This is a genomic window from Streptomyces sp. DI166, assembly GCF_900091315.1.
GTDB lineage: Bacteria > Actinomycetota > Actinomycetes > Streptomycetales > Streptomycetaceae > Streptomyces > Streptomyces fuscus.
On sequence record NZ_FLSP01000077.1, the window covers coordinates 1 to 42,971 of the forward strand.

A 42,971-nucleotide genomic window follows, 5' to 3' on the forward strand; every position below is an offset into this window, starting at 1 on the left:
GCCGCCGACGACACCGAGGCGCTCGGCGGACGCGCCTGCGCCGTGCTGGGCGCCGGTCCGCGCGGCCCGGTCTGCGCGGACCTCGCCGCCGACGGACCGCACCTGCTGATCGAGGGCCCCGCGGGCAGCGGACGCACCGAACTGCTGCGCGCGCTGGTCGCCTCGCTCGCGGCCGCGGAGCGCCCGGACCGGCTGACCATGGTCCTGCTGGACGGCCGGGACGGCACGGGCGCGGGCGGCGGCGACGGGCTGCGGGTGTGCACGGACGTCCCGCACGTCACCACCCACCTCACCGCCAACGACCCCGTGCGGATGCGGGAGTTCGCCCAGTCCCTGAGCGCGGAGCTGAAGCGGCGCGCCGAACTGCTGGGCCGCTCCGACTTCGCCGAGTGGCACGCGGGCCGGCTGCTGACGGACCGTATCGTCGCCCAGCGCACGGCCGGTCCGTCCGGCCGGTCCGGCGGCGCCGCCGACCTGGACGCCCCGCCCAGCTCCACCCTGCGGCTGCGCCCGGCCGCGTCCCGGCAGAAGACGGAGGCCGCGCCGCCGCTGCCCCGGCTGGTCGTGGTCGTGGACGACCTGGACGCCCTGGTCTCCCCCGCGCTGGGCTCCCCCGGCCGCCCCGCCGCCGGTTCGGTGATACGCGCGCTGGAGGCGGTGGCCCGCGAGGGCGAGCTGCTCGGCGTGCACCTGATCGCGGCGACGGGCCTGGACGGCCGTACGGCCGCCTCCGAGACCGCGCGTCTGGCCACGCTGCGGGTCGCGCTGGAGGCCCCGGCCGCCGGACCGGACGAACCGGCGCCCGGCCGCGGGCGCTTGACCTGGGCGGACGGCCGCAGCACCGCCTTCCAGGGCGGCCGGGTGACGGGCCGTATCCCGCGCACGGCGACCCTGCGCCCCACGGTCGTACCGCTGGAGTGGCACCGCATGGGCGACCCGCCCGCGCGCCGCCCGGTCCGCGAACTGGGCAACGGCCCGACCGATCTGGCCCTCCTGGCCAGCGCGTTGGAGCGGGCGGCCAAGGAGGTCGCGGCGGCCGAGGTGCCCTCGCTGCTCTGAGCGCCCGCCGGAGCGGGAGTCGAGCCCCAGTCACGACGTGGTCACGATCGGCCACTTGACACTGCGGGCGCTCTTGCCGACCCCGGACACCGGGCGTAGACCAGAGCGCATAACAGGACAGCGCTGAACGTTCGACGAGGCAACGAAGCACGAAGAACGGGGCAGTGATGCGCAGCAAACGCACGATCCGGATCGCCATGGCAACGGTCGGCGCCCTCGCGCTGGCGCTCACCGGCTGCGGCGGAGACGACGACAACGGCGACGGCGGGGACAGCGGCACCGACAACAGTTCCGCCTCGACCGTCCAACTCCCCAAGCTCGACGGGCAGACCCTGGAGGTCGCGGCCGTCTGGACCGGCCCCGAGCAGGACAACTTCACCAAGGTGCTGGACGAGTTCGAGAAGCGCACCGGCGCCAAGGTGAACTTCGTGCCCACCGGCAACAACACCTCCACCTTCCTGGGCACCAAGATCGAGGGCGGTCAGCCCCCGGACGTGGCGTTCCTGCCCCAGGTGGGTGTGCTCCACCAGTTCGCCGAGAAGGGCTGGGTCAAGCCCCTCGGCCCCGAGGTCCAGGAACAGCTGGACAAGAACTTCTCCACCGGCTGGAAGGAACTGGGCGCCTACGAGGGCAAGCAGTACGGCGTCTATGTGAAGGCCGCCAACAAGTCGCTGATCTGGTACAACACCGCCGCCTTCGAGGCCGCCGGCATCTCCGGGGAGCCGAAGACCTGGAAGGAGTTCATCGAGACCGCGCAGACGCTGTCCGACGCGGGCTCCCCGGCGGTGTCCATCGGCGGCGCGGACGGCTGGACGCTCACCGACTGGTTCGAGAACGTCTATCTCTCGCAGGCCGGCCCGGAGAAGTACGACCAGCTGGCCAAGCACGAGATCAAGTGGACCGACCCGTCCGTGAAGGACGCGCTGACCACGCTCGCCGAGCTGTGGGGCAAGGACGAGCTGATCGCGGGCGGCCGTTCTGGCGCGCTGCAGACGGAGTTCCCGAAGTCGGTGACGCAGACGTTCTCCGGTGACACCCCGGCCGCCATGGTCTTCGAGGGCGACTTCGTCACCGCGAACATCAACGCCGACACCGACGCGAAGGTCGGCACGGACGCCAAGGTGTTCCCGTTCCCGGCGGTCGGCGACGAGCCTCCCGTGGTCAGCGGCGGCGACGTGGCGGTGGCGCTGAAGGACGGCAAGGGCGCGCAGGCGCTGATGACCTTCCTGGCCTCGACCGACGCGGCCGAGATCTGGGCGGCGCAGGGCGGCTTCATCTCCCCCAACAAGGAGATGGACCAGGGCACGTACAAGGACGACGTGACCCGGGGTATCGCCGAGGCGCTGATCGCGGCGGGCGACGACTTCCGCTTCGACATGTCCGACCAGGCGCCGGCGGCGTTCGGCGGCACCCAGGGCGTGGGCGAGTGGAAGCGGCTCCAGGACTTCCTGAAGAACCCGAGCGATGTGGCGGGCGCCCAGCAGCAGCTGGAGGCGGACGCCGCCAAGGCGTACAAGACCGGCTGACGCGCCATGTCGGCCGTCGCGAACGAGGGTGCCGGCGCTCCGCCGGCACCGCGCAAGAGCGTGACGGGCACCAGGGTGTGGGTGGCGGTGCTGTTCCTGCTGCCCGCCCTGGTGCTGCTCGGCGCGCTCGTGGTCTACCCGATCGGGTACTCGGTCTGGCGCAGTCTCTACGACGCGGGCGGGGACGGCTTCGTCGGCCTGGACAACTACGTCGACGTCTTCACCGACGACGCCACGCTGACCGCCGTGCGCAACACGGCGATCTGGGTCGCGGTGGCGCCCGCGGTGGTCACCGCGCTGGGCCTGATCTTCGCCGTGCTCACCGAACGGGTGCGCTGGGGAACGGCGTTCAAGCTGATCGTCTTCATGCCGATGGCGATCTCGATGCTGGCGGCCGGCATCATCTTCCGGCTGGTGTACCAGGCGGACCCGGACCAGGGTGTGGCGAACGCGGTCGTGACGACGGTGCACGACACGTTCACGGACTCCTCGGTCTATCCGAAGGCCCGGCCCAACGCCCAGGTCAGTGACCTGAGACCGTCCGGCGACGGGTCCTTCACCACTACCGGCACGGTCCGGGCGGGCACTCCTGCCCTGCTGCCCATGGTGGGCATCGCGCCCAACCGGCTGCCGGGCGAGCCGCAGGACGCGAAGGCCGCCTCCGGCGACGGCGTCACCGGCACCGTGTGGCTGGACTTCAAGCTCGGCGGCGGTGGCGAGAAGGGCCAGGTCGACGCAGGCGAGAAGGCACTTGAGGGCGTGAAGGTCGAGGCGGTCAAGGACGGCGACGTCGTCGCCTCCACGACCACGAAGGCGGACGGCACCTTCACGCTGCCCGACTCCGCCGACGGGGCCCGACTGCGGCTGCCGGGCTCGAACTTCGCGGCGCCCTACAACGGCGTCGACTGGCTCGGCCCGACCCTGGTCACCCCGGCGATCATCGGCGCGTACGTGTGGATGTGGGCGGGCTTCGCGATGGTGCTGATCGCGGCGGGGCTCGCCGGGGTCGACCGGAACCTGCTGGAGGCGGCGCGGGTGGACGGCGCCAACGAGTGGCAGGTGTTCCGCCGGATCACGGTGCCGATGCTGGCTCCGGTCCTGGTCGTCGTACTGATCACACTCATGATCAACGTGATGAAGATCTTCGACCTGGTCTACATCATCGCGCCGCAGCCCACCCAGGACGAGGCGAACGTGCTGGCGCTGCAGTTGTTCCTGTCGTCCTTCGGCGGCGGCGGCAACTACGGGCTCGGCAGTGCGATCGGCATCATCCTGCTGCTGCTCGTGGTGCCGGTGATGATCGTCAATATCCGCCGGCTCAGGAAGGAGCGCGAGCGGTGAGCGCACTCGACACGCCCGTGCGCGGCAAGCGGTCCTGGGCGTCCCGGCTGGCGAGCGGGGCGGCGGGCGGCGCGCTGCGGGTCTTCCTGCTGCTGGTGGCGCTGTTCTGGCTGGTGCCGACGTTCGGTCTGCTGGTGTCCTCGTTCCGCGAGCCGACCGACATCGCCGCCTCCGGCTGGTGGAAGGTGTTCTCGGCCCCGGCGCAGCTCACCACGGAGAGCTACCGCACCCTGCTGGAGAACGAGGACATCACCAACTCCCTGTTCAACACGGTCTGGATCACCGTCCCGGCGACCCTGCTCGTCGTGCTCATCGGCGCGATGGCCGGATACGCCTTCGCGTGGATGGACTTCAAGGGCCGCGACTGGTGGTTCATGGTGGTGATCGCGCTGCTGGTGGTGCCGGTCCAGGTGGCGTTGATCCCGCTGTCCCAGCTCTTCGGCGACCTCGGGATCTTCGGCTCGATCACCGGTGTGGTGCTCTTCCATGTGGCGTTCGGGCTGCCGTTCGCCATCTTCCTGCTGCGCAACTTCTTCGCGGAGATCCCCCGCGAGCTGCTGGAGGCGGCGCGGCTGGACGGCGCGGGCGAGGCCCGGCTGTTCGCGACGGTGGTGCTGCCGCTGGGCGCCCCGGCCATCGCCTCGCTGGGCATCTTCCAGTTCCTGTGGGTGTGGAACGACATGCTGGTGGCGCTGGTGTTCTCCGACTCCGGCTCGCAGCCGCTGACGGTGGCGCTCCAGCAGCAGGTACGGCAGTTCGGCAGCAATATCGAGGTGCTGGCGCCCGGCGCGTTCATCTCGATGGTCATCCCGCTGGCGGTGTTCTTCGCCTTCCAGCGGCAGTTCGTCTCCGGTGTGATGGCGGGCGCCGTGAAGTAACGCGTACGCCCGTACGGCAGGGGCCGGCCGGTGTGCACCGGCCGGCCCCTCGGCGTGCCGTCCCCCGGATGCCGCAACGCTGCGTAACCAAGTCACCCCGTCGGCCGTTCCGGGGCCAGGGCCTGCGGCCCGCCCGTCCCTGCTGACCGCGCCGACCCATGGATGTTCCCGTTGCCCAGGTTCAGTGTCATCGTCCCCGCGTACAAGGTTCAGGCGTACCTGCACGAGTGTCTGGAGTCGGTGCTCACGCAGTCGTACACCGATCTGGAACTCGTCGCCGTGGACGACGCCTCACCGGATGCCTGCGGGGCGATCGTCGAGGAGTTCGCGGCCCGGGACCCTCGGGTACGGCCGGTGCGCCTGGCCCGCGGGCAGGGTCCCGGCGCGGCCCGCAACGCGGGTCTCGCCGAGGCGGGCGGCGACTACGTGCTCTTCCTCGACGGCGGCGACACCCTCACCCCGGGCGCCCTCCAGGCCGTCGCCGACCGGCTGAAGGAGACCGGCGAGCCGGATGTCCTGGTCCACGACCACGCCGAGGTCCCCTGGACCGGTGAGCCGCCGCACACCCCGGCCCGCCCGCAACTTTACGACCGGGGCCCGGCGCCGTTCCGCCCCGAGGACCGGCCGGGGCTGCTGCGGCTGCCGACTGCGCCGTGGACCAAGACCTGCCGCCGGGAGTTCCTGGAGCGCGAGGGCCTGGCCTTTCCGCCCGGCAGCCACGAGGACACCCCCTGGACGTTCCAGGTCCTGCTCACCGCCGAGTCGGTGGCGACCCTGGACCGGGTGTGCGTGCACCACCGGCTGCGCCGCGAGGGCAGCGGCCCGAGCCGCCGTCACTTCGATGTCTTCGAGCAGTACGAGCGTGTCTTCGCGTTCCTCGCCGAGCGTCCCGAACTCGCCCGCTGGCGGCCGGTGCTGTTCCGCCGGACGGCCGACCATCTGACGGCGCTGTTCGCGCGCGGCGATCTGCTCCCGCGCGCCGGCCGCGCCGAGTTCCTGCGGCTGGCCCGCGACCTGCTGCGCCGCCACCGGGCGCCGGGCACCCCCGTCCCGCCCCTGCGCGAGCGGCTCCGGCACGCCCTGGTCCGTCTGGGCCTGCACCGCACCTACCGCGCCCTGCATGTGGCGGGGGCCCTGGGCCGCAGGGCCGGGAAGGGCGCCGTGAAGCTGGCGGGCGCCCTGCGCGCGGCGGCCCTGCGCCTGCACTACCGGGTCCAGTTGCGGCTGCCGCTGCACCAGGACCGGGCGGTGTTCCGGGCGTACGGCGGCGCGGGGTACGGCTGCAATCCGGGCGCGCTGGAGGAGGCGTTCCGCACCCACGCCCCGCATCTGCGCACGGCGTGGATCGCCCACCCCGAGCACCACCACACGATTCCGGTCGCGACCCGCCGGATCGCCCCGGGCTCGGCCGCGTACTGGACGGCGCTGGCCCGCTCCAAGTACGTCGTCGACAACGAGCCGCACCCGCCGGTCAAGCGGCCGGGTCAGGTCGTCGTGCAGACCTTCTCGGGCACCCCCCTCAAGCACATGGGCCTGGACCTGCGGGAACGCCCGGCGGCGGGCGCGGGCACCGACTTCGGGGAACTGCTGGGGGCGGCCGGTACCTGGGACTACGTCGTCTCCGCCAACCGGCACTCCACGCTGGTCCGGGAGCGCGTCCTGCCGGGCCCGTACCAGACGCTGGAGTACGGCCAGCCCCGCAACGACGTCTTCCAGCAGGCGACTTCGGCCGAGGTGACCCGGCTGCGCGAGTCGCTCGGCATCCCCGGGCACGCGGTGGCGATCCTGTACGCGCCGACCCACCGCGACTACCGCCGCACCCAGCGCTGTCCCCTGGACCTGGACGAGGTGGCGCGCAGGCTCGGCCCCCAGTTCGTGATCCTGGCCCGCGCGCACCGCCGGCACGGCGGCCCGCTCGCCCCCGAGGCCCTCTCGCCCCGGATCGTCGACGTCACCGGGCACCCGAGCGTGGAGCAGCTCTGTCTCGCCTCGGACGCCCTGGTCACCGACTACGCGTCGGTCATGTTCGACTACGCGGGCCTGGACCGCCCGATCGTGCTGCACCTGGACGACGAGGAGGCCTTCGAGGCGGCCCGCGGCACCTATGTCGACCTGCGCGCCTTCCCGCCGGGCGCGATCGCGCGCAGCGAGGACGAACTGGTCGACATCTTCACCACCGGCCACTGGCGCGGCTCCCGCTCCACCCAGCTCCGCTCGGCGTTCCGGGCCCGCTTCTGCCCGTACGACGACGGCCGCGCCGCCGAACGCGTCGTACGCCATGTGGTGTTCGGGGAACGCGGGCTGCCGCCGGTCGTGCCGCCCGCCGAGCGGCATCCGGTGCCCTCGGCGGCGGCCCGCGCGCACGCGCCACTGCCCACGGTGCCGCGGCCCGCTCGGCCGCTGACGCTCACCGACCGGCTCTGACCGCCGTACTCACCGTACTGACCAGGGGAGTTGCCATGCCCTCCAGCCCGTCGCGGCCGACCCCGAGCCGGCCCACCACCTGGCGTCCGGCAGGCCGGCCCGGCGGCCGGGGGGCCGTATGAGGCCGCGCACCTGGGTGCTGCTGCTGGGGGCCCTGTTCGCGGTGCTGCAACTGGCCAACGTCACCGGCCGGGACACCCCCGACTCGCGCAACTACCTGTCGTACGCGCTGGTGCTGCGCGGCGACAGCAAGCCGGAGGCGGCCGAGGCGACCGTCGCGCACTACTGCGCGAGCCGGGCGTCGATGGCGCACCGCAGGCAGAACGTGCACGTGGTCCGCTTCCACCGCGCCGATCCGGCGCCGCTGGTCGAGGCGCGCTGCCGGGCGAAGGAGCTGTCGGAGGTCGAACGGCGGCTGGAGGCGGGCGAGTCGGCCGGTCCGATGGTGCCGTTCTCCTCCGAGCGCTTCATGCGGATCTTCGAGGCGCGGCCCGGCTACCCGCTGTTCCTGGTGCCGTTCGTGACGCTGTTCGGGGTGACGTGGGGGCTGTGGGCGGCCGGGGTGACGGTCGCGGTCGCGGGCGGGGTGCTGGTCTTCCTGATCCTGCGCGCGATGGACCTGCCGGTGCCGCTGGCGCTGACCGGTCAGGCGCTGTACTTCGCCCTGCCGAGCGGGGCGATCGCGATGCGGCCCATGACGGAGGGCCTGCTGATGGCGCTGACGCTGGCGGCCGTGTGGGGCTGTGCGCTGGTGCTGCGCGGGCGGCGGGCGGGGCTGGCGCTGATCGCGGGTTCGCTGGCGGCCCTGTTCGCGGTGAAGCACTCGCAGGCGATGTTCCTCGGGGGGTGCCTGGCGGCGGCGGGCGCGGCGGTGGCCGTGGCGCGGTGGCGCAAGGGCGGGGCGCCGGGCCGGGATCTCGCGGCGATCACGGGGATCGGGGTGTGCGCGGCGCTCGGCACGACCGTGCTGGCGCGGCTGCTCGGCTATCCGACGGTGGCGGAGAGCCTCCAGGACCTGCTCGCCGACCACTTCACCCGGCCGGACCGGGAGCGGCCCTGGGCGGAGTTCTGGCAGTTGTCGGGGAACTTCTGGATGGAGTGGGCGCGCCGGCAGTTCTGGGAGCCGTTCTTCCTCGCCGCGGTGGCGGCGGGGGTGTGGGGGGCGCTGCGCAGGCCGGTGTTCGGGGCGTTCGTGATCGCCGCCGCGGGGACCGGGTTCCTGACCCAGGCCGGGCATCCGGACATCAACATCTGGGGCGGGCGGCTGCTCGCACTGGCCTGGCTGCTTCCCGTGCTGGGGGTGCCGATGCTGCTGGAGCACCTGGTGCGCGACCGGGTGTCCCTGCCCGCGCAGGGACACGCCGATCGCGCGCGGTCATCGACTGCGCGATGAACTACTCGGCGAACTACTCGATGACGAGGTCGACGTCGATGTTGCCGCGGGTGGCGTTGGAGTACGGGCAGACCTGGTGGGCCTGCTCGACCAGCTTGCGGCCGGTCGGCTCGTCCACCGTGTCGGGCAGCTCGACGCGGAGGGTGACCTTCAGGCCGAAGCCCGCGCCCTGCTTGCCTATGCCGACCTCGCCGGTGACGGCCGCGTCGCTCACATCCACCTTGGCCTGCCGGCCGACCAGACCGAGGGCACTGGCGAAGCAGGCCGCGTAACCGGCGGCGAAGAGCTGCTCGGGGTTGGTGCCCTGGCCGTTGCCGCCCAGCTCCACCGGCGGGGCGAGCTGGAGGTCGAGCTTGCCGTCGGAGCTGATGGCGCGGCCCTCGCGGCCGTGGGTGGCGGTGGCGACAGCGGTGTAGATCGCGTCCATGAAGGTTCCGTCCCTGTTCGAGGAGTCGGGGCTCGTTGACGTCCACAAGTAGAGCACACGATTCAGTTGTGCACAACTAAATGGCGAGCAAGAGCTACTCTGGACCCATGAACCGGACCGGGACACCCCACCCGCACCAGGAGGAATGGCTCCGCCTGGACCGCCAGATCTGCTTCTCCCTGCACGCGGCCGCCCGCGCCTTCAACGGCGTCTACCGCGTGATCCTCAAGGACCTCGGCCTCACCTACCCCCAGTACCTGGTGATGCTGGTGCTGTGGGAACAGGGCACCCTGCCCGTCAAGAAACTCGGCGAGCACCTGCGCCTGGACTCCGGCACGCTGTCCCCGCTACTCAAGCGCCTGGAGTCGGCTGGTCTGGTGCGCCGGGAGCGCAGCGCCCGCGACGAACGCTCGGTGGAGGTCGGCCTCACCGAGGAGGGCGCGGCCCTGCGCGAACGGGCCCTGGAGGTCCCGCGCCGGATCGCCTCGGCGACGGGCTTCGAGGTCGACGAGATCAACGACCTGCGCACCCGCCTGGACGCGCTGACGTCGGCACTCGACGCGGCGGCACTGTCGGGGGCGTAGCCGGAAGGGCCGACGGCACTGTCGGGGGCGTAGCCGAAAGCGCCGTTTCTCCTTCATTCTGGGCAAATCGGAGTGGCTATGCTCCAGCGCGGGCCAACTGACGAGGGGACGGCCATATGACCTGGCTGATCACCGGCGGTGCCGGGTACATCGGGGCGCATGTCGTGCGGGCGATGTGCGAGGCGGGTGAGCGGACCGTGGTGTACGACGATCTGTCCACCGGTATCTCCGAGCGCGTGCCCGACGGTGTGCCGCTGGTCGTGGGCTCCACGCTGGACGCCGAGCACGTCACGCGCGCGCTCGTCGACCACGACGTCAGCGGGGTCGTCCATCTCGCCGCGAAGAAGCAGGTCGGCGAGTCGGTGCGGCAGCCGCTGGTCTACTACCGGGAGAACATCGAGGGGCTGCGCGTCCTGCTGGAGTCGGTGACCCGGGTCGGGGTCCCCTCCTTCGTCTTCTCCTCCTCCGCCGCGGTCTACGGCATGCCGGACGTGCACCTCGTGACCGAGGAGACGCCGTGCCTCCCGATCTCCCCGTACGGCGAGACCAAGCTGGCCGGCGAGTGGCTGGTCCGGGCCACGGCCCGGGCGACGGGGCTGTCCACGGCCTGTCTGCGCTACTTCAACGTCGCGGGCTCGGCCGCCCCCGAGCTGGCCGACGTGGGCGTCTACAACCTGATCCCGATGGTCTTCGAGCGCCTCACCGCGAACGACCCGCCGCGCATCTTCGGCGACGACTACCCCACCCCGGACGGCACCTGCATCCGTGACTACATCCATGTCGCGGACCTGGCCGAGGCCCATGTGGCGGCGGCCCGCGCCCTGCGCACCTCCCCCGGCCGTGACCTCACCCTGAACATCGGCCGCGGCGAGGGTGTCTCCGTGCGCGAGATGATCGACCGGATCAACGCCATCACCGGCTACGACCGCCCGCCGACCGTCACCCCCCGCCGCCCCGGTGACCCCGCACGCGTCGTCGCCTCCGCCGACCGCGCCGCCACCGAGCTGGCCTGGAAGGCCAAGCACGACGTCCAGGACATGATCAGCTCGGCCTGGGAGGGCTGGGTCCGGCTGCACCCGTCGGCGGCGCGCGGATGAGCACGGGGACCCCCGACCGGCTGGACCGCACCCTCGGCGCCGTCATCGGCTCGGCCGTCGGCGACGCGCTCGGCGCGCCCTTCGAGTTCGGCCCCGAGGGCGCCTTCTCCGCCCGCTTCCCCGCACCCGGCACGGGCGGCGAGATGTGCGGGGGCGGGGGCTGGGACCCCGGCGAGGCGACCGACGACACGCAGATGGCGGTGCTGGTGGCCCAGTCCCTGCTGGAGCGGGGCGGGCTCGAACTCCCGGACGTCTTCCGGCGGTTCCAGCGCTGGGCGGCGTCCGGCCCGAAGGACATCGGCCTCCAGACCGAGGCCGTGCTGACCAGCGGCGACCCCTGGGACACGGCGGCCGCACTGCACTTCCAGGTCAGCCAGCGCGCGGCGGGCAACGGCGCGCTGATGCGGGCCGCGCCGTCGGCCGTGTACTTCGCCCCGCGGGGCCGCGAGGCCACGATGGACGCGGCCCGCCACCTGTCCGCGCTCACTCACGGGGACCGGGCGGCCTGGGAGGGCACGGCCGTCCTCCACGAACTGATCCGCGTGGCCCTGACCGGCGAGGACCCCCTGACCGCCGTCCCGGACTCCCTGGCCGCCCTCCACCCGGCCCACCGCCCCCGCTACGCCACGGTCCTCTCCCCCGACTGGCACCCCGACGACGCCACCGAGTTCAACGGCGCGGTCTGGCCCTGCCTGGGCTCGGCGGTCTGGGCCGTGCGCACCACCAAGTCCTACGAGGACGCCGTCCGCGCCGCCGTCGACCTGGGCGGCGACACCGACACCGTCGCCGCGGTAACCGGCGCCCTGGCAGGAGCGGTCCACGGCATCGACGCCGTCCCAGCGCGATGGACGGAGGCCCTGCACGTACCCCTGCCGGGCTTCGGCGACCGCGCACTGGACACCGAGGACCTGTCCAAGCTGACGCACGGGCTGGTCACAGGGCCCTGAACACACCCCGGCCCGGCCTGGGCGAACGCGTACGGCACGCCGGGGACCCGGTCGGAGCCGACTCACGGCCGGTCACAGGGCCCTGAACACACCCTGGCCCGGCCTGGGCGAACGCGTACGGCACGCCGGGGACCCGGTCGGAGCCGACTCGCGGCCGGTCACAGCACCCTGAACACACCCTGGCCCAGGGCTGGGCGAACGCGTACGGCACGCCGGGGAGCCGGCGAAGGCCACGCACGGGCTCATCACAGCACCCCGACCACACCCCGGGCCGGGGAACCCCGGCGAAGCCGACCCACGGCCGGTCGCAGCACCCCGACCACACCCCCGGCCCAGGCTCGGCGAACACGCACAGGACGCCGGGGACCCGGGCGGAGCCCACGCGCGGGCTCGTCGCGGCGCCCCGACCACGCCCCGGGCCGGGTTGGCCGAACGCGTCCGGGGCGGGTGCCCAGGGCCTGGCGGAGCCGGGCCGTCGGCTCGTCACAGTGCCCTGAGTGCTCCCGCCGTGGCGCGGGTCAGGGAGGCCAGGTAGTCCTTGGGCAGTTTGGGGCTGCGGATGACCACCGAGCGCCAGTACAGCGGGCCCGAGATCAGGTCCAGGGCCAGGTCGTGGTCGATGCCCGCGCGGAGCTCGCCGCGTTGCTCCGCCGCCGCCACGATGCCGCTCGCCACACCGTCCTGCCCCTCGCGCAGGGCCTTCTGGAGCGCCTCGGCGATCTCCGGGTTCCGGGCCGCCTCCGCCTGGAGGTCCGGGAGGATCTGCGAGGCCACGGGGTGGCGCAGGGCGCGGGAGGACACCTCGTACAGCAGCCGCAGATCCCCCTCCAGGGACCCGGTGTCCGGCGTCGGCAGCCCCTGTACGGCCAGAACCGAGACCACGTCCAGCACCAGGTGCAGCTTGGAGCGCCAGCGCCGGTACACCGCCGTCTTGCCGACCCCCGCCCGCCGCGCGATGCCCTCGATGGACATGCGCGCGTACCCGACCGCCGCCAGTTCCTCGAACACCGCGGCCCGGATCGCTTCCGTCACGTCCGCCCGCAGCACGGCCGCCCCCGCGGGGGCCCGGCGGCGCGGACGCGGCTGGGGTCCGTCGGCGTTCGTCGTCATGCCGCCCAGCATAAGGCGTGACGACGGAACGGTTGCGTTCCGACGTCAACTCGGCCTACGCTCACGTTGCGACGATACGGTCCCGTCCCGACGTAAGCCCGGGACATCACCCCCCTCCCCCGACCGAAAGCAGCGGATGTGAGCCAGGTCCTCGACACACCGCCCCCGACGACGACGGCCCCACCCGCCGACGTCGACCTCGCGGCCCTCGCCGCCCGCCACGGCCTCGCGGTCAGCGGCGCCCGCCCCTCCCTGCCCGAGTACGTCCGCCAACTGTGGGCCAGGCGCCACTTCATCTCCGCGTTCGCCACCGCCAAGCTGACCGCCCAGTACAGCCAGGCCAAGCTCGGCCAGCTCTGGCAGGTGATGAACCCGCTGCTGAACGCGGCCGTCTACTTCCTGATCTTCGGCGTGCTGCTGGGCACCAGGGACGGCGTCCCGGACTACGTCCCGTTCCTGGTCACGGGCGTGTTCGTGTGGACCTTCACGCAGAGCTCGATCCTCGCCGGGACCCGCGCGATCTCCGGCAACCTCGGCCTGGTGCGCGCCCTGCACTTCCCGCGCGCCGCGCTGCCGATCTCCTTCTGCCTCCAGCAGCTCCAGCAACTGCTGTTCTCCATGGCCGCCCTGGTGGTCATCCTGCTGGCCTTCGGCATCCCGGTCGCCGCCTCCTGGCTGCTCGCGGTCCCGGTCCTGGTGCTGCAGTTCACCTTCAACGCGGGCGTCTCCCTGGTCATGGCCCGGATCGGCGCCAACACCCCGGACATCGCCCAGCTGATGCCGTTCGTGCTGCGCACCTGGATGTACACCTCCGGCGTGATGTGGAGCATCGAGCACCTGCTGACCAAGCACCAGGACTGGCCGTCCTGGGTGGGCACCGTGCTCCAGGCCAACCCGCCCGCCGTCTTCATCGACCTCATGCGCTTCGCCCTGATCGACAGCTTCCGCGCGGGCCAGCTCCCGCCGCACGTGTGGGCGCTCGCCACCGGCTGGGCGCTGCTCGCCGGCGTCGGCGGATTCATCTACTTCTGGAAGGCAGAGGAGACGTACGGCCGTGGCTGACCACACCGACCAGCGGGTCCCCACCGTCGTCGCGGACCGCGTCGACATCGTCTACCGCGTCAACGGCACCGGCGCCGGGCGCGGTTCGGCGACCGCCGCCCTCAACCGCATCCTGCGCCGCAAGCAGGCCGAGAAGGCCTCCGGCACGCGCACGGTGCACGCCGTGAAGAACGTGTCCTTCGTCGCGTACCGGGGCGAGGCCATCGGCCTCATCGGCACCAACGGCTCCGGCAAGTCCACCCTGCTCAAGGCCGTCGCGGGCCTGCTGCCGGTGGAGAGCGGCGCCATCTACACCGACGGCCAGCCCTCCCTGCTCGGTGTCAACGCGGCGCTGATGAAGGACCTCACCGGCGAGCGCAACGTCCACCTCGGCGGCCTGGCGATGGGCATGTCCCGCGAGGAGATCAGGGCCCGCTACCAGGAGATCGTCGACTTCTCCGGGATCAACGAGAAGGGCGACTTCATCACCCTGCCGATGCGCACCTACTCCTCCGGCATGGGCGCCCGGCTGCGCTTCTCCATCGCCGCCGCCAAGGACCACGACGTGCTGCTCATCGACGAGGCCCTGGCCACCGGCGACCGCTCCTTCCAGAAGCGTTCCGAGGCCCGTATCCGCGAACTGCGCAAGCACGCGGGCACGGTGTTCCTGGTCAGCCACAACAACAAGTCCATCCGCGACACCTGCGACCGCGTCCTGTGGCTGGAGCGCGGCGAACTGCGCATGGACGGCCCCACGGAGGACGTCCTGAAGGAGTACGAGGCCTTCACCGGCGAGAAGAAGCCCCGGAAGAAGGCCGCCGCCTAGAACCCGCGGCACGACAGGGCGCCCCGAGCCATTACGGCCCGGGGCGCCCTGGTCGTCGTACGACCGCCTACGAGTGCGTGCGCAGCAGGGTGCGCATCGTCCGCATCGCCACCGACAGGTTGGCGAGGTCGAACGTCTCCGAGCCCTGGATCTCCTCCAGGGTGGTGCGCGCCCGGCCCAGGATCGCCGCGTTCTTCTGCTCCCAGGCCCTGAACCGCTCCTCCGGGGTGGAGGTGCCGTTGCCGACCGCGAGGACGTCCGAGGTCAGCGCCGCGTGCGCCGCGTACAGGTCCTCACGGATCGAGGCGCGGGCCATCGACTGCCAGCGGTCGTTGCGCGGCAGCTCGATGATGCGGTCCATGAGCTGGGAGATCCACAGCCGGTCGGCGAGGTCGTAGTAGACCTCGGCAACATCCAGCGGCTCCTTGCCCATGCGGTCGGCCACCGAGACGATGTCGAGCGCCGGGAAGGCGGAGGAGAACCCAGCCACGCGCGTGGCGAGTTCGACCGGGACTCCGGCGGCCGACAGCTCGTCGTAGATCTGCTGGTACCAGTCCAGGTCCGCGCCCTTGAGCAGCTTCGGAAGCTGCGACCAGACCTGCTCGACCCGCTCGGCGAAGAAGTCGATCGTCTCGGCGAGCTCCAGCGGCTGCGGCCGGTTGTTCAGCAGCCAGCGCGTGCCGCGCTCGACCAGACGGCGCGAGTGCAGCCGGATACGGGTCTGGACATCGGCCTCGACCTTGTTGTCCAGCGCCTCGACCGCGTCCCACACCTCGGAGGACTTGAAGATCGCGCGGGCCACCGTCTGCGCCCGGACGATCTCCTCCAGCGAGGCGCCGGTCTCCTCCCGCAGCCGGTGCAGATAGGTCGTACCACCGGTGTTGACCGTGTCGTTGACCAGCACGGTCGTGGTGATCTCCCGCCGCAGCGGGTGGCTGACCAGGTACTCCGGGAACCGCTCGCGCAGCGCCGTCGGGAAGTACGCGTGCAGCAGCGTGCTCAGGTACGGGTCGTCGGGCAGCGAGGTGTGCAGCAGCTCCTCGGCGACCGTGATCTTCGTGTACGCCAGCAGTACGGCCGTCTCCGGGCCGGTCAGACCGTGCCCGTTGGAGATCCGCTCGCGGATCTGGCGGTCGGTGGGCAGGAACTCCAGCGCCCGGTCCAGGTGACCCTCGCGGACCAGGTGGCGCAGGTAGCGCGCCTGGGCGTGCAGCATGTCCTTGGACTGCGCGAGGGCGTTGGCGATGGCCGTGTTCTGCGCGTAGTTGTTGCGCAGGACCAGCCGGCCGACCTCGTCGGTCATCTCCGCGAGCAGCTTGTTGCGCTGCTTGACGGTCATGTCGCCCTCGGCGACCAGCGCGTTGAGCAGGATCTTGATGTTCACCTCGTGGTCGGAGGTGTCCACGCCCGCGCTGTTGTCGATGGCATCGGTGTTGATCTTGCCGCCGTGCCGGGCGAACTCGATCCGGCCGAGCTGGGTCAGCCCCAGGTTGCCGCCCTCGCCGACGACCTGGACGCGCAGGTCGGCGCCGTCGACACGGATGGCGTCGTTGGCCTTGTCGCCGACGTCGGCGTGCGACTCGGTGCTGGCCTTGACGTAGGTGCCGATGCCGCCGTTCCAGAGCAGGTCGACCTGCGCCTTGAGGATCGCCTTCATCAGCTCGGCCGGCGTCATCTTCGACACCTTCTCCTCGATACCGAGGGCCTCGCGGATGTGGGCGTTGACCGGGATCGCCTTGGCCGTACGCGGGAAGACGCCGCCTCCGGCCGAGATCAGGTCGGTGTTGTAGTCGGCCCAGCTGGAGCGGGGCAGCTCGAACAGGCGGCGGCGCTCGGCGTAGCCGGTGGCCGCGTCCGGGTTCGGGTCGATGAAGATGTGCCGGTGGTCGAAGGCGGCGACCAGGCGGATGTGCTCGCTGAGCAGCATGCCGTTGCCGAACACGTCACCGGACATGTCACCGATGCCGACGACCGTGAAGTCCTCGGACTGGGTGTCCACGCCCAGCTCCCGGAAGTGCCGCTTGACGGACTCCCAGGCGCCACGGGCGGTGATGCCCATGCCCTTGTGGTCGTAGCCGGCCGAGCCACCGGAGGCGAAGGCGTCACCGAGCCAGAAGTTGTAGCTCTCGGCGACCTCGTTGGCGATGTCGGAGAAGGTCGCGGTGCCCTTGTCGGCGGCGACCACCAGGTAGGTGTCGTCCTCGTCGTGCCGGACCACGTCGGCCGGGGGCACGACCTCGCCGCCGACCATGTTGTCGGTGATGTCCAGCAGCGCCGAGATGAACGTCTTGTAGGAGGCGATGCCCTCGGCCAGCCAGGCGTCCCGGTCCACGGACGGGTCCGGGAGCTGCTTGGCGACGAACCCGCCCTTGGCGCCGACCGGCACGATGACGGTGTTCTTCACCATCTGCGCCTTGACCAGGCCGAGGATCTCGGTACGGAAGTCCTCCCGCCGGTCGGACCAGCGCAGACCACCGCGGGCGACCTTGCCGAACCTGAGGTGCACACCTTCCACCCGCGGCGAGTACACCCAGATCTCGTACGCCGGACGCGGCGCCGGCAGGTCCGGGATGGCCTGCGGGTCGAACTTCATGGAGACGTAGTCGTGCGGCTTGCCGCCCGCGGCCTCCTGGAAGAAGTTGGTGCGCAGGGTCGCCTTGATGACGGTGAGGAAGGAACGCAGGATGCGGTCCTCGTCCAGGCTCGCCACCTGGTCCAGCGCGGCGTCGACCTCTTCGAGGAGGGCGTCGACGATCTCGCGGCCCGCGCGCTGGCGGTCCGGCGACATCCGCGCCTCGAACAGCGAGACCAGCAGCCGGGTGGTGTGGACGTTGTTGCGGAGGGTGTCCTCCATGTAGTCCTGGCTGAAGGTCGACCCGGCCTGGCGCAGGTACTTGGCGTACGCGCGCAGCACCATCGCCTGCCGCCAGGTCAGCCCGGCGCTCAGCACGAGGGCGTTGAACCCGTCGTTCTCGGCCTGTCCGGTCCAGGTCGCGGCGAAGGCGTCCTGGATCCGCTCGCGGGCGTCGTCACCGGCGTAGTCGACGCTGCCGTTGGGGGCCTTCGGCATCCGGAGGCCGAAGTCGTAGATCCACGCCGTCGTACGGTCCGAGCAGCGCAGTTCGTAGGGCCGCTCGTCGATGACCTCGACGCCGAGCCGGTTGAGCACCGGCAGGACGGCGGACAGCGAGATGGCCGCGCCCTTGCGGTAGATCTTGAAGCGGCGCTCCTCGGGGGCGGCGCCGACCGGCTCGTACAGGCTCAGCGAGAAGTTGTGCTCGTCGGTGAGCTGCTCGATGTGGACCAGGTCGGAGACGGCCGAGCGCGGGGTGTGGTCGGCCTTGTAGCCCTCGGGGAAGGCGTTGCCGTAGCGGCGCAGCAGTTCCGCGGCGCGCTCCTCGCCGAGTTCGGCGTTGAGGGCGTCGGCGAAGCCGTCGGCCCAGGAGCGGGCGGCCTCGACCAGGCGGGCCTCGATGCGCTCCTTGTCCTGGTCGTTGAGCTGCGGCAGCTCGGTGCCCTGCGGGACCCGGACCACGAAGTGCAGCCGGGACAGGATCGACTCGGTGTTCCAGGCGGTGAAGTCGACGCTGATGCCGCCGAGCTCCTCCTTCAGGATGTCGATGATCCGCAGCCGGACGCCGGTGGTGTAGCGGTCGCGCGGCAGGTAGACGAGGGCCGAGTAGTAGCGGCCGTACTCGTCCTGGCGCAGGTACAGGCGCAGCCGGCGGCGCTCCTGGAGGTAGAGCACGCTGGTGACGATCGCCTGGAGCTCGGCGACGGGCGTCTGGAACAGCTCGTCGCGCGGGTAGGTCTCCAGGATCTGCAGCAGGTCGCGGCCGTCGTGGCTGTTGGGCGAGAACCCGGCGCGCTTGAGGACGTCCTGGACCTTGCGCCGGATGACCGGGACGCGGCGGACGGACTCGGTGTAGGCGGCGGAGGAGAACAGGCCGAGGAAGCGGCGCTCCCCGATGACGTTGCCGTCCTTGTCGAACTTCTTGACGCCGATGTAGTCCAGGTACGAGGGCCGGTGCACGGTGGCGCGGCTGTTGGCCTTGGTCAGCACCAGCAGCTTGTGCTCGCGGGCCTTGGCGCGGGCGTCGGCGGGCAGCCGCTCGAAGGAGGGGCTGACGGGGTGGGCGTCCTGGCCGGAGTGGTGCGGGTCCGAGCGCAGTATGCCGAGCCCGGTGCCGGGGACGGCGGCGAGCGAGTCGTCCGCGCGCAGCTCGTACTCGCGGTAGCCGAGGAAGGTGAAGTGGTCGGCGGCCAGCCACTGGAGCAGCTCGCGGGCCTCCTCGACCTCCGGTCCGGGCAGGTCGCCGGGGATCGGCTCGTCGGCCAGGCCCTTGGACAGGCGCATCGCCGCTTCCCGCATCTTCTCCCAGTCCTCGACGGCCTCGCGGACGTCGGACAGGACGCGCAGCAGGTCGGCGGTGATCTGCTTGAGGTCGGCGCGGTCGGTCTCGCGGTCGATCTCCACGTGGATCCAGGACTCGGTGAGCGCGTCGTGCGGGCGCTCGTCCGCGGCGGGCGGGTCGCTGAGCACCTCGACGAGCTTGCCGGTGACGTCGCGGCGGACGACGACCTGGGGGTGGATGACGACGTGGATCCCGCGGCCCTGGCGGGTCAGCTCGTTGGTGACGGAGTCGACCAGGAAGGGCATGTCGTCGGTGACGACCTCGACGACGGAGTGGCTGCAGGTCCAGCCGTTCTCCTCCACCGTCGGCGTGTGGACCCGCACATTGGCCGTGCCCTGCGGGCGGGCCTCGGCCAGCCGGTAGTGCGAGAAGGCGGCTCCGAAGACGTCGACCGGGTCGCGGTCGGTGAGGTCCTCCGGGGCGGTGTGCAGGTAGTAACGCTGGAGGAACGAGAGCACGGTGTCCCGGTCCGGGGTGCCTTCGCCCGTGGTCCCAGTCGGTAGGTGCCCCCCGACCGGGCTGTTCTCAGCTACCCGGGCGGCCCTTTCGAGCAGCTCGGCCTTGGCTTCGTCCAGCTTGGTCTGCATTGTCCTCTGGCTCCTGTCGCGCGCCGTTGCGTGACGTAGAAAGAAGTTCGGTCTCGCCCTCTTCGACGTAACGTCGCGACGCGGGGTGTCCGGTCTGCTTCGACGCTATGCCGCGAGATGAGATGAGCGGGGGGATATCAGCCAAAATCGCCGCGCCCGACGGGTGTGACTCTGCTCTCCGCATTGCCGTCACCGAGGGGTTGCGCGCCATCGTGGGGACCCTCTTGTCCCCACCCCGCCCGCGAAGACCAGCGACCGCCACCCGGCCACGGATGTCATCCGTGCTCACCGGGCGCAGGGCAGGGACCACGATGTCCCCGCGAGCTATCGCGCTGATCACGCCACAAGGCTATCGCTGATTACCGGTGCCCCGTCATGAGCCGTATGTGTACAAAACCGGGGGTAGAAGTTTGACGTTCTGCACAGTACGACGGGGGCGTATGTGTGTAGCTGCGGGCAGTCGTGCCTCCCCCAGAGGGGGACCCCCCAGGCGGCACGGGTGGGCTGGGGGTCCCCCTCTGGGGGAGGCACCCCGCAAGCGCGGGCGAGCGAAACCCACCCCCACGCGAGCCGAGGCGAACGGTGGCACCCTGGCCGCAGGCCCTCTTGGCAACCAGTACCAACCGAGGCACGGTGGCCAGGAGAGGCCCAGAAATCGCAGTCCCCGGCAACACAACAGGAGCCGACATGACAGCGAAAATCCTCATCGTCACCGGCGACGCCGCAGAGTCACTAGAGGTCCTGTACCCCTACCAACGCCTCCGCGAAGAGGGCTACGAGGTCCACATCGCCGCCCCCACCCGCAAAACGCTCCGGTTCGTCGTCCACGACTTCGAACCCGGCTTCGACACCTACACCGAGAAACCCGGCTACACCTGGCCCGCAGACCTGGCCTTCGACGAAGTCACCCCCACCGATTACGCCGCCGTAGTGATCCCCGGCGGCCGAGCCCCCGAATACCTCCGCAACGACCCCGAACTCCGCAAGATCCTGAAGTCCTTCTTCGACGCCGACAAACCCATCGCCCAAATCTGCCACGGCCCCCTGCTCACGGCGGCCATCGACGGCCTACGAGGCCGCCGCGTCACGGCGTACCCCGCCCTGGAACTGGACATGCAACAGGCCGGCGCCACCTTCCAGGACACCGAGGCGGTGGTGGACGGCACCCTCGTCTCCTCCCGGGCCTGGCCCGACCACAGCGCCTGGATGCGCGAGTTCCTGACGGTCCTCAGGGCAAAGGCACCGGTGACGTAGAAACACCCCCCAGCGAAGCCCTACGCCGCCAACCGCTCCGCCACCGCAACCGCCTCCGCCAGAGAGTCCACCACCGGCACCCCCACCCCCTCCAGACTGGCCCGACTGTGCGACCCCCCGGTGTACAGCACGGCCCGCGCCCCCACATGCAACGCCGCCACCGCGTCATCGGCCGCGTCCCCGATCACCACGGTCCGCTCCGGGTCCACCCCGCCCAGCGCCCCGAGGTGGCGCACCATGTGCTCGGCCTTGCTGCCCCCGGAGGGTCCGGTCCGCCCGTCCACCCGTATGAAGTGCGGCTCGATCCCGAACCCCCGCACCAACGGCACCAGCTCGTCATGCGTGTACATGCTCAGCAGGGACTGGCTCCGCCCCGCCGCTCCCCACCCCGCGAGCAACTCGGCCGCCCCCACGGTCAGCCCGCAGCGCACCCGGTGCTCGGCGTAGTGCCGGTGGAAGGTCGCGTCCATGACCTCCCACTCGGCATCGGTCGGCAGCCGCCCCAGCAGCCGCTCGTAGAACTTCGGCACCGGCACGCAGTACAGCGCCCGGTACTTCTCCAGCGTGATCGGCTCAAGCCCCAGCTCGGCGAAGGCCGCGTTCGTCGCCCCGATGATGGCGTCATTGTCGTGGAACAGCGTCCCGTTCCAGTCCCAGACAATGTGCGCCCCAGCTCGCTTCCCCATGCCAAAGACCGTACCCGCCGCCGCTGACAATCATGAGACCCGCAGGTCAGAAGGGGAAAGCGACAGGCAGCGGGGAAGGGCTCTCACCCCCCGAGCCCCACCAGATTCGGAATCTCCTGCGTCGCGAACCACAGCAGCTCGTGGTCCTCCGCCCCGTCCACGACGAACTGCGCGTCGTCGTCCCCCGCGTCCGCCGCCGCCAGCGCCTGCACCGCCGCGGTCACGTCCGCCTCCGCGTCCCCGCCGTCGACGTGCACCGAGGCCACCTTGCCCAGCGGCACGGGCCCCGCGACCCGCACCTCACCCAGCGCGGACGGCTCAAGACCCCGGTCGGGGTCGACCGTGGCGGCCTTGTCGGCGACGTCGACGGCCACCACGACCCGGCGCCGCGCCGCCCCGGAGTCCTCGGCCAGCCGCCGCAGCGAGGCCAGCGCGGCCCGGTTCAGCGCCGCGTACTCCAGCTCCTCGATGTCGTCGGAGAGGTACCACTCCCGCAGCGCGGGCGTCACGGCGTAGGCGGCGAGCACCTCACCCCCCAGTTCGCCCGCCTTGTACGCCTCGGCGAGACCGGGAAGGGTCAGGGGGACGTAGACGCGCATGGCTGGCCGCTTTCGTGGTCGGAGGCTCCGCAAACAGCCCCGGGAGCGGGCGTTCCCGCGTCTCCCGAAGGGCCTTCAGGATACGTGCGGGCGTCCCCTTTCGAGTCCCCGCCCACACCCTCGCGAGCGGCAACACGCGTCCGGAAATTCACCTGCCCCACCCCCGAAATCCCGGCCCCGAGCGCCCCCGAAGTCATCCGGATAAGTGAACTTTCCCGGCCCCCCGACCGCCCCCGGCACTTGCTTGAAGGCCGCGCTCCGAGGCCGTACAAGATCACCGACCACGAAGTTACTTCCCGGTACTTCCGGGCCCACTCATCGGGGGCACCCATGAACAAGGTCATGACGAGGGCACGCAACCACCCCGGCGCCCGCCCGCCCGGCCGCCGTGACACCCGCCGTCCCGGCGCCGGCCCGTCCCGCACCCTGCACGCCACCAGGCCCCGCGACACCCGGCCGCCCACAGCCACCGCCCCGGCCCGCCGTACGGCCGTCCAGGTGCCGCCCCAGACGCCGCGCCGCCCCGTCTCCCCGGCCGTGCCGCAGCCCCGCCCCACCGACCTCTTCGCCGACCGGCTCCTCGCCGTCCTGACCGGACAGCGGCCCGTGCACTACATGCTCCGGTACACCGCGGGCCGCGCCTACGACGACCTCGCCTGGCTCGCCGAACGCGGCCCCCTGCGCACCCACCACGGCGCCCGCCCGGTCGTCCGGGACATCGGTTACTACGTCCCCTCCCCCGGCGCCCTGGAGGTCTTCGCGCGCATCAGCGCCGGTGACCGGCTGCGCGCCATGGCCTTCCGCCTGGAACAGGGAACCGACCTGCGCTGGCGCTGCACAGCGGTGGAACTGGGCGGCCCCGCCCGCCCCCGCACACAGGGCGACTGAAACCGCCGTACGGCCGGGCCCCCACGCACGCCGAAGGGCCGGCCACCCCCTCGGGTGACCGGCCCTCCCACATGGGCGTCCGCCGCTGCCGCGCCCTACTTCCTGCGACGCCGGCCGCGCGACTGCTTGCGCCGCTCCGCGCGGGTGAGGCCGTCCGCCTCCGAACGCACCGGCTCCTCGTCGTCCGTCCAGTCGCTCTCGATGGTGCCGCCCGCGCCGTCCACGGTCGGCGCCGTCAGGTGCAGGTTGCGCCGCTGCGGGGCTTCGAGGCCCTTGGCGCGGATCTCCGGGCGCGAGCCAGCCTGCGCCGGAACCGCGTCCTGCGGACCCTTCTCCATCGAGGGCTTGGCGTCCTCGACCGGGACCTCCTCGACCTGCTGCTCGACCTGGACCTCCAGGTTGAACAGGTAGCCGACGGACTCCTCCTTGATGCCCTCCATCATGGCGGTGAACATGTCGAAGCCCTCGCGCTGGTACTCCACCAGCGGGTCCTTCTGCGCCATCGCGCGCAGGCCGATGCCCTCCTGGAGGTAGTCCATCTCGTAGAGGTGCTCGCGCCACTTGCGGTCCAGCACCGACAGCACGACCCGGCGCTCCAGCTCACGCATGATCTCGGAGCCGAGCTGCGCCTCGCGCGCCTCGTACTGGGCGTGGATGTCCTCCTTGATGGACTCCGCGATGAACTCGGCGGTCAGACCCGCGCGGTCACCGGCGGCCTCCTCCAGCTCCTCGATGGTCACCTTCACCGGGTAGAGCTGCTTGAAGGCGCCCCACAGCCGGTCCAGGTCCCACTCCTCGGCGAAGCCCTCGGCCGTCTCGGCGCTGATGTACGCGTCGATGGTGTCGTCCATGAAGTGCTGGATCTGCTCGTGCAGGTCCTCGCCCTCCAGGACGCGGCGGCGCTCGCCGTAGATGACCTCACGCTGGCGGTTGAGGACCTCGTCGTACTTCAGGACGTTCTTGCGTGTCTCGAAGTTCTGCTGCTCGACCTGGGACTGCGCGGACGCGATCGCGCGCGTGACCATCTTGTTCTCGATCGGCACGTCGTCCGGGACGTTCGCCATCGACATCACGCGCTCGACCATCTGCGCCTTGAACAGCCGCATCAGGTCGTCGCCGAGCGAGAGGTAGAAGCGGGACTCGCCCGGGTCGCCCTGACGGCCGGAACGACCGCGCAGCTGGTTGTCGATACGGCGCGACTCGTGCCGCTCGGTACCCAGCACGTACAGACCGCCGAGCGCCTCGACCTCTTCCTTCTCGGCCTTCACCGCGGCCTCGGCACGCTTGAGGGCCTCCGGAAGGGCCGCGGCCCACTCCTCGATGTGCTCCTCGGGGTCGAGGCCGCGCTGGCGCAGCTCCGCCTCGGCGAGGTCCTCGGGGTTGCCGCCGAGCTTGATGTCCGTACCACGGCCGGCCATGTTGGTGGCCACGGTGACGGCGCCCTTGCGGCCGGCCTGGGCGACGATCTGCGCCTCACGGTCGTGCTGCTTGGCGTTCAGCACCTCGTGCTGGATGCCGCGCTTGCTGAGCTGCTGCGAGAGGTACTCGGACTTCTCGACCGAGGTGGTGCCGACGAGGATCGGCTGGCCCTTGCGGTGCTTCTCCTCGATGTCGTCGACGACGGCCTCGAACTTGGCGACCTCGGTGCGGTAGATGAGGTCCGACTGGTCCTTGCGGACCATCGGCCGGTTCGTCGGGATCGGGACCACGCCGAGCTTGTAGATCTGGTGGAACTCGGCGGCCTCGGTCATGGCCGTACCGGTCATGCCGCACAGACCCGGGTATTCCTTGCCCTTGTGGTCGTAGCGCTTGTAGAGGCGGAAGAAGTTCTGCAGGGTGATCGTGGCGAGCGTCTGGTTCTCGTCCTTGATCGGCACCCCTTCCTTCGCCTCGATCGCCTGGTGCATGCCCTCGTTGTAGCGGCGGCCGGCGAGGATACGGCCGGTGTGCTCGTCGACGATCATGACCTCGCCGTCGATGACGACGTAGTCCTTGTCCCGCTTGAAGAGCTCCTTGGCCTTGATGGCGTTGTTCAGGTAGCCCACCAGCGGGGTGTTCACCGACTCGTAGAGGTTGTCGATGCCGAGCCAGTCCTCGACCTTGGCGACACCGGACTCGTGGATGGCGACGGTGCGCTTCTTCTCGTCGACCTCGTAGTCGCCGGTCTCCTCGATGCCCTTGAGCGGGTTGCCCGGCTCACCGCGCTTGAGGCGGGTGACCAGCTTGGCGAAGTCGCCGTACCACTTGGTGGCCTGGTCGGCCGGGCCGGAGATGATCAGCGGCGTACGGGCCTCGTCGACCAGGATGGAGTCGACCTCGTCGACGATGGCGAAGTTGTGGCCGCGCTGGACGAGCTCGTCCTTGGACCACGCCATGTTGTCGCGCAGGTAGTCGAAGCCGAACTCGTTGTTCGTGCCGTAGGTGATGTCGCACGCGTACTGCTCGCGGCGCTGGGCCGGCGTCATGTTGGCGAGGATGCAGCCGACGCTCAGACCCAGGAACTTGTGGACGCGACCCATCATCTCGGAGTCGCGCTCGGCCAGGTAGTCGTTGACCGTGATGAGGTGAACGCCCTTGCCGGCCAGAGCGTTCAGGTACGCGGGCAGGGTGCCGACGAGCGTCTTGCCCTCACCGGTCTTCATCTCGGCGACGTAGCCGAGGTGCAGGGCCGCGCCACCCATGATCTGCACGTCGTAGTGACGCTGGCCGAGGACGCGCTTGGCGGCCTCGCGGACGGTGGCGAACGCCTCCGGAAGAAGGTCGTCGAGGGTCTCACCGTCGGCGTAGCGCTGCTTGTACTCCTCGGTGAGGGCCCGCAGCTCGGCGTCGGAGAGGTCCACGAAGTCCTCTTCGATGGAGTTGACCTGGTCCGCGATGCGGTGCAGCTTGCGCAGGATCTTGCCTTCGCCTGCACGCATGATCTTCGAGAGGACGGACACGGGGGTTGGTCTCCTTGCCGGTCGGGCCTGGGACGGTCGGTTTCCATTTGACTTGACTGAGCAACGGCCATCGTATGCGAGGACCCCACCGCGCCGGGAGGTCTGCCGATACGGCGAACGTCCGCTGCTTCACATCTCCTCGCAATGCACAACGGGCGGGGTCGGCGGATAGTGCCGCACACGGCAGACGAATTGCGCGAATTGTGATCGCCTGATCACCCACCGCAAATATGTGGCGCCCCGAACGCGGTCCCAGCAGAATCGGCCGATGGACCCCGTGACGCTGACCACCGACCGCCTTCTGTTGCGCACGGTCGGCCCGCACGACACCGATGCCGTGTTCCGGGCCGTCCAGGACCCCGACATCCTGCGCTGGACCACGATTCCCTCGCCCTATCTCCCCGAGCACGCCCGGAGCTTCACCGAGCAACTCGTCCCCGACGGCTGGGCGGACGGCTCGATGTTCACCTTCGGCGTCTTCCTCCGCGAGGGTGAGGAACTGGCGGGCATGCTGGGCCTGACGATGCGCGCCCTGGGTGTCGCGGAGGTCGGCTTCTGGACGGCGAAGGAGCACCGCGGCAGGGGCTACACCACCGAGGCGGTCCTCACCGCCTGCCGCTGGGCCTTCAGTCACGCCTCCATCGACCGGATCGAATGGCGGGCCGAAGTCGGCAACCACGCCTCCCGCGCGGTAGCCACCCGGGCCGGCTTCACCCACGAGGGCACCCAACGCTCCGGCCTCAACAACAAGGGCACCCGCCGAGACTGCTGGACAGCCTCCCTACTCCCCTCAGACCTGGGCCTCCCCTCAACAGCCCCATACCTCCCGGCAAAGCATCCGTAACCCACGCAGCCGCAGGCACCGGCACCACCCAACCCACATAGCCGCGGGCCGCGGCTACACCCTGAAACCCACATAGCCGCAGACACCGGCACCACCCAACCCACATAGCTGCGGGCAGTCGTGCCGCAGGGCGGCACGGGTGGGCGCAGCGGCACCCCGCAAGCGCGGCAAGCGACACCCGCCCCCACCGCACCCCCCGCGGCCAGCGTCCCCGCACAAACCCCCAGCTCAGCCCCCGCTGTCACACCCACCCCTTATCGTGCGAGCCATGACCACCCCGCGCCCCACCGAACTCTCGGCGGACGAGGCCCGCCGCATCGCCCTCCGCGCCCAGGGCTTCCTGGGCGCCCCCGACCGAAAGTCCGGCGTCCGCGGCATCCTCCGCCACCTCGGCGCCGTCCAGCTCGACACCATCTCGGTCCTCGCCCGCTCCCACGAGCTCATCCCGTACGCCCGCCTGGGCGCGGTGGGCCGCACCACGGTCGAGCAGGCGTACTGGAAGGACACCCACGCCTTCGAGTACTGGTCCCACGCCGCCTGCATCCTCCCCGTCGAGGAGTGGCCCCACTTCGCCTTCCGCCGCCGCGCGTACCGCAACCGCCCCATGTGGGGCCACGAACTCCCCGACGGCGCCTACGACCAGGTGATCAAGCAGCTCACCATCGAAGGCCCCCTCACCGCCACGGAGTTGGGCGGCGCGAAGAAGACCAACGACTGGTGGGACTGGTCCGGCTCCAAGGTCGCCGTGGAACGTGCCCTGATGTACGGCGAGGTCGTCTGCGTGGAGCGCCGCGGCTGGAAGCGCGTCTACGACCTGGCGGAGCGCGCGATCCCCAGCGACCTCCTGCACGACCAGCTGGACGACACCGAGTGCCTGCGCCGCCTGGTCCGCCTGGCGGGCCAGTCCCTCGGCGTCGGCACGCGCGCGGACATCGCCGACTACCACCGCCTGAAGGGCGAGCAGGTCGACGCGGTGATCGCCGACTCCGGCCTGGTCCCGGTCACGGTGGAGGGCTGGGCCAAACCCGCCTGGGCCGACCCGGCGGCCCTGGCCACACCGCCCCGCGGCCGGCACCGTACGACCCTGCTCTCCCCGTTCGACTCCCTGATCTGGGAACGGGCGCGCACCGAGCGGATCTTCGGCTTCACCCACCGCCTGGAGGCCTACGTCCCCAAGCAGAAGCGCGTGTACGGCTACTTCGCGATGCCCGTCCTGGCCGGCGGCCGTCTGGTCGGCCGAGTGGACCCGGCCCGTGAGGGCCGCACCCTGGTCGCCAAGCAGGTCACGCTGGAGAACAAGAAGGCGGTCCCGGCCACGGCCCAGGCCCTGCTGGAGGCAGCGAGCTGGGTGGACTGCACGAACGTCCGCGTGGAGCGGGTGGACGCGCCGGAACTGCGCGAGCCCCTGACCCAGGCGGTCAACGCCCTGCTGTCCTGATCCACCCGCCCGGGAGACGAGGGGCCTACCGGATCTCCAGGATCTTCTCCCGCATCGCGTAGACCACGGCCTCCATCCTGGAGTGCAACTGCAGCTTCTCCAGGATGTTGCGCACATGGTTCTTCACGGTGTTCTCGGAGATGAACAACTCCTTGGCGATATCGCGGTTGTTCATCCCCGTGGCGACCAGCTTGAGCACCTCCAGCTCACGGTCCGTCAGCCGCGGCGCCGGAACCAGCCGCCGCTCGTCGGTCCGCTGGATCATCGACTTGAACTCGGTCAGCAGCTTCGACGCCATGGACGGGCTGATCTGCGACTGCCCGTCGGCCACCGCGCGAATCGCGGTGGCCACCTCGTCGGTGGAGATCTCCTTCAGGAGATAACCCGTCGCCCCCGCCTTGATCGCGTCGTAGAGGTCGGCCTCCTCGTCGCTGATCGTCAGCATGATGATCTTCGCGCTGGGTGCCACCTCCTTGATGGAGGTGCAGGCCTCGATCCCGCCCCGCTTCGGCATCCGGACATCCATCAGCACGATGTCGGGCAGCAGATCGGCGGCCTTGTCGACGGCCTCCGCGCCGTCCCCGGCCTCACCGACGACCTGGATGTCCTCCTCGGCGGCGAGCACGATCTCCAGTCCACGGCGGAAGAGGGCGTGGTCGTCCACGACGAGGACTCTGATCGGCTCCTTGCGTGAGGAGCCCGTGTCCGGGCCCATGCCGACGACGTCGTCGGCGTCCTCGTCCCGCATCGGTCCGAAGGTGTCCGCCATCGTTCCTCCCCCTGAAGGCTGTGGCTGGTCAGGTGCCATCGCCAACCCAAGGCAGCGGCCCACCGGTTGGGCCGGTGCGGCCATGATTTCATGCCCGGACGCCACCGGGGTGACAGAGCGGGGCGCGAAGGGGTCGCACACCGGTGCCCCTGGGGGCGCACGCGCGCTCCAGGGGCACCCGCTTGCTCGTCAGCCGGGCGGATCAGCCGCCCAGCGTGCCACCGGCCGCCTGGTTGTCCCCCTCAGCGACCATCGGGTCGGTGTTGAGGTGGATCACGCCGTAGTCGTAGGCGTGCCGCCGGTAGACGACACTCGGTTCCTTGGTCTCGGAGTCGATGAACAGATAGAAGTCGTGCCCGACCAGCTCCATCTCGTAGAGAGCCTGGTCGAGGGACATCGGGGAGGCGACGTGTGTCTTCTCGCGTACGACGAGAGGGCCTTCGCCCTTCACTTCCAGCGAGCCGATCTTCTTGGTGGGAACGCCGTCCGGCTCTTCCTCCTGGAAGGTGTGGCCGTTCCCGTTGAGCGTCGCCGCGCCCGGCACGTGGTCGGGGACCTCGGCTGCCGTGAGCCGTCGTGCGCCCCGGCGCGAGTAGCGCTTGTCGTGCTGCTTGCGCAGTCGTGCGTCAAGCTTCTCCGCCGCCAGGTCCAGCGCCGCGTACGGGTCGCTGGCCGACGCCTCCGCCCTGATCACCGGACCGCGGGAGCGGAGCGTGATCTCCACTCGGTCCGAGCGGTCGGCCTGTCGGGGGTTGGGCTCCTTGGACACCTCGACGTCGAGGCTGATCACCTTGCCATCGAGCTTCTGGATCTTCTCCAGCTTCAGCTTCTCGGCCACGTGCTTGCGGAACCGCTCGGGCACCTCGGTCTTGCGGCCCTTGACGACGATGTCCACGCAGAACTCCGTTCCCGGATCGCTCCGCTCCAACGGCGGAGCATCTCCCTTTTGCACCAGGTTCCGGTGAACCCCGGAACCTCGGACTCGGTGACTTCCACCTCCTCCTCCCCCGCGGGCAAGATCTCCACCCCGCCGGCTCGGGTGAATACGAAAACCCGCAGCACGGCATTCAGATATGAGAGGGATGGCCTGCGCCTTTCTCTCACAACCGAACATATCTCGCCCGGACGGATGTCGTCACCCTCTACCGCGGCGTACCTCCGTTCAGGTGAATTGGCCCTCTCATAACCTGCAACGATGCAAGTCAGGCGTCAGTTCCGGTTTATTTCGAAAGCATCCGGAGAAGCCGCGACGACCGCCGCGCGGAGCCCGTCACCTGCCCGGATACGGCCCGCCTGGGCCGCCTCCACCGGCACCCCGTACCTTCGCACCGCTGCCTCCACAGTTACTCGCGTACCCACTTCCCCTGTCCTTTCCCGACCATCCACCCCGCACACCGCCTCTGCCACCGAGGCGCTCCCCGTCAGCCGCACCGCGCGCGCCGCCTCCGCCAGCGAGGCACCGGTGGTCATCAGATCGTCGACCAGCACCACCTGCCCCTCACCCAGCAGCAGCCGCGCGTGCGGCACGACCACCAGCGCGCCGGCCAGATTGTCCTGCCGCTGCCGGGAGTTGAGGCCCGACTGGTCGGCCACGGCCCGCCGCTGACGCAGCGCGGCGAGCACCCGCGCCGGGGTGCCGGTGCGCCGCAGCTCGGCCGCCGCCGTGAGCGCGATCCGCCGCGCCGGATCATGCCCCCGGGCCCGCACGGCCCCGCGCGCCGACGGCACAGGCACCAGCAGCACCGCACCACCACCCGTGCGGGCGCCCGTACCACCATCCGCGGCCAGCCCCGCCCGTACGGCCCCGCCAGCGCCACGCCGAGCGGTGCCGCCAGCGCCAGGGCGCCGCGCTCCTTGTGGGCCAGCAGGGCGGCACGGACCTGGTCCGCGTACCGTGCGGCCGCGTGCACGACCGGCAGCCCGAGCGGCTCCGGATCGGGCCGCACCCGGCACGGCCCGGCCCCGCTCAACGCCGTACGGCACCTCGGGCACAGCACCGTACGAGGCCTTCCGCAGCCGCCGCACTCGGACGGCAGCACCAGATCCGTGAGGTCACGCCACCACCGCCGCATGTCCACCACTGTGCATCCCGGTCCGCGCACCGGCCACCCCTGTGGAAAACCACCTGTGGATAACTCCGCCGCAACAGCCGCACTACCGCGCCACGGCCTCCCCCACCCTTTCCAGCACCCTTTCCGACATGCGAAAACGGCTGCCCCCAACGGAGACAGCCGCTCACACCGGCCAGGACACGGCCGGGCCACTCACCCCGGATAGACCGGCGCCGTCCCGTCCGTCACGACCTTCTGCCACTGCCCGCCCGAATGGAGCCGCACGATGCCATCCTCCGAGTAGGCCACCAGCGGAACCTGGTCGTTCTCGGTCGCCGCGATCGCCTTCACGCCGGTCAGCGCGGCGGGCGCCGGCCCCTCCGGAGTGGAGCCGTCGGCCTGGACGTACCGCAGGGTCTGGACTCCGTTGGGCTCGCGCCCGACCACCACGAGCCGGCTGTCGCCCGCCCAGGACACGGTGGTGACCTCCTCCAGGCCCGGCGTCGCCGACCGCAGTTCCATCACCGAGACGATCGGCCGGTCCTCCCCGGGCTTCGCCTCCCGCTCGATGCGCCCGATGTACAGGGACGACGTGTCGCCCTTGGCCACCACGAGCGCGATCCGCACGCCGTCCGCGGCCACCCGCACCGACTCGATCCGCCCGTCCAGCCCCGGCGTGCGCACCTCAAGGGGCTTGCCCGCGCCGTTCTCCAGCAGGAGCAGCCTCGGGTCGTCGGGGTTGCGGTCGGCGATCCACAGGTTGTGCTGCGCGTCCCAGCTCGGCGTCGTCAGCCGGTCGCCCTCCGACTTGCCCGCACTGCGCAGCACGGGCTCGCCGAGCGACCCGCCCGACACCAGCGAGCCGACGAACAGCTGCTTGCCGTCCCGGCTGACTCCGGCGCCCATCTGCTCGTCCCGGGAGACGGCCGCGGCCCGCAGCTGCGTCTGCCCCTCGCCCAGCGCGCCCGGCACCGCCTCCGGCGTCCGCGAGCCCTCCTGGGCCGCCATCCGCACGAGCCGGTGCTCCTCGTCGATGAAGTACAGGTGCTCGGCCTGCTCCGTGACCCCCCGCGCGGCCGCGGCCTCGGGTCCCTCGGTCAGCGAGCACAGCTGGCGGTCACCGGACTCCAGCGCCACCTCCTCGATCGACGGCGAGAGGCTGCGCAGGGTGAACAGCAGCTGGGCCGCCATCTCCGTGCACTTGTTCAAGCCGACCCGGGCCGCCTTGTCGTTGAGCGGCACGGTCAGCTTGTTCTGCTCGTCGGGCATCAGCGTGGTGACGCCCTTCGCCAGCGCGGTGCCCGTGGGGAAGGCCGTCCGGACGACCGGCCTGAGCAGACTGGTGGGTCCCTTCAGCAGGGAACGCACCATCTGCGTCATCGGATCGACGCGCTCACGGACATAGACGGGATCGGCGACCGCCGCCGGCTGACGGCTGCTCCCGGTCGCCCCGTTCGAGGCGAAGAAGTACTTGTTGACCGCGGTGTAGTTGCGCTCGAAGTCGCCCTGCCCCATGACCACGCCCTGGGGCAGCTTGTCGATGCGCCACTGCTTGGTCTTCGGGTCCCGGGACAGATGCAGCAGCGCCTCGTAGCCGCCCTCCGCGGGGGCGTACGACTGCTGCTCGTCGACCGTGGCCACCTTGGTGCCGCTCAGCGCGAACGTCGTCTCCCCGGTCTCCTCCGGCCCCCGCTGCTTGGACACCTCGAAGGCGTCCGGACCGTCCGCGAGGACCGTCGTACCCGCCTTGGGCCGCCACGCCTTCGCCGCGTCCTCGGTCAGGTACTGGCTGGCCATCTCGTAGTTCGGATCGTCACTGGTCAGCGCCTCCAGGAAGCCCTGCACCAGCTGGGTGGGCGTGGCGTCCTCCGGCGGCGGCACCGCGAACACCTGCACCAGGGTGTCCTGCCCCGGCGTGGAGTCCACCCCGCTGAGATCCCCGCTGTCGGGCATCGAGGCGCACCCGGCCAGCAGTACGACGCCGCAGGCGGCGAACGCCACCGCGCGCCTCGGCCGCCGCCGGGTACCCCCGTCGCGGTCAGCGCCCACGAAATGCCTCCCCTTGCCTGCTCGGGCCCTCCGCGGACCCGGCGTCCTCACCGCGCGCCCCCTCCCCGGCGGACGCGTCCTCCTGTCGCCGCGGCACCGTGGCGGGCCGGGGCACCACGCGCGCGCCGTTGCCCGGCAGCGCCGTCGGGTCGGCCGTGGGGGCCGCCCCGGACAGCCTCGGCCCGATCGGGTCACGCGTGCGCAGACCGGTCCCCTCTCCCGTCGGCTGCACCGGGACCGTCGCGCTCTTCTCCCCGCGCGGGAGACCGGCGTCGTCGAGTCCGCGGTTGCGGCGTGAGTCCTTCGGCTCCAGGGGTATCGGGGACCCCCTGAGCGGCTCGTCCGCGGTCCGCGGCAGTGTCAGCCGGAACTGCGAGCCGCCGCCCGGCTCGCCCCACGCCTGGAGCCAGCCACCGTGCAGCCGGGCGTCCTCCAGGGCGATGGACAGCCCCAGACCCGTACCGCCGGTGGTACGCGCGCGTGCCGGGTCGGCCCGCCAGAAGCGGCTGAACACGCGGGTCGCCTCGCCGGGCTTGAGCCCGACGCCGTAGTCGCGCACCGCGACCGCGACCGCACCGCCCGCCGCGGCCAGCTTGACCACGACGTCCCGGCCCTCGCCGTGCTCCACGGCGTTGACGACGAGATTGCGCAGCACCCGCTCCACACGCCGGGCGTCGGCCTCGGCGACCACGGGCTGCTGGTCGCCCACCACCCGTATCGTCGTGCCCTTGCGCTCGGCGAGCGGCTCGGCGCCGGTGACCACCCTGCGCACGACCTCCCGCAGATCGATCGGCTCGGCCTCCAGGGCCGCCGCGCCCGCGTCGAACCGGCTGATCTCCAGCAGATCCGCGAGCAGCGACTCGAACCGGTCCAGCTGGTCGGCGAGCAGCTCGGCCGACCGCGCGGTCACCGGATCGAAGTCCTCGCGCGCCTCATGAATGACATCCGCGGCCATCCGTACGGTCGTCAGCGGCGTCCGCAGCTCGTGCGACACGTCCGACACGAACCGCCGCTGCATCCGCGACAGGTCCTCCAGCTGCTGGATCTTCAACTGAAGGTTCTGCGCCATCTTGTTGAACGCCTCGCCCAACCGGGCGATGTCGTCCTCACCGGTGACCTTCATACGTTCCTGGAGGCGCCCGGCGGACAGCCGCTCGGCGATCCCGGCCGCCATCCGCACCGGCGTGACGACCTGCCGCACCACGAGCCAGGCGATCGCCCCGAGGAGTACGACGACGAACAGCCCGGCCGTCGCCAGCGTGCTCCTGACCAGGCTCAGCGACTTCTCCTCCTGCGTGAGCGGGAAGAGGTAGTAGAGCTGGTACGGGGCACCGTTGGGGTCGTTGACCTGCTTGCCGATGACCAGCGCGGGCTGCGACTCCTTGCCGTTGCTGTAGACGATCCGCGTGTAGCTCTGCGCCGCACCGGTACCGCTGTCGATCCGCTCCCGCAGGTTCACCGGCACGCTCGCCGGGTCGACGTAGTTCGAGACACGCGGACCGCGCCCGCTGCCGCTGTCGCCGCCGGAGGGCAGCGTCACGACCTCGAAGGCGCCCTGGCCACCACTGGCGAGGGTCTGCACCAGGTCGCTCATCCACTGGATGACGTTCTGCTCGGAGCGGCCGTCGGCCCCCGTGCCGCCCTCGCCCGCACCGGACGCCGACTCCTCGTCGGCGGCCTGCTTGGCCGCGGCGAAACCACCGGTGGCCTGGCTCTGCGCGGCCTTCACCTTCGCGTCCAGCAGGCCGTTGCGCACCTGCCCGATCACGACGAAGCCCAGCAGCAGGACCACGCCCAGCGACATCAGCAGGGTCGTCACCACGACCTTGAGCTGGATGTTGCGCCGCCACAGCCGCATGACGGGCAGCAGCGGACGGCGCACCCAGCGCATGAACAACCTCAGGACGGGGCTTCCCTGGACCCCTCCCTGGAGCAACCCGCCCTCCAGGAACCGTCCCCAACGGGAGCCTGTCGTCCCCCGGCCGACAGGCCGCCCCCCGCGTGCCCCGGACCGGCCGGGCGCCGAAGCGGCACTGTCACCGGACATGTCAGCTCGGCCCTGCCTTGTATCCGACACCTCGGACGGTCACCACGATCTCCGGCCGCTCCGGGTCTTTCTCGACCTTGGAGCGCAGCCGCTGCACATGGACATTGACCAACCGGGTGTCCGCCGCGTGCCGGTACCCCCACACCTGCTCCAGCAGCACCTCGCGGGTGAACACCTGCCAGGGCTTGCGCGCGAGCGCGACCAGCAGGTCGAACTCCAGCGGCGTCAGCGCGATCGACTGCCCGTCCCGCTTCACCGAGTGCCCGGCCACATCGATGACCAGGTCACCGATGGCGAGCTGCTCCGGCGCCGGCTCCTCGGACCTCCGCAGCCGCGCCCGGATGCGGGCGACCAGCTCCTTCGGCTTGAACGGCTTCACGATGTAGTCGTCCGCGCCCGACTCCAGGCCCACGACGACATCGACGGTGTCGCTCTTGGCCGTGAGCATCACGATCGGTACACCCGACTCGGCTCGGATCAGCCGGCACACCTCGATGCCGTCCCGTCCGGGCAGCATCAGGTCGAGCAGTACCAGATCGGGCTTGGTCTCACGGAAAGCGGCCAGCGCCTTGTCGCCGTCGGCTACGAAAGACGGCTCAAAACCTTCACCACGCAGCACAATGCCGAGCATCTCGGCCAGTGCGGTGTCGTCGTCGACGACAAGGACTCGTCCCTTCATAAACGACATCATCCCATTCTCGTAACAGTGACCGGGGCGCTGGTGAGAAGGGTCACTGGCCTGTGACGATAGTCGTATGGGGTCGCTACTGTCTGCCCTCGCCCACCGATCTTGAGGCGGACGGGTACCCCGGCGGCCCGCGCCACAGCAGCCACCGGCGCACCGCGATCACCCGCCGTCAGCCGACCGTCACCTCCCGCGACCGGGCGCACACCTGTGCCAGCGCCTCGGCGGTCACCGGCGACACCACGCCCTCCTCCGTCACGATGGCCGTCACCAGCTCCGGCGGCGTCACATCGAAGGCCGGGTTGTACGCCTGCGTCCCCAGCGGCGCCACCGGTATCCCCCCGCCCGGCCCCGCCACCGGCACCTGCGGCGCGCTCACCTCGGTCACCTCGAACCCGGCCCGCTGCTCCACCTCGATGGCCGCCCCGTCCGGCGTGTCCGGGTCCACCGTCGTCACCGGCGCCACCACGACGAACGGCACATGGTGGTACCGCGCCAGCACCGCGAGCGGATAACTGCCCACCTTGTTCGCCACCGACCCGTCCGCCGCGATCCGGTCCGCCCCGATCAGCACCGCGTCCACCTCACCGGCCGCGAACAGCGAACCCGCCGCGTTGTCCGTCAGCAGGGTGTACGCCATCCCGCTGCGCGCCGCCTCGTACGCCGTCAGCCGCGCCCCCTGCAGCAGCGGACGCGTCTCGTCCACCCACAGCCGCCGCAACTTCCCCGCCCGGTGCGCCGCCAGCGCCACCGCGAACGCCGTGCCCTCACCGCCCGACACCAGCGAACCGGTGTTGCAGTGCGTCAGGATCCGGTGCCCACCGCCGGGCAGCAGCTCGTCGAGCAGCGCCAGCCCGCGTTCGGCCATCCGGGCACTGGCCTCGGCGTCCTCCCGGTGCAGCTGCCGCGCGGCAGCCAGCGCCGCCCGGGCCGCTTTCCCCTCGTCCCCGCTCCCGGCCAGCTCGGCCCGGTAGGCGTCCTGTGCCCTGCGCACCCCGACCGCCAGGTTCACCGCGGTGGGACGGGCGCCCGCGAGCGCGTCCGCCGCGTCGTCCACGTCGAAGCCCCGCGCGGCGGCCAGCGCGACACCGTAGGCCCCCGCGATCCCGAGCAGCGGCGCACCGCGCACGGCGAGCGAACGGATGGCCTCGACCAGCACCGGCGCATCCGTACAGACGAGCTCGACCTCCTCCGCGGGCAGCCTCGTCTGGTCGAGCAGGACCAGGACGGGGCCTTCGGGCGGTTCCTCCCAACGGATCACCGGTATCGCCGTCGACCGCTTGTCCTCGCCGGATTGCACGTGCTGATCAGCCATGCCGTCAGTCTGCCCGTAATCCGGCGGACAATTGAAGGTGCGCAGCCCATACCGCGGCCGGTCCGCAGATGACCACCCCATGGCACGATGGCTGCCAACCTGCCGCCGCGACCCGCGGACGGGCACCGTGAAGGAGCGACGATGAACGACACTCCGGGCTGGGCCTCGCCCGGATCCGCCCCGTCCGACGGACAGGAGCCGGGCAAGTCCGGCCCTGACCGGCCCGCCGACCGCCCGGGCTCCGAGCAGCCCGCGGACCGGCCCGGCCAGCCGCAGGGCCACGGCTCGAAGTGGTCCAAGGAGCAGCCGCCACCGGCCCAGTGGTCCGCGCCCACCGGCGCTCCGGCACCCGGGCAGGCACCGCCTCCGCCGCCGCCCGGCCCCGGCTGGGGCAACCGTCCCCCGCCGCCGGCGGTTACGGCGGCCACGGCTCCTGGGGCGGCGGCTGGGGCGGCCCCCGCCCCGCGGCCAAGCCCGGCGTCATCCCGCTGCGCCCGCTCGGCGTCGGCGAGATCCTCGACGGCGCCGTCTCCACCATGCGCGCCTACTGGCGCACGGTCCTCGGCATCGCCCTCACGGTCGCCGTCCTCACCGAAGTCGTCGTCGTCCTGCTCCAGGGCTTCTTCCTGAACGACACCTTCGACACCATCAACGACCCCAACGTCACCTTCGACGAACTCATGCGCGCCATGGGCGACACCATGATCAGCTACGGAGTCCTCTCCCTGATCTCGCTGATCGGCACGGTCATCGCCACCGCCCTGCTCACCACCGTCACCAGCCGCGCCGTCCTCGGCAGGCCGGTGACCACCGGCGAGGCCTGGCGCGACGCCCGCCCGCAGGTGGGCAAGCTGTTCGGACTCATCTTCCTGCTGCTGCTCATCGCCTTCGGCATCGTCGCCGTCGGCGTCCTGCCCGGCATCCTCGTGACCGTCGCCGGAGGAGGCGGCGCGGGCGCCGCGCTCACCGTCCTCGGCGGCCTGGGCGCGGTCGTCGTGTCCCTCTGGCTGATGATCCGCTTCTCCCTCGCCTCCCCGGCCCTGATGCTGGAGAAGCAGGGCATCGTGAAGTCGATGAGCCGCTCCGTGAAGCTGGTGCGCGGCTCCTGGTGGCGCGTCTTCGGCATCCAGCTGCTGGCCATGGTCATCGCGAGCATCGTCGCGTCCATCATCGCCATCCCGTTCGCCTTCCTCGCCGACGCCTTCAGCGGCGACAGCGTCAGCGGCCTCCTCGACGGCACCGGCGGCAGCCTCAGCTGGACGTTCCTGATCATCAGCGGCATCGGCTCGGTGATCGGCTCCATGATCACCTTCCCGATCTCGGCGGGTGTCACGGTGCTCCTCTACATCGACCAGCGCATCCGCCGCGAGGCGCTCGACCTCGAACTGGCCCGCGCCGCCGGCGTCCAGGGCTACGGAACCGACACCCCGGGGAGCTGAACCGGTGATCCTGGCGGGGGGAGTCCTCACCGCGGCGCCGGCCCTGCCGCGCGCCGCGGTACGGATGTCACTGCACGTCGGCGACGCACCCGTACTGTCGGCCCTGCGCTCCGACGACGAACCGCCCCTGACGATCCCCCGCGATCCGGCGCAGGACGCCGCCCGGCGGGAACTGTCCAAGCGGAGGTACCACGAGGACGACCCCGGCTTCTTCGAACGCGCCCTCGACGCCTTCTGGGACTGGGTCGACGATCTGTTCAGCAGCGCGTCCGCCGTGACACCCGGCGGACCGGTCGGCCTGGTCGTCGTCATCGTGGCCGTCCTCGCCGTGCTCGGCGCCCTCTGGTGGCGCCTGGGCGCCCCCCGCCGCGAACCGACGTCTCCCGCCGCCCTGTTCGACGACCGCCCCCGCAGCGCCGCCGAACACCGCTCCGCCGCCGAGGCACACGCGGCCCAGGGCCACTGGAACCAGGCCGTCCAGGAACGGATGCGGGCCATCGTCCGCTCCCTGGAGGAACGCGCCCTCCTCGACGTACGCCCCGGCCGCACCGCCGACGAGGCGGCCGCCGAAGCCGGCCGCGCCCTGCCCGCCCACACGGACCGACTCCACGCCGCCGCACGCCACTTCGACGACGTGACATACGGCGGCCGAACCGCCACCGAGCCGACGTACCGCCCCCTCGCGGACCTCGACCGCGACCTGGAACGCACCAAGCCCCAGCTCACCACCACCAGCGCCCACAGCGCGGACCACAACGCCCGCCCGGGAGCCGGCGAATGACCACCGAGGCCACGCTCCCGCCCACCACCTCGGTCTCGCCCACCGCCCGCCAGGTGTGGACCCGCACCCGAGGCATCGCCCTCGCCCTGGCCGTCCTGATCGCGGGCGCCCTCGCCATCGCCGTGATCCGCTCCGACACCAAGCACGGCGCCCTCGACCCGCGCTCCGCCGACCCCCAGGGCAGCCGCGCCGTCGCCGAACTCCTCGGCGACCGGGGCGTGTCCATGCGTGTGGTCACCAGCCTCGACGAGGCCCGCGCCGCGATCGCCCCCGACACCACACTGCTGGTCGCCGCACCCGACCTGCTGACGAAGCGCCAGCAGAGCGCCCTGCACTCCGCGACCAGCGGCTCCGGCGGCCGTACCCTCCTCGTCGCCCCCGGCGTCTGGTCCGTCGAACGACTCGTCCCAGGCGTCCTCGCCGACCCCGCCAAGAGCCTCGACTCCACCCTCCAGCCCGACTGCGACCTCCCCGCGGCCAGGCGCGCGGGCGCGGCCGACACCGGTGGCATCCGCTACACCACCACCCACCTGATGGCCAAGGCCTGCTACCCCAGCGAGCGCCTGGCCACGCTCCTGCTCGTCCCGGACCCCTCCGGGGACGGCGACACCGTCGTCCTCGGCGCGCCCCACATCCTCACCAACGACCGCCTCGACGAGCAGGGCAACGCCTCGCTCGCCCTCCAACTCCTCGGCTCCCGCCCCCATCTGGTCTGGTACCTCCCCTCACTCTCCGACCCCACCGCCGCCGGTGAAGAAGGCGAACGCGACCTGTTCGACCTGCTCCCCTCGGGCTGGCTGTGGGGCACACTCCAGCTCTTCGTCGCGGCAGCCCTCGCCGCCCTGTGGAGGGCACGGCGACTCGGCCCCCTCGTGCCCGAAAGACTCCCCGTGGCGATCCGCGCCTCCGAAACCGTCGAAGGCCGCGCCCGCCTCTACCGCAAGGCCAACGCCCGCGACCGCGCGGCCGCCACTCTCCGCTCCACCACCCGCACTCGCCTCGCCCCCCTCGTAGGCGTCCCCGTCGCCCAGGCACACGCGTCCGAAGCCCTGCTCCCCGCCCTGTCCACGCACCTCCACGGCGACGGACAGTCCCTGCACACCCTGCTCTTCGGCCCGCCGCCGAACGACGACGCAGCCCTCATCTCACTCGCCGACCAACTCGACGCCCTCGAAAGTGAGGTACGCCGTCCATGATGGACCCGACCACTGACAACGCCGGGCAGAGCGGGGACCGGACCGATGCCCGGGCCTCCCTCGAAGCCCTGCGCGCCGAGATCGCCAAAGCCGTGGTCGGCCAGGACCCCGCCGTGACCGGCCTCGTCGTCGCCCTCCTCTGCCGCGGACACGTACTACTAGAAGGAGTCCCTGGGGTCGCCAAAACGTTGCTCGTGCGCGCCCTCGCATCCGCACTCGAACTCGACACCAAGCGCGTCCAGTTCACCCCCGACCTCATGCCGAGCGACGTCACCGGCTCCCTGGTCTACGACACCCGCACCGCCGAGTTCTCCTTCCAGCCCGGCCCGGTCTTCACCAACCTCCTCCTCGCGGACGAGATCAACCGCACGCCCCCGAAGACCCAGTCCTCCCTCCTCGAAGCCATGGAGGAACGCCAGGTCACGGTCGACGGCACCCCGCGCCCGCTCCCCGAGCCCTTCCTGGTCGCGGCCACCCAGAACCCGGTCGAGTACGAGGGCACCTACCCCCTCCCCGAGGCCCAACTGGACCGCTTCCTCCTCAAACTGACGGTCCCTCTGCCCTCCCGCCAGGACGAGATCGCCGTCCTCACCCGCCACGCCGAGGGCTTCAACCCCCGCGACCTGGCGGCCGCAGGCCTACACCCCGTAGCAGGCGCCGCCGACCTCGAAGCCGCCCGCGCCGCCGTCGCCAAGACCGCCGTCTCCCCCGAGATCACCGCCTACGTCGTCGACATCTGCCGCGCCACCCGCGAATCCCCGTCCCTCACCCTCGGCGTCTCGCCACGCGGTGCGACGGCCCTCCTCTCCACCGCCCGCGCCTGGGCCTGGCTGACCGGACGCGACTACGTCATCCCCGACGACGTCAAAGCCCTCGCCCTGCCCACCCTCCGCCACCGCGTCCAACTGCGCCCCGAGGCCGAAATGGAAGGCGTGACCGCAGACTCCGTCATCAACGCGATCCTCGCCCACGTCCCGGTCCCCCGCTGATGGCACTCACCGGACGCACCGCACTCCTCGCGGCCCTCGGCTCCCTTCCCGTCGGCATCTGGGAACCCAGCTGGACCGGCATCCTCGCCGTCAACGCACCCCTGGCGCTGGCCTGCGCCTGCGACTTCGCACTCGCCGCCCCGGTACGCCGCCTCGGCCTGACCCGCTCCGGCGACACCTCCGCCCGCCTGGGCGAACCCGCCGACGTCACCCTCACGATCACCAACCCCTCCAACCGCCCCCTGCGCGCCCAACTCCGCGACACCTGGCCTCCGAGCAGCTGGACCCCGGGCACGGAAGTCGAGTCCTCCCGCCACCGCCTGACGGTCCCGCCGGGCGAACGCCGACGCGTCACCACCCGCCTGCGCCCCATCCGCCGAGGCGACCACCGGGCCGACCGCGTGACAATCCGCTCCTACGGCCCCCTCGGCCTCCTCACCCGCCAGGGCACCCACAAGGTCCCCTGGACGGTACGGGTGCTGCCGCCCTTCACCAGCCGCAAGCACCTCCCCTCCAAGCTCGCCCGCCTCCGCGAACTCGACGGCCGCACCAGCGTCCTCACCCGGGGCGAGGGCACCGAGTTCGACAGCCTGCGCGAATACGTCCCCGGCGACGACACCCGCTCCATCGACTGGCGCGCCACGGCCCGGCAGTCCTCGGTAGCCGTACGCACCTGGCGCCCCGAACGCGACCGCCACATCCTCCTGGCCCTGGACACCGGCCGAACCTCCGCCGGTCGCGTGGGCGACGCCCCTCGCCTCGACGCCTCCATGGACGCGGCCCTCCTCCTCGCCGCCCTGGCCTCCCGCGCCGGCGACCGCGTAGACCTCCTCGCCTATGACCGACGCGTACGCGCCCTGGTCCAGGGCCGCTCCGCCGGCGACGTCCTCCCGTCCCTGGTCAACGCCATGGCCACGGTGGAACCCGAACTGCTGGAGACGGACGCCCGCGGCCTGACGGCGACAGCCCTGCGCGCGGCACCCCGCCACGCCCTGATCGTGCTTTTCACCAGCCTGGACGCAGCCCCGATCGAGGAAGGCCTGCTCCCGGTTCTGTCCCAACTGACCCAGCGCCACACGGTGCTCGTGGCCTCAGTGGCCGACCCGTACGTCGCCCGCATGGCCAAGGCCCGCGGCAACACGGACGCCGTCTACGAGGCAGCGGCGGCGGCCCAGGCCCAGGGCGAGCGTCAACGTACGGCAGACCAACTCCGCCGACACGGTGTCACGGTGGTCGACGCGACGCCGGAGGAGCTCGCGCCTGCGCTGGCGGATGCGTACTTGGCGCTCAAGACAGCGGGGCGTCTCTGACAACGCTGACAACAAAGCGGCGAAAGAAAAGAGTGGG

31 protein-coding genes and 2 pseudogenes are annotated in these 42,971 nt (G+C 71.4%); 20 read left to right on the top strand and 13 right to left on the bottom strand.

Annotated features, from left to right (window positions below; translation table 11 throughout):
- The 6 genes from GA0115233_RS29775 to GA0115233_RS29800 form a co-directional block, all read left to right on the top strand.
- The coding region (locus GA0115233_RS29775; protein ID WP_255310400.1) for an FtsK/SpoIIIE domain-containing protein at positions 1-1,059 on the top strand (1,059 nt) is incomplete at its 5' end.
- Positions 1,060-1,226: 167 nt separating this feature from the next.
- Complete coding sequence (locus GA0115233_RS29780; RefSeq protein ID WP_093723410.1) at positions 1,227-2,585, top strand: ABC transporter substrate-binding protein; 1,359 nt, start codon at positions 1,227-1,229, stop codon at positions 2,583-2,585.
- A gap of 6 nt (positions 2,586-2,591) precedes the next feature.
- Positions 2,592-3,926 (top strand): carbohydrate ABC transporter permease, encoded by a 1,335-nt coding sequence (locus GA0115233_RS29785; protein ID WP_093723411.1) that lies wholly within the window; start codon positions 2,592-2,594, stop codon positions 3,924-3,926.
- Positions 3,923-4,804 carry a carbohydrate ABC transporter permease gene (locus GA0115233_RS29790; RefSeq protein WP_093723412.1) on the top strand — a complete coding sequence of 294 codons (882 nt, stop codon included), beginning with the start codon at positions 3,923-3,925 and terminating at the stop codon, positions 4,802-4,804. Before GA0115233_RS29785 ends, GA0115233_RS29790 begins: the two co-directional genes overlap by 4 nt.
- A gap of 171 nt (positions 4,805-4,975) precedes the next feature.
- Complete coding sequence (locus GA0115233_RS29795; protein ID WP_093723413.1) at positions 4,976-7,228, top strand: bifunctional glycosyltransferase/CDP-glycerol:glycerophosphate glycerophosphotransferase; 2,253 nt, start codon at positions 4,976-4,978, stop codon at positions 7,226-7,228.
- A 118-nt stretch (positions 7,229-7,346) separates the two neighbouring features.
- The gene (locus GA0115233_RS29800; RefSeq protein ID WP_093723414.1) at positions 7,347-8,621 is read left to right on the top strand and encodes a hypothetical protein; all 1,275 of its coding nucleotides are present in this window, start codon (positions 7,347-7,349) and stop codon (positions 8,619-8,621) included.
- A 13-nt stretch (positions 8,622-8,634) separates the two neighbouring features.
- Here GA0115233_RS29800 and GA0115233_RS29805 read toward each other — a convergent pair whose 3' ends face one another.
- Positions 8,635-9,048 (bottom strand): organic hydroperoxide resistance protein, encoded by a 414-nt coding sequence (locus GA0115233_RS29805; RefSeq protein WP_093723415.1) that lies wholly within the window; start codon positions 9,046-9,048, stop codon positions 8,635-8,637.
- Between the two features lie 107 nt (positions 9,049-9,155).
- Here GA0115233_RS29805 and GA0115233_RS29810 point away from each other — a divergent pair, with 107 nt between their 5' ends.
- From GA0115233_RS29810 to GA0115233_RS29820, 3 genes are all read left to right on the top strand, one after another.
- Positions 9,156-9,632 carry a MarR family winged helix-turn-helix transcriptional regulator gene (locus GA0115233_RS29810; protein WP_250746734.1) on the top strand — a complete coding sequence of 159 codons (477 nt, stop codon included), beginning with the start codon at positions 9,156-9,158 and terminating at the stop codon, positions 9,630-9,632.
- A 116-nt stretch (positions 9,633-9,748) separates the two neighbouring features.
- Positions 9,749-10,729 carry a UDP-glucose 4-epimerase GalE gene (galE, locus tag GA0115233_RS29815; protein WP_093723417.1) on the top strand — a complete coding sequence of 327 codons (981 nt, stop codon included), beginning with the start codon at positions 9,749-9,751 and terminating at the stop codon, positions 10,727-10,729.
- Positions 10,726-11,676, top strand: a complete 951-nt coding sequence (locus tag GA0115233_RS29820; RefSeq protein WP_093723418.1) for an ADP-ribosylglycohydrolase family protein — start codon at positions 10,726-10,728, stop codon at positions 11,674-11,676. Before galE ends, GA0115233_RS29820 begins: the two co-directional genes overlap by 4 nt.
- A gap of 483 nt (positions 11,677-12,159) precedes the next feature.
- On the opposite strand, the gene GA0115233_RS29825 is transcribed toward GA0115233_RS29820, so the two are convergent.
- The gene (locus GA0115233_RS29825; protein ID WP_093723439.1) at positions 12,160-12,786 is read right to left on the bottom strand and encodes a TetR/AcrR family transcriptional regulator; all 627 of its coding nucleotides are present in this window, start codon (positions 12,784-12,786) and stop codon (positions 12,160-12,162) included.
- A gap of 138 nt (positions 12,787-12,924) precedes the next feature.
- Here GA0115233_RS29825 and GA0115233_RS29830 point away from each other — a divergent pair, with 138 nt between their 5' ends.
- A complete protein-coding gene (locus GA0115233_RS29830; protein ID WP_093723419.1) occupies positions 12,925-13,848 on the top strand; it encodes an ABC transporter permease in 924 nt (307 codons plus the stop codon).
- Positions 13,841-14,653 carry an ABC transporter ATP-binding protein gene (locus GA0115233_RS29835; RefSeq protein WP_093723420.1) on the top strand — a complete coding sequence of 271 codons (813 nt, stop codon included), beginning with the start codon at positions 13,841-13,843 and terminating at the stop codon, positions 14,651-14,653. Before GA0115233_RS29830 ends, GA0115233_RS29835 begins: the two co-directional genes overlap by 8 nt.
- Positions 14,654-14,720: 67 nt before the next feature.
- Here GA0115233_RS29835 and GA0115233_RS29840 read toward each other — a convergent pair whose 3' ends face one another.
- The gene (locus tag GA0115233_RS29840; RefSeq protein ID WP_093723421.1) at positions 14,721-19,655 is read right to left on the bottom strand and encodes an NAD-glutamate dehydrogenase; all 4,935 of its coding nucleotides are present in this window, start codon (positions 19,653-19,655) and stop codon (positions 14,721-14,723) included.
- Between the two features lie 687 nt (positions 19,656-20,342).
- Between GA0115233_RS29840 and GA0115233_RS29845 the strand changes: the two genes are divergently transcribed.
- Positions 20,343-20,909 carry a DJ-1/PfpI family protein gene (locus GA0115233_RS29845; RefSeq protein WP_093723422.1) on the top strand — a complete coding sequence of 189 codons (567 nt, stop codon included), beginning with the start codon at positions 20,343-20,345 and terminating at the stop codon, positions 20,907-20,909.
- Between the two features lie 20 nt (positions 20,910-20,929).
- Here GA0115233_RS29845 and GA0115233_RS29850 read toward each other — a convergent pair whose 3' ends face one another.
- Together GA0115233_RS29850 and GA0115233_RS29855 are read right to left on the bottom strand one after the other, a co-directional pair.
- Entirely contained in the window at positions 20,930-21,595 is a 666-nt protein-coding gene (locus GA0115233_RS29850) for an HAD family hydrolase (RefSeq protein WP_093723423.1), read from the bottom strand.
- Between the two features lie 83 nt (positions 21,596-21,678).
- Positions 21,679-22,194: a DUF6912 family protein gene (locus GA0115233_RS29855; protein WP_093723424.1), complete on the bottom strand. Its 516-nt coding sequence runs from the start codon at positions 22,192-22,194 to the stop codon at positions 21,679-21,681.
- A 330-nt stretch (positions 22,195-22,524) separates the two neighbouring features.
- On the opposite strand from GA0115233_RS29855, the gene GA0115233_RS29860 reads away from it, so the two are divergent.
- On the top strand, positions 22,525-23,082 hold the full coding sequence (locus tag GA0115233_RS29860) for an Rv3235 family protein (RefSeq protein ID WP_093723425.1): 558 nt from the start codon (positions 22,525-22,527) through the stop codon (positions 23,080-23,082).
- A gap of 95 nt (positions 23,083-23,177) precedes the next feature.
- Here GA0115233_RS29860 and secA read toward each other — a convergent pair whose 3' ends face one another.
- Positions 23,178-26,021, bottom strand: coding sequence for a preprotein translocase subunit SecA (secA, locus tag GA0115233_RS29865; RefSeq protein WP_093723426.1), 2,844 nt, complete (start codon positions 26,019-26,021; stop codon positions 23,178-23,180).
- 268 nt (positions 26,022-26,289) lie between these two features.
- Between secA and GA0115233_RS29870 the strand changes: the two genes are divergently transcribed.
- Together GA0115233_RS29870 and GA0115233_RS29875 are read left to right on the top strand one after the other, a co-directional pair.
- Complete coding sequence (locus GA0115233_RS29870; RefSeq protein WP_093723427.1) at positions 26,290-26,865, top strand: GNAT family N-acetyltransferase; 576 nt, start codon at positions 26,290-26,292, stop codon at positions 26,863-26,865.
- Positions 26,866-27,133: 268 nt separating this feature from the next.
- The gene (locus GA0115233_RS29875) at positions 27,134-28,303 is read left to right on the top strand and encodes a winged helix-turn-helix domain-containing protein (RefSeq protein ID WP_093723428.1); all 1,170 of its coding nucleotides are present in this window, start codon (positions 27,134-27,136) and stop codon (positions 28,301-28,303) included.
- Positions 28,304-28,328: 25 nt separating this feature from the next.
- On the opposite strand, the gene GA0115233_RS29880 is transcribed toward GA0115233_RS29875, so the two are convergent.
- The 7 genes and pseudogenes from GA0115233_RS29880 to mtnA all read right to left on the bottom strand — a co-directional run bounded on the left by GA0115233_RS29880 (position 28,329) and on the right by mtnA (position 37,219).
- The gene (locus GA0115233_RS29880) at positions 28,329-29,072 is read right to left on the bottom strand and encodes a response regulator (RefSeq protein WP_093723429.1); all 744 of its coding nucleotides are present in this window, start codon (positions 29,070-29,072) and stop codon (positions 28,329-28,331) included.
- 202 nt (positions 29,073-29,274) lie between these two features.
- Complete coding sequence (gene raiA / locus GA0115233_RS29885) at positions 29,275-30,000, bottom strand: ribosome hibernation-promoting factor, HPF/YfiA family (protein ID WP_093723430.1); 726 nt, start codon at positions 29,998-30,000, stop codon at positions 29,275-29,277.
- A gap of 281 nt (positions 30,001-30,281) precedes the next feature.
- Positions 30,282-31,144, bottom strand: a pseudogene (locus GA0115233_RS29895) (ComF family protein).
- A 192-nt stretch (positions 31,145-31,336) separates the two neighbouring features.
- Complete coding sequence (locus tag GA0115233_RS29900) at positions 31,337-33,172, bottom strand: LpqB family beta-propeller domain-containing protein (protein WP_093723432.1); 1,836 nt, start codon at positions 33,170-33,172, stop codon at positions 31,337-31,339.
- Positions 33,162-35,219, bottom strand: a complete 2,058-nt coding sequence (gene mtrB / locus GA0115233_RS29905; RefSeq protein ID WP_093723433.1) for an MtrAB system histidine kinase MtrB — start codon at positions 35,217-35,219, stop codon at positions 33,162-33,164. Before mtrB ends, GA0115233_RS29900 begins: the two co-directional genes overlap by 11 nt.
- A 1-nt stretch (position 35,220) precedes the next feature.
- Entirely contained in the window at positions 35,221-35,910 is a 690-nt protein-coding gene (gene mtrA, locus GA0115233_RS29910; RefSeq protein WP_015659998.1) for a two-component system response regulator MtrA, read from the bottom strand.
- A 166-nt stretch (positions 35,911-36,076) separates the two neighbouring features.
- Positions 36,077-37,219: an S-methyl-5-thioribose-1-phosphate isomerase gene (gene mtnA / locus GA0115233_RS29915; protein ID WP_093723434.1), complete on the bottom strand. Its 1,143-nt coding sequence runs from the start codon at positions 37,217-37,219 to the stop codon at positions 36,077-36,079.
- Positions 37,220-37,360: 141 nt separating this feature from the next.
- Between mtnA and GA0115233_RS29920 the strand changes: the two are divergent.
- The 5 genes and pseudogenes from GA0115233_RS29920 (at position 37,361) to GA0115233_RS29940 (ending at position 42,934) form a co-directional block, all read left to right on the top strand.
- Positions 37,361-38,658, top strand: a pseudogene (locus GA0115233_RS29920) (hypothetical protein).
- A 4-nt stretch (positions 38,659-38,662) separates the two neighbouring features.
- Positions 38,663-39,439: a DUF4129 domain-containing protein gene (locus GA0115233_RS29925; protein WP_093723435.1), complete on the top strand. Its 777-nt coding sequence runs from the start codon at positions 38,663-38,665 to the stop codon at positions 39,437-39,439.
- The gene (locus tag GA0115233_RS29930) at positions 39,436-40,635 is read left to right on the top strand and encodes a DUF4350 domain-containing protein (RefSeq protein ID WP_093723436.1); all 1,200 of its coding nucleotides are present in this window, start codon (positions 39,436-39,438) and stop codon (positions 40,633-40,635) included. The genes GA0115233_RS29925 and GA0115233_RS29930 overlap by 4 nt, the downstream gene beginning before the upstream one ends.
- A complete protein-coding gene (locus GA0115233_RS29935) occupies positions 40,635-41,624 on the top strand; it encodes an AAA family ATPase (protein WP_093723440.1) in 990 nt (329 codons plus the stop codon). Before GA0115233_RS29930 ends, GA0115233_RS29935 begins: the two co-directional genes overlap by 1 nt.
- A complete protein-coding gene (locus tag GA0115233_RS29940; RefSeq protein ID WP_093723437.1) occupies positions 41,624-42,934 on the top strand; it encodes a DUF58 domain-containing protein in 1,311 nt (436 codons plus the stop codon). Before GA0115233_RS29935 ends, GA0115233_RS29940 begins: the two co-directional genes overlap by 1 nt.
- The last annotated feature ends 37 nt before the right edge of the window (positions 42,935-42,971 follow it).

Excerpts from the sequence above, each read along its gene's own strand:
- GA0115233_RS29780 (WP_093723410.1), top strand. The coding sequence starts at position 1,227 with ATGCGCAGCAAACGCACGATCCGGATCGCCATGGCAACGGTCGGCGCC.
- GA0115233_RS29785 (WP_093723411.1), top strand. The coding sequence starts at position 2,592 with ATGTCGGCCGTCGCGAACGAGGGTGCCGGCGCTCCGCCGGCACCGCGC.
- GA0115233_RS29800 (WP_093723414.1), top strand. The coding sequence starts at position 7,347 with ATGAGGCCGCGCACCTGGGTGCTGCTGCTGGGGGCCCTGTTCGCGGTG.
- GA0115233_RS29805 (WP_093723415.1), bottom strand. The coding sequence starts at position 9,048 with ATGGACGCGATCTACACCGCTGTCGCCACCGCCACCCACGGCCGCGAG.
- GA0115233_RS29810 (WP_250746734.1), top strand. The coding sequence starts at position 9,156 with ATGAACCGGACCGGGACACCCCACCCGCACCAGGAGGAATGGCTCCGC.
- galE (WP_093723417.1), top strand. The coding sequence starts at position 9,749 with ATGACCTGGCTGATCACCGGCGGTGCCGGGTACATCGGGGCGCATGTC.
- GA0115233_RS29820 (WP_093723418.1), top strand. The coding sequence starts at position 10,726 with ATGAGCACGGGGACCCCCGACCGGCTGGACCGCACCCTCGGCGCCGTC.
- GA0115233_RS29825 (WP_093723439.1), bottom strand. The coding sequence starts at position 12,786 with ATGACGACGAACGCCGACGGACCCCAGCCGCGTCCGCGCCGCCGGGCC.
- GA0115233_RS29840 (WP_093723421.1), bottom strand. The coding sequence starts at position 19,655 with ATGCAGACCAAGCTGGACGAAGCCAAGGCCGAGCTGCTCGAAAGGGCC.
- GA0115233_RS29845 (WP_093723422.1), top strand. The coding sequence starts at position 20,343 with ATGACAGCGAAAATCCTCATCGTCACCGGCGACGCCGCAGAGTCACTA.
- GA0115233_RS29850 (WP_093723423.1), bottom strand. The coding sequence starts at position 21,595 with ATGGGGAAGCGAGCTGGGGCGCACATTGTCTGGGACTGGAACGGGACG.
- GA0115233_RS29855 (WP_093723424.1), bottom strand. The coding sequence starts at position 22,194 with ATGCGCGTCTACGTCCCCCTGACCCTTCCCGGTCTCGCCGAGGCGTAC.
- GA0115233_RS29860 (WP_093723425.1), top strand. The coding sequence starts at position 22,525 with ATGAACAAGGTCATGACGAGGGCACGCAACCACCCCGGCGCCCGCCCG.
- GA0115233_RS29870 (WP_093723427.1), top strand. The coding sequence starts at position 26,290 with ATGGACCCCGTGACGCTGACCACCGACCGCCTTCTGTTGCGCACGGTC.
- GA0115233_RS29875 (WP_093723428.1), top strand. The coding sequence starts at position 27,134 with ATGACCACCCCGCGCCCCACCGAACTCTCGGCGGACGAGGCCCGCCGC.
- GA0115233_RS29880 (WP_093723429.1), bottom strand. The coding sequence starts at position 29,072 with ATGGCGGACACCTTCGGACCGATGCGGGACGAGGACGCCGACGACGTC.
- mtrB (WP_093723433.1), bottom strand. The coding sequence starts at position 35,219 with ATGTCCGGTGACAGTGCCGCTTCGGCGCCCGGCCGGTCCGGGGCACGC.
- mtrA (WP_015659998.1), bottom strand. The coding sequence starts at position 35,910 with ATGATGTCGTTTATGAAGGGACGAGTCCTTGTCGTCGACGACGACACC.
- mtnA (WP_093723434.1), bottom strand. The coding sequence starts at position 37,219 with ATGGCTGATCAGCACGTGCAATCCGGCGAGGACAAGCGGTCGACGGCG.
- GA0115233_RS29930 (WP_093723436.1), top strand. The coding sequence starts at position 39,436 with ATGACCACCGAGGCCACGCTCCCGCCCACCACCTCGGTCTCGCCCACC.
- GA0115233_RS29935 (WP_093723440.1), top strand. The coding sequence starts at position 40,635 with ATGGACCCGACCACTGACAACGCCGGGCAGAGCGGGGACCGGACCGAT.
- GA0115233_RS29940 (WP_093723437.1), top strand. The coding sequence starts at position 41,624 with ATGGCACTCACCGGACGCACCGCACTCCTCGCGGCCCTCGGCTCCCTT.